The sequence below is a fragment of the Ahrensia sp. R2A130 genome (genome assembly GCF_000179775.1).
GTDB lineage: Bacteria > Pseudomonadota > Alphaproteobacteria > Rhizobiales > Rhizobiaceae > Pseudahrensia.
Map to the genome: position 1 here is coordinate 230687 of NZ_AEEB01000005.1, position 50150 is coordinate 280836.

Annotated in this window: 53 protein-coding genes (1 of these 53 cut by a window edge); 28 read left to right on the forward strand and 25 right to left on the reverse strand. The window is 58.9% G+C overall.

Translation table 11 applies throughout. The annotated features are described in order from the left end of the window. Both coaE and dnaQ read left to right on the forward strand, forming a co-directional pair. Positions 1 to 421: the 3' portion of a dephospho-CoA kinase gene (gene coaE / locus R2A130_RS07390; protein WP_009464406.1), read on the forward strand. 203 nt of this gene lie to the left of the window's left edge; the window shows 421 of its 624 coding nt (coding positions 204–624); the start codon falls outside the window, past its left edge; it ends in the stop codon at positions 419 to 421. 1 nt (position 422) lies between these two features. Beyond that, a complete protein-coding gene (gene dnaQ / locus R2A130_RS07395) occupies positions 423 to 1172 on the forward strand; it encodes a DNA polymerase III subunit epsilon (RefSeq protein WP_009464407.1) in 750 nt (249 codons plus the stop codon). Positions 1173 to 1463: 291 nt separating this feature from the next. On the opposite strand, the gene R2A130_RS07400 is transcribed toward dnaQ, so the two are convergent. Continuing rightward, positions 1464 to 3278: an IlvD/Edd family dehydratase gene (locus R2A130_RS07400; protein ID WP_009464408.1), complete on the reverse strand. Its 1815-nt coding sequence runs from the start codon at positions 3276 to 3278 to the stop codon at positions 1464 to 1466. Between the two features lie 29 nt (positions 3279 to 3307). Here R2A130_RS07400 and arfB point away from each other — a divergent pair, with 29 nt between their 5' ends. Next, a complete protein-coding gene (gene arfB / locus R2A130_RS07405; protein ID WP_009464409.1) occupies positions 3308 to 3787 on the forward strand; it encodes an alternative ribosome rescue aminoacyl-tRNA hydrolase ArfB in 480 nt (159 codons plus the stop codon). Here the strand turns inward: arfB and coaA are convergent. The 8 genes from coaA to hisB all read right to left on the reverse strand — a co-directional run bounded on the left by coaA (position 3784) and on the right by hisB (position 8966). Further along, the gene (coaA, locus tag R2A130_RS07410) at positions 3784 to 4743 is read right to left on the reverse strand and encodes a type I pantothenate kinase (protein ID WP_009464410.1); all 960 of its coding nucleotides are present in this window, start codon (positions 4741 to 4743) and stop codon (positions 3784 to 3786) included. The genes arfB and coaA overlap by 4 nt on opposite strands. A gap of 3 nt (positions 4744 to 4746) precedes the next feature. Then, positions 4747 to 5085: a phosphoribosyl-ATP diphosphatase gene (locus tag R2A130_RS18425; RefSeq protein WP_009464411.1), complete on the reverse strand. Its 339-nt coding sequence runs from the start codon at positions 5083 to 5085 to the stop codon at positions 4747 to 4749. A 153-nt stretch (positions 5086 to 5238) separates the two neighbouring features. Next, entirely contained in the window at positions 5239 to 6012 is a 774-nt protein-coding gene (gene hisF / locus R2A130_RS07420; protein WP_009464412.1) for an imidazole glycerol phosphate synthase subunit HisF, read from the reverse strand. Positions 6013 to 6120: 108 nt separating this feature from the next. After that, positions 6121 to 6579 (reverse strand): DUF6194 family protein, encoded by a 459-nt coding sequence (locus R2A130_RS07425; RefSeq protein WP_009464413.1) that lies wholly within the window; start codon positions 6577 to 6579, stop codon positions 6121 to 6123. Continuing rightward, positions 6576 to 7307 (reverse strand): 1-(5-phosphoribosyl)-5-[(5-phosphoribosylamino)methylideneamino]imidazole-4-carboxamide isomerase, encoded by a 732-nt coding sequence (hisA, locus tag R2A130_RS07430; RefSeq protein WP_040305422.1) that lies wholly within the window; start codon positions 7305 to 7307, stop codon positions 6576 to 6578. The genes R2A130_RS07425 and hisA overlap by 4 nt, the downstream gene beginning before the upstream one ends. Before the next feature lie 7 nt (positions 7308 to 7314). Next, on the reverse strand, positions 7315 to 7956 hold the full coding sequence (hisH, locus tag R2A130_RS07435; RefSeq protein WP_009464415.1) for an imidazole glycerol phosphate synthase subunit HisH: 642 nt from the start codon (positions 7954 to 7956) through the stop codon (positions 7315 to 7317). Next, the gene (locus R2A130_RS07440) at positions 7953 to 8363 is read right to left on the reverse strand and encodes a DUF2628 domain-containing protein (RefSeq protein ID WP_009464416.1); all 411 of its coding nucleotides are present in this window, start codon (positions 8361 to 8363) and stop codon (positions 7953 to 7955) included. The genes hisH and R2A130_RS07440 overlap by 4 nt, the downstream gene beginning before the upstream one ends. Before the next feature lie 6 nt (positions 8364 to 8369). After that, entirely contained in the window at positions 8370 to 8966 is a 597-nt protein-coding gene (hisB, locus tag R2A130_RS07445) for an imidazoleglycerol-phosphate dehydratase HisB (RefSeq protein ID WP_009464417.1), read from the reverse strand. 125 nt (positions 8967 to 9091) lie between these two features. On the opposite strand from hisB, the gene hslV reads away from it, so the two are divergent. The 3 genes from hslV to hslU all read left to right on the forward strand — a co-directional run bounded on the left by hslV (position 9092) and on the right by hslU (position 12262). Continuing rightward, positions 9092 to 9658 (forward strand): ATP-dependent protease subunit HslV, encoded by a 567-nt coding sequence (gene hslV / locus R2A130_RS07450; RefSeq protein WP_009464418.1) that lies wholly within the window; start codon positions 9092 to 9094, stop codon positions 9656 to 9658. Between the two features lie 4 nt (positions 9659 to 9662). Then, a complete protein-coding gene (locus tag R2A130_RS07455) occupies positions 9663 to 10877 on the forward strand; it encodes a hypothetical protein (protein WP_009464419.1) in 1215 nt (404 codons plus the stop codon). A gap of 80 nt (positions 10878 to 10957) precedes the next feature. After that, complete coding sequence (gene hslU, locus R2A130_RS07460; RefSeq protein ID WP_009464420.1) at positions 10958 to 12262, forward strand: ATP-dependent protease ATPase subunit HslU; 1305 nt, start codon at positions 10958 to 10960, stop codon at positions 12260 to 12262. A 3-nt stretch (positions 12263 to 12265) separates the two neighbouring features. Here the strand turns inward: hslU and R2A130_RS07465 are convergent, their stop codons facing one another. Continuing rightward, on the reverse strand, positions 12266 to 13273 hold the full coding sequence (locus R2A130_RS07465) for an aldo/keto reductase (protein ID WP_009464421.1): 1008 nt from the start codon (positions 13271 to 13273) through the stop codon (positions 12266 to 12268). Between the two features lie 102 nt (positions 13274 to 13375). Here R2A130_RS07465 and R2A130_RS07470 point away from each other — a divergent pair, with 102 nt between their 5' ends. The 4 genes from R2A130_RS07470 to R2A130_RS07490 all read left to right on the forward strand — a co-directional run bounded on the left by R2A130_RS07470 (position 13376) and on the right by R2A130_RS07490 (position 17035). Further along, positions 13376 to 14230: a LysR family transcriptional regulator gene (locus R2A130_RS07470; RefSeq protein WP_156798434.1), complete on the forward strand. Its 855-nt coding sequence runs from the start codon at positions 13376 to 13378 to the stop codon at positions 14228 to 14230. 63 nt (positions 14231 to 14293) lie between these two features. Next, entirely contained in the window at positions 14294 to 15061 is a 768-nt protein-coding gene (locus R2A130_RS07475; RefSeq protein ID WP_009464423.1) for a cyclic nucleotide-binding domain-containing protein, read from the forward strand. A 7-nt stretch (positions 15062 to 15068) separates the two neighbouring features. Then, positions 15069 to 16031, forward strand: a complete 963-nt coding sequence (locus tag R2A130_RS07480; RefSeq protein WP_009464424.1) for a DUF1402 family protein — start codon at positions 15069 to 15071, stop codon at positions 16029 to 16031. A gap of 608 nt (positions 16032 to 16639) precedes the next feature. Further along, on the forward strand, positions 16640 to 17035 hold the full coding sequence (locus tag R2A130_RS07490; protein WP_009464425.1) for an ACT domain-containing protein: 396 nt from the start codon (positions 16640 to 16642) through the stop codon (positions 17033 to 17035). Positions 17036 to 17078: 43 nt separating this feature from the next. Here the strand turns inward: R2A130_RS07490 and R2A130_RS07495 are convergent, their stop codons facing one another. The 4 genes from R2A130_RS07495 to R2A130_RS07510 form a co-directional block, all read right to left on the reverse strand. Further along, on the reverse strand, positions 17079 to 17429 hold the full coding sequence (locus R2A130_RS07495; RefSeq protein WP_009464426.1) for a helix-turn-helix domain-containing protein: 351 nt from the start codon (positions 17427 to 17429) through the stop codon (positions 17079 to 17081). Next, positions 17426 to 18025, reverse strand: coding sequence for a Smr/MutS family protein (locus R2A130_RS07500; protein WP_009464427.1), 600 nt, complete (start codon positions 18023 to 18025; stop codon positions 17426 to 17428). Before R2A130_RS07500 ends, R2A130_RS07495 begins: the two co-directional genes overlap by 4 nt. Beyond that, on the reverse strand, positions 18022 to 19104 hold the full coding sequence (locus tag R2A130_RS07505) for a murein transglycosylase A (protein WP_009464428.1): 1083 nt from the start codon (positions 19102 to 19104) through the stop codon (positions 18022 to 18024). Before R2A130_RS07505 ends, R2A130_RS07500 begins: the two co-directional genes overlap by 4 nt. Positions 19105 to 19220: 116 nt before the next feature. Next, positions 19221 to 19913 carry a Tim44/TimA family putative adaptor protein gene (locus R2A130_RS07510; RefSeq protein WP_009464429.1) on the reverse strand — a complete coding sequence of 231 codons (693 nt, stop codon included), beginning with the start codon at positions 19911 to 19913 and terminating at the stop codon, positions 19221 to 19223. A gap of 211 nt (positions 19914 to 20124) precedes the next feature. On the opposite strand from R2A130_RS07510, the gene R2A130_RS07515 reads away from it, so the two are divergent. Together R2A130_RS07515 and secB are read left to right on the forward strand one after the other, a co-directional pair. Continuing rightward, positions 20125 to 20673: an FxsA family protein gene (locus R2A130_RS07515; RefSeq protein WP_009464430.1), complete on the forward strand. Its 549-nt coding sequence runs from the start codon at positions 20125 to 20127 to the stop codon at positions 20671 to 20673. A 131-nt stretch (positions 20674 to 20804) separates the two neighbouring features. After that, a complete protein-coding gene (secB, locus tag R2A130_RS07520; protein ID WP_009464432.1) occupies positions 20805 to 21311 on the forward strand; it encodes a protein-export chaperone SecB in 507 nt (168 codons plus the stop codon). A gap of 345 nt (positions 21312 to 21656) precedes the next feature. Here the strand turns inward: secB and R2A130_RS07525 are convergent, their stop codons facing one another. From R2A130_RS07525 to hrcA, 3 genes are all read right to left on the reverse strand, one after another. Continuing rightward, positions 21657 to 22196 carry a GNAT family N-acetyltransferase gene (locus R2A130_RS07525; RefSeq protein ID WP_009464433.1) on the reverse strand — a complete coding sequence of 180 codons (540 nt, stop codon included), beginning with the start codon at positions 22194 to 22196 and terminating at the stop codon, positions 21657 to 21659. 6 nt (positions 22197 to 22202) lie between these two features. Then, positions 22203 to 22895: a nucleotide exchange factor GrpE gene (gene grpE, locus R2A130_RS07530; protein WP_156798435.1), complete on the reverse strand. Its 693-nt coding sequence runs from the start codon at positions 22893 to 22895 to the stop codon at positions 22203 to 22205. 221 nt (positions 22896 to 23116) lie between these two features. Further along, complete coding sequence (hrcA, locus tag R2A130_RS07535) at positions 23117 to 24199, reverse strand: heat-inducible transcriptional repressor HrcA (protein ID WP_083804224.1); 1083 nt, start codon at positions 24197 to 24199, stop codon at positions 23117 to 23119. 91 nt (positions 24200 to 24290) lie between these two features. Here hrcA and rph point away from each other — a divergent pair, with 91 nt between their 5' ends. The 3 genes from rph to hemW are packed head-to-tail and all read left to right on the forward strand — an operon-like array spanning position 24291 to position 26850. Continuing rightward, positions 24291 to 25010 (forward strand): ribonuclease PH, encoded by a 720-nt coding sequence (gene rph, locus R2A130_RS07540; RefSeq protein WP_009464439.1) that lies wholly within the window; start codon positions 24291 to 24293, stop codon positions 25008 to 25010. 2 nt (positions 25011 to 25012) lie between these two features. Beyond that, positions 25013 to 25669, forward strand: a complete 657-nt coding sequence (locus tag R2A130_RS07545) for a non-canonical purine NTP pyrophosphatase (protein ID WP_009464440.1) — start codon at positions 25013 to 25015, stop codon at positions 25667 to 25669. Next, on the forward strand, positions 25666 to 26850 hold the full coding sequence (gene hemW / locus R2A130_RS07550) for a radical SAM family heme chaperone HemW (RefSeq protein ID WP_009464441.1): 1185 nt from the start codon (positions 25666 to 25668) through the stop codon (positions 26848 to 26850). The genes R2A130_RS07545 and hemW overlap by 4 nt, the downstream gene beginning before the upstream one ends. A 56-nt stretch (positions 26851 to 26906) precedes the next feature. Here the strand turns inward: hemW and R2A130_RS07555 are convergent, their stop codons facing one another. From R2A130_RS07555 to R2A130_RS07575, 5 genes are all read right to left on the reverse strand, one after another. Beyond that, positions 26907 to 27218, reverse strand: a complete 312-nt coding sequence (locus tag R2A130_RS07555; protein ID WP_009464442.1) for an HPr family phosphocarrier protein — start codon at positions 27216 to 27218, stop codon at positions 26907 to 26909. Then, entirely contained in the window at positions 27215 to 27619 is a 405-nt protein-coding gene (locus tag R2A130_RS07560) for a PTS sugar transporter subunit IIA (protein WP_009464443.1), read from the reverse strand. Before R2A130_RS07560 ends, R2A130_RS07555 begins: the two co-directional genes overlap by 4 nt. A 101-nt stretch (positions 27620 to 27720) precedes the next feature. After that, positions 27721 to 28176, reverse strand: coding sequence for an HPr kinase/phosphorylase (locus tag R2A130_RS07565; protein WP_009464444.1), 456 nt, complete (start codon positions 28174 to 28176; stop codon positions 27721 to 27723). After that, positions 28169 to 30085 (reverse strand): sensor histidine kinase, encoded by a 1917-nt coding sequence (locus tag R2A130_RS07570; protein ID WP_009464445.1) that lies wholly within the window; start codon positions 30083 to 30085, stop codon positions 28169 to 28171. Before R2A130_RS07570 ends, R2A130_RS07565 begins: the two co-directional genes overlap by 8 nt. A gap of 9 nt (positions 30086 to 30094) precedes the next feature. Further along, entirely contained in the window at positions 30095 to 30799 is a 705-nt protein-coding gene (locus R2A130_RS07575; RefSeq protein WP_009464446.1) for a response regulator transcription factor, read from the reverse strand. Between the two features lie 403 nt (positions 30800 to 31202). On the opposite strand from R2A130_RS07575, the gene R2A130_RS07580 reads away from it, so the two are divergent. Next, on the forward strand, positions 31203 to 32804 hold the full coding sequence (locus R2A130_RS07580; RefSeq protein ID WP_040305436.1) for a phosphoenolpyruvate carboxykinase: 1602 nt from the start codon (positions 31203 to 31205) through the stop codon (positions 32802 to 32804). Positions 32805 to 32917: 113 nt separating this feature from the next. Here R2A130_RS07580 and R2A130_RS07585 read toward each other — a convergent pair whose 3' ends face one another. Next, positions 32918 to 33457, reverse strand: coding sequence for a fasciclin domain-containing protein (locus tag R2A130_RS07585; RefSeq protein ID WP_009464449.1), 540 nt, complete (start codon positions 33455 to 33457; stop codon positions 32918 to 32920). Positions 33458 to 33649: 192 nt separating this feature from the next. Beyond that, positions 33650 to 35749, reverse strand: a complete 2100-nt coding sequence (locus tag R2A130_RS07590; protein WP_009464450.1) for a transglycosylase domain-containing protein — start codon at positions 35747 to 35749, stop codon at positions 33650 to 33652. Between the two features lie 172 nt (positions 35750 to 35921). On the opposite strand from R2A130_RS07590, the gene R2A130_RS07595 reads away from it, so the two are divergent. Next, on the forward strand, positions 35922 to 37082 hold the full coding sequence (locus R2A130_RS07595) for an acyltransferase family protein (protein ID WP_156798436.1): 1161 nt from the start codon (positions 35922 to 35924) through the stop codon (positions 37080 to 37082). Here the strand turns inward: R2A130_RS07595 and R2A130_RS07600 are convergent. Next, positions 37079 to 38398: a putative DNA modification/repair radical SAM protein gene (locus R2A130_RS07600; RefSeq protein WP_009464452.1), complete on the reverse strand. Its 1320-nt coding sequence runs from the start codon at positions 38396 to 38398 to the stop codon at positions 37079 to 37081. The two genes, R2A130_RS07595 and R2A130_RS07600, sit on opposite strands and share 4 nt — an antisense overlap. Positions 38399 to 38518: 120 nt before the next feature. Between R2A130_RS07600 and R2A130_RS07605 the strand changes: the two genes are divergently transcribed. From R2A130_RS07605 to truB, 11 genes are all read left to right on the forward strand, one after another. Then, positions 38519 to 39232, forward strand: coding sequence for a fumarylacetoacetate hydrolase family protein (locus R2A130_RS07605; RefSeq protein ID WP_009464453.1), 714 nt, complete (start codon positions 38519 to 38521; stop codon positions 39230 to 39232). After that, a complete protein-coding gene (locus tag R2A130_RS07610; RefSeq protein ID WP_009464454.1) occupies positions 39232 to 40650 on the forward strand; it encodes a pyridoxal-dependent decarboxylase in 1419 nt (472 codons plus the stop codon). The genes R2A130_RS07605 and R2A130_RS07610 overlap by 1 nt, the downstream gene beginning before the upstream one ends. Further along, on the forward strand, positions 40647 to 41807 hold the full coding sequence (locus R2A130_RS07615; RefSeq protein WP_009464455.1) for a pyridoxal phosphate-dependent aminotransferase: 1161 nt from the start codon (positions 40647 to 40649) through the stop codon (positions 41805 to 41807). The genes R2A130_RS07610 and R2A130_RS07615 overlap by 4 nt, the downstream gene beginning before the upstream one ends. 173 nt (positions 41808 to 41980) lie before the next feature. Beyond that, complete coding sequence (gene rimP / locus R2A130_RS07620; protein ID WP_009464456.1) at positions 41981 to 42622, forward strand: ribosome maturation factor RimP; 642 nt, start codon at positions 41981 to 41983, stop codon at positions 42620 to 42622. Between the two features lie 45 nt (positions 42623 to 42667). Continuing rightward, a complete protein-coding gene (gene nusA / locus R2A130_RS07625; protein WP_009464457.1) occupies positions 42668 to 44329 on the forward strand; it encodes a transcription termination factor NusA in 1662 nt (553 codons plus the stop codon). Further along, on the forward strand, positions 44329 to 44970 hold the full coding sequence (locus R2A130_RS07630) for an RNA-binding protein (protein WP_256364872.1): 642 nt from the start codon (positions 44329 to 44331) through the stop codon (positions 44968 to 44970). Before nusA ends, R2A130_RS07630 begins: the two co-directional genes overlap by 1 nt. Before the next feature lie 169 nt (positions 44971 to 45139). Continuing rightward, complete coding sequence (gene infB / locus R2A130_RS07635; RefSeq protein WP_009464460.1) at positions 45140 to 47692, forward strand: translation initiation factor IF-2; 2553 nt, start codon at positions 45140 to 45142, stop codon at positions 47690 to 47692. Between the two features lie 4 nt (positions 47693 to 47696). Continuing rightward, positions 47697 to 48098, forward strand: a complete 402-nt coding sequence (locus R2A130_RS07640; RefSeq protein WP_009464461.1) for a hypothetical protein — start codon at positions 47697 to 47699, stop codon at positions 48096 to 48098. A gap of 62 nt (positions 48099 to 48160) precedes the next feature. Next, positions 48161 to 48637 (forward strand): YcxB family protein, encoded by a 477-nt coding sequence (locus R2A130_RS07645; RefSeq protein WP_198008664.1) that lies wholly within the window; start codon positions 48161 to 48163, stop codon positions 48635 to 48637. Then, entirely contained in the window at positions 48634 to 49086 is a 453-nt protein-coding gene (rbfA, locus tag R2A130_RS07650; RefSeq protein ID WP_009464463.1) for a 30S ribosome-binding factor RbfA, read from the forward strand. Before R2A130_RS07645 ends, rbfA begins: the two co-directional genes overlap by 4 nt. Positions 49087 to 49089: 3 nt before the next feature. After that, positions 49090 to 50004, forward strand: coding sequence for a tRNA pseudouridine(55) synthase TruB (truB, locus tag R2A130_RS07655; protein ID WP_009464464.1), 915 nt, complete (start codon positions 49090 to 49092; stop codon positions 50002 to 50004). The last annotated feature ends 146 nt before the right edge of the window (positions 50005 to 50150 follow it).

The window sequence follows — 50150 nt, forward strand, 5'->3', positions numbered from 1 at the left end:
AATCGACCGCAACATTTTACGCGAGCGCGTGGTGGGCAACGAGGCGGAGATGAAGCGGCTGGAAGCTGTGATCCATCCGCTCGTTAGAGAGCGGGAACTCGCGTTTCGTGCCCGAATCGAAGCGGAGAGATTGCCCCTCGCCATCCTCGACAGTCCGTTGCTGTTCGAGATGGGCGGCGCTGCCAGCGCCGATCATATCATCGTCGTGACTTGCGATCCCGACATTCAGCGCGACCGGGTCATGGCCCGGCCGGGCATGACGCCGGAAGTCTTTGGTTCACTGCTCGCCCGCCAGATGCCCGATGCGAAAAAGCGTGAACGTGCCGACACCATTATCGACACCGGCCTCGGTATGGACCATGCCCGACAGGCGGTTGCCGACCTTATCGCTAAGCTGACCGCCCAACAGAAAGACGCCTGATATGCACGCCATCATTTTCGATACGGAAACCACGGGTCTGTCCGCCAAAGACGGCGACCGTGTTATCGAGATCGGCGCTGTGGAGATGAAGGATCTCATACCGACAGGCCGCACGTTCCACCAATACATTCATCCCGGCGATCGCGAAATTCACCCTGATGCCTTGCGCGTTCACGGCATCACTATGGAGCGATTGGCAGACGAACCGCGCTTTGAAGCCGTTGGACAAAGTTTCATCGATTTTTGTGGTGATGCCATGTTGGTTGCCCACAACGCGCCCTTCGATATCGGTTTTCTCAATGCCGAATATGCCCGCATGAATCTGCCACCATGCGACCCGGAACTCGTGCTTGATACCGTGCAGGCTGCCCGCAAAAAATTTCCCGGTGCCCGCGTCAGCCTCGATATGTTGTGCGACCGTTTCAACATCTCCCGCGCCAACCGCGTGTTGCATGGCGCACTGCTGGATGCCCGCTTGCTGGCCGAAGTTTTCATCGAGTTGATGGGCGGCGCGCAGGTAAAAATGGGCTTTGACGATGAAGCCGAAACCGACGCCCAACGCGCCGACCCCCGCAACCGACGCCAGACCCAACATCCACCACAGCCCCAACGCCCGTCAGCAATGGTGTACGAGCTCACTCCCGAAGAACGCGAGCGTCACAACGCCATGCGCGCGAAGATCGGCAAGGGCGCTCTGTGGAACCAATATCTGAAGCCATTGGCGGAGGTGGAGACGGAAGGCGAGGCTTAACCTCAAGTTCTAAGGGCGGTCGCATTTCAGCTTCGCCACAATAGCCCCCACACCATTGTCATCCCCGCGCAGGCGGGGACCCACTTCCCTGCCAGATGACGTGTCGATAGTGAAGTATGGTTGCGAGGCATCGCTGTTTTGTCGAAACCGTGGAACTCGTTGATGAGTGGGTCCCCGCCTGCGCGGGGATGACAACGAATTTGGGTTACAAGCTTCAAACCTGTGCCTCCAGTCAGTGCGATTGGCATAACCAATCTGCGTGAGCGCAGACATAATCACTGAAGCGGAGCTTCAGTGATTATCCCGTGGCACGATGCGAGCGACATCGCGATATTTCACGGCTGGTTTCAACACCATGCCTTCCTGGAACTGGTCCACCATGCCGCGCTGGATTTCCTGCCACGGGGTCTGGTGGTCCGGCACGTAGTCGAGGCGCCCACCGCCGATCAGCGCGTCGGCAACCGCTTTGGCGCGGGCGGCCAGCGTATCGTCGTCCACCAGCACATTCGCCTCGCGCTTGTTCAGGTCGATGCGAACCATGTCACCGGTTTCCACCAGCGCCAAGCCACCGCCGACCGCAGCTTCCGGCGAAGCGTTGAGGATCGATGGCGATCCTGATGTGCCTGACTGGCGACCATCGCCGATACAGGGCAGGGCGGTGATGCCTTTTTTCAGCAGCGCGGCGGGCGGCTGCATGTTCACCACTTCCGCTCCACCGGGATAACCGATGGGGCCTGCGCCGCGCATGAACAGCAGCGTGTTCTCGTCGATGCCGAGAGACTCATCATCGATACGCGCGTGGTAATCTTCGCGCCCGTCGAACACCACGGCACGGCCCTCGAAGGCCATCGGGTCATCGGGGTTGGACAGGTAGCGGTCGCGGAATTCATCGGAAATCACCGATGTCTTCATGATGGCTGTATCGAACAGATTGCCCTTCAAATTCAGGAAACCGGCCTGTGCCAACAGCGGATTGTCGAACGTGCGAATGACCTTCTCGTCGGCGATTTCCACGTCGCGGCAATTATCGCCGATGGTCTCGCCATTCACCGTGCCTGCGTTGGGGTTGGGCAGTTTGCCGTGCTTCATCAACTCTGCCACCACTGCTGGCACACCGCCCGCGTGGTGATAGTCCTCACCCAGATATTCGCCTGCCGGTTGCAGGTTCAGCATCAGCGGAATGTCGTAGCCGAGGTCTTCCCAGTCCTGATTGTCCAACCGCACGCCCAGATGATTGGCAATGGCTTTCATATGGATGGGCGCGTTGGTGGACCCGCCGATGGCGGAGTTCACGACGATGGCATTTTCGAACGCCTCCCTCGTCATGATATCGGACGGGCGTGTGTCTTCCCACACCAGATCGACGATGCGCTTACCGGTGAGGTAAGCCTGCGCCGCCCGTTCCTTGTGAACGGCGGGAATGGCTGCGGAACCGGGCAGTGACATGCCAAGCGCTTCCGCCAGCGAATTCATGGTCGTGGCCGTGCCCATCGTGTTGCAATAGCCCGGCGATGGGGCGGAAGATGCAACAATGTCGGTGTATTCTTCATAGGACAGCTTGCCCGCCGACAGCTCTTTCTTTGCGTGCCATTTGATTGTGCCGGAACCGGTGCGCTGGCCCTTGTACCAGCCGTTCAACATCGGCCCGACGGAAAGCGTCATCGCGGGAATGTTTGCGGTGGCCGCCGCCATCAACATGGCGGGCATGGTTTTGTCGCAACCGATGGTCAACACAACGCCATCGATCGGGTAGCCGAACAGCGTTTCCACGAGGCCGAGATAGGCAAGGTTGCGGTCGAGGTTGGCGGTGGGTCGCTTGCCGGTTTCCTGAATGGGATGGACCGGAAATTCGAACGCGATGCCGCCCGCTTCCCGAATGCCTTCGCGCACCCGTTCAGCCAGAATGATGTGATGGCGGTTGCAGGGCGAAAGATCCGAACCTGTCTGCGCGATACCGATGATCGGCTTGCCGGACTGTAGCTCCTCGCGGGTGATGCCCCAGTTCATGTAGCGCTCGATATAAAGCGCCGTCATGTCCATATCGTCGGGGTTGGCGAACCAGAGTTTAGAGCGCAACTGCTCTTTGGTAAGACGGGGCTTGCTCATGGGTCGAACGGCTTTCGGCAACAGTGAATATGTTGCTGCACCTTGAAACCAAGCCCGTAAAAACGCAATCGGAGAGCATGGCCGAAACATTCCTCAAGATTACGAACACGATTTCGATCAGCGAAAGCGATATCGAAGAACGTTTTGTGCAAGCCGGTGGCCCCGGCGGGCAGGCGGTCAACAAGCTGTCCACCGCCGTGCAACTGCGCTTCAACCCACGCGATGCGGGCATGCCAGAGCGGGTGATCGTCAATGCAGAACGCATTGCCGGTTCACGTTGGACGCAAGATGGCAATATCCTGCTTCAGGTCACCAACCATCGCAGTCGGGAACGGAACCGAATCGAAGCGCGGGAACGTTTGGTGGAGATTTTGAAAAAGGCGTCTGCACCGCCGCCTAAAAAGAGACGCCCGACGCGCCCGAGCCTGACAGCGCGTAAGAAGCGAATGGATTCAAAGACGAAGCGTGGGAGCGTGAAGAAATTGCGCGGGCGGGTGTCGTCGGATTAAAGTCTTCTCAGAGAAACTCTATCCACCAAATGGCTCGCGCCTTTGTGCAACACCAAATCTGCGCGTTGGCGCGTTGGTAAAATGTTGTCGTGCAAATTCACCAGATTGATGCGCGTCCAAAGATCGAGAGCCACCGCCTGCGCGGCATTATCGGACAACTCGCTGTAGCGGTGAAAAAATGCTTCGGGATCGCGAAAGGCCGTCTGTCGTAGCTTCATGAAACGCGACACGTACCAATCCTCGATCACCTTCTCCTCGGCATCGATATAGATGGAGAAATCGAAATAGTCCGAAACGAACGGTACCTCGTCGCCACCACGGGGCAGGTCGGAAGATTGCAACACGTTGATGCCTTCGAAAATCAAAATGTCCGGCTGGTCCACGACCTTCATTTCGCCTGCCACCACGTCATAGACACTGTGGCTGTAAACTGGGGCTTCGACGTTGCGTTCGCCGGCTTTGATGCGGGCAAGAAAATCCAGAATACGACGCCTGTCGAAGCTCTCAGGAAAACCCTTACGGTCCATTATGTCCGCTGCACGAAGCTTTTCGTTGGGTAGCAGAAAACCATCGGTGGTGATGAGATCGACCTTCGGGCTTTCCGGCCAGCGCGTCATCAACTCGCGCAAAATACGCGCAGTGGTGGACTTACCTACGGCCACCGAGCCGGCGATACCGATGACAAACGGTGTTTTTTGCCCATGCAAATCGAGAAAGCGCGAACGCTGGCGGAACAGTCTGATGGCTGATTCAACATGGCTCGCCAGCAGTCGCGAGATCGACAGATAAATCCGTTCCACCTCTTGCTGGTCGATCCGGTCGCCCAGCGAGCGCAGCCGCGTCACCTCTTCGCCGGTCAGCGTCAGCGGCGTGTCGGCGCGGAATTCTGACCATTCCTGCGCGTCGAATTCAAGGAAGGGTGACGGCTTTGCGTTGGCTGGTTCGAGCGGCGTCACGGGTCAGTCGGCTTTCTTCTTCGACTTCGCGCGGGCTTCCTTTTCAGCAACGCCGCTTTGGGCTGTGCGCTTGGAAAGCTCCTCCATCACGTCGTCCAGCTTCACGCCGCGTGAATGAAGCAGCACGAGGAGGTGGTATAGCGTGTCGGCGGCTTCATCGCGCAGATCGCTTTTGTCTTTGGCGACGGCAGCGACGATGGTTTCCACCGCCTCTTCGCCGAACTTTTCAGCCACCTTCTTGGTGCCGCGCGCTAGCAGGCGCACGGTCCACGAGTCGCCGTCTTTTGCGGCGGCGCGCTCGGCGATAATTTTTTCCAGGTCGGTGAGTTGAAAGTCACTCATACCCGCGTCCTCCCTCAGCCCCGGCAGGCTGTTTATTCAGAGCAACTCATGCCCCTGCTTGAATTGCGAGGCGATCGACTGATCGCCCGGCGCTTTTGTGCCGCGCCCGCGCAGCGAAGGTCTAAAGACCGACAGCGTGAGCGCCGTAGTGTGTCAGATCGCGCGGCGCACGGGAATGCCTGCTGCCGCCATATGATCTTTGGCTTCTGGAATGGTGAATGTGCCGAAATGGAAGATCGATGCAGCCAGTACCGCGCTCGCATGGCCTTCGGTCACGGCGTCCACCAGATGGTCCAACTCGCCCGCTCCGCCAGATGCGATCACCGGCACCGGCACGGCGTCTGCGATGGCCCGTGTGAGCGGCAGATTATAGCCGTCCTTCGTGCCGTCGCGATCCATAGAGGTGAGCAGAATTTCGCCCGCGCCTTTTTCGACCATCAGCGCGGCGAACTCCACAGCATCGATTCCGGTGGCCGTGCGTCCGCCATGGGTGAAGATCTCAAACCTTTGTTCGTCTTGGCTACCAACCTGTTTCGCGTCGATGGACGCCACGATGCATTGGTTGCCGAATTTATCTGCTGCCCGTGCAATCACATCAGGATCGGCGACCGCTGCGGTGTTGAACGAGACTTTATCGGCACCCGCTAACAACAGCTTTCGAACATCATCCGGCGTGCGAACTCCGCCGCCAACAGTAACAGGCATGAAGCACTGCTCCGCCGTGCGCGCGACCACATCGTAGATAGTCTCGCGGTTGTCGGACGATGCCGTAATGTCGAGAAAGCAAAGCTCGTCCGCCCCCGCAGCATCATACGCACGAGCAGCCTCTACCGGATCACCCGCGTCGATCAGATCGACGAAGTTCACGCCTTTGACGACGCGCCCGTCCTTTACGTCGAGGCAGGGGATGATGCGGGTCTTCAGCATAAGGACGTTCGCTTTTTTATTTGCCCGTCATCGCCGCTGCGCGACTGCGGGCGTTACGGGCGGACCTTCACATCAACACAGGGTATGATGCGGGTTTTCAGTGTCACTTTAAGCTGCGCCGTCCAACCGTTTCATCACCGTGTCCATCGCTCTTGCGTGGGCGCTTTCCAGCAGCGGCTTGCATTTGTGGAATGTCGTGCGCGACGGGTTGAGAACGCACATCCAGCCCATCCAGCCATAAACAGGGTGGGGCATGATCGTGTCGAGCGTGGCAAAATTCCATGGGCCTTCGATGATTTCGCCTTTGGCTGGGCGCGCTGGTACGTCGCCGAACATGGCTTCGAAAGCATCTGCGCCCGGACCGAAATCGATGCGGAACACACCTTCACGGTCGAGGCCGGAGGCGCGGTCTTCGTCGCTGTTCTTTTCCATGACGGAGGCAAAATACGTATCCGACGGCATCTCGCTATCGGGATTGACGAAATAGCTCGTCTCGCTTTTTTCGGATTTCGGTATGACATGGGCGAAATGTTCGCTCAGCCATTCGGCAATTTGTTCGGGTGTCATGCGGTCGTCTCCAAAATGGCCAGCGCCTCGGCGGGGTCGATACGCCCGTCGTAAAGTGCGCGGCCTGTAATTGCGCCGTTCAGCTTTGCAGCGTCAGGCTTGGTCATGCGGCGAATGTCGTCCAGCGAGGCAAGGCCACCGGATGCGATAACGGGAATGCTTGTCGCTTCCGCCAGCGCAATCGTGCTGTCCCAGTTGATACCGGCCAACACTCCGTCGCGGTCGATGTCTGTATATATGATTGCAGCCGCTCCTGCATCCTCGAATCGTGCAGCCATATCGAACACGGTGAGGTCGGATGTTTCCGCCCAACCTTCCACCGCCACGCGCCCGCCCTTGGCGTCGATACCGACTGCTACCTTGCCCGGAAATTTCCGGCAAGCTTCGCGCACCAGATCAGGATCGCGCACGGCGATGGTGCCGAGAATGACGCGGGAGATACCGCGGTCGAGCCAGCTTTCGATATGCGCCAGCGTGCGGATACCACCGCCCAGTTGCACCGGATTTTTCGTAGCCGCGATGATGGCATCCACCGCTGCGCCATTCACTGCTTCTCCGGCGAACGCGCCATCAAGGTCAACAACGTGCAGCCACTTGAACCCTTGGTCCTCAAAAGCCTTCGCCTGCGCACCGGGGTCGGTGTTGTAAACGGTGGCCTGCGCCATGTCGCCGAGCTTCAGCCGAACGCATTCGCCGCCTTTAAGATCGATAGCGGGATAGAGGATCATCGACATATTAGGGTGCCCACGCGAGAAAATTGGCGATAAGAGCAAGACCAAGCGTCTGGCTTTTTTCAGGGTGGAACTGCGTACCGGCCATGTTGTCCTTGGCGATTAAGGCTGGCCATTCGCCGCCGTGGTTCGTTGTGGCGATGATCGTGTCATCGTCGCCATCCACGAGTGCGTAGGAATGCACGAAATAGGCGTGAAGGTCCGGCGCGATACCGTTTAGCAGCGCGTGGTCGCGGTGGCGGTTCAGCTCGTTCCAGCCGATCTGCGGAATTTTAAGTGACGGGTCGGAAGGCTCCATCAGCGCGATGTCACCCTTGATCCAACCGAGACCGGGGGTGATGCTTTTCTCCAGCCCACGTTCTGCCATCAACTGCATGCCGACGCAGATACCGAGAAACGGAACGCCACCATCGCGCACCCGTTCTTGCAAAACGTCCACCATGCCCGGCACAGCATCAAGGCCCGCGCGACAATCGGCATAGGCACCCACTCCAGGCAGCACGATGCGGTCCGCACGGCGCACGGTGTCGGCGTCTGCGGTGAGCACGATAGCCTCGTCGGTTCCGCCTTCGCGGGCAGCGCGTTCAAAGGCCTTCGTGGCAGAGCGCAAATTGCCCGAACCGTAATCAATGATTGCGGTGGTCATGCTGTCACCGCCCGCCCGTAGATCGATTGCGTGGCTATGTTGGTCATGCGTCCGAAATGGCGGGCGAGAGCTTCTTCAGGATCATGGCCTTCTGCCACACCGGCAAAAGCCCAACCATCACGCTCCAGTGCATTGCGGCGCAGTTGATGGCCTTCGAGCAGAAGGTACAGCCCTGGCAATCCGCCTAGCAAAAATGCGGCGGGCGCAGCAGGTGTTGTCATGAGTGCAAAGCCGGTTACCGCCACGAGCAGATAGACAACCAACGGCCACCACAGCTTGTGAAACGCCAGCCAGAATGGCGGCGCGATCAATGCCCACGGCGCTTTGGTCTCGGGAATGGCAACAGCCTCCCAAACTTCGCCACCCCCGGAATCAGAAGAAGGCGGAATGTGGATCGTGTGGATCATGGTGCCTTACGCGGTCAGCGTGCCTTTGGTGGAAGGCAGCGCGCCATCCAGCCGTGGGTCGGTTTCCAACGCCACGCGCAGCACACGAGCGACGGCCTTGAAGCAGGTCTCCGCGATGTGGTGCGAATTCGCGCCGCGCAGATTATCGACATGCAGCGTCAGCCGCGCGTTTTGCGCCAGTGCCTGAAAGAATTCGCGCACCAGCTCGGTATCGAATGTGCCGATTTGTTGCGCCGTAAAATCTACATCGAACACCAGGAACGGACGACCGGACACATCGACAGCTGCGCGCGTGAGCGCTTCGTCCATCGCCAGATCGAGCGAGGCGTAACGGCGAATGCCTGCGCGGTCGCCCAGCGCTTTGTCGATGGCTTGACCAAGCGCGATGCCGCAATCTTCCACCGTGTGGTGATCGTCGATGTGCAAATCGCCCTGCGCCTCCAGCGAAATATCAATCAACGAATGGCGCGCCAGTTGGTCCACCATGTGATCGAAAAAGCCCACGCCAGTGGCCGAACGGCAAGCACCGGTACCGTCCAGATCGACGGATGCCATGATCTTGGTCTCGTTCGTTTTGCGCTCGATAGAAGCTGTGCGGGCCATGGTTTATGCCGAAGTTTCTTGCGGGATTGCGCCGTTACTACCAAGGCCACCATTTTCGCGCAATTGCATTCGCCTTTTGCGCGCTTACATGGTGAAGCAATGAAGAGACGAACGGAGAATTTCCCGTGGCACACGAAAACGAAAGCTGGCTGCCGAAGGTGCACGCCACCACCATCATCATGGTGCGAAAGGGCGGGCAGGTCGTGCTCGCCGGTGACGGTCAGGCCTCCATGGGGCAGACCGTGATGAAATCAAACTCCAAAAAAGTCCGCCGTATCGGCAAAGACGGTAAAGTCATCGCTGGTTTTGCCGGATCGACAGCAGACGCCTTCACCCTGTTGGAGCGACTGGAAGGTAAGCTGGAACAATATCCCGGCCAGCTCATGCGCGCTTCCGTTGAATTGGCGAAAGACTGGCGCACCGACCGCTACCTGCGAAAACTCGAAGCCATGATGTTGGTGGCCGATAAAGAAGTCTCGCTCTGCCTTACCGGTGTGGGTGATGTATTCGAACCGGAACATGGCGTCATGGCTATCGGCTCCGGCGGCAATTACGCGCTGGCCGCCGCCCGCGCACTTTACGACACGGATGCCGACGCCGAGACCATCGCCCGCAAGGCCATGACCATCGCTGCCGACATCTGCGTTTACACGAACCACAATCTCGTCGTCGAAACGATGGACGAGAAATAAGACCGTGAGCGGTGAAGATATCAAGAACGAGATTACCCTCACCGCCACGCAATTGGGCGAGGCGGCACGGCGCGGGTTGATCGAACCAGCTCAATGCGATGCGCTGGTTCAATTCGCCGTTGAACCCGTTCCTATCGCTGAACCGCTTGCTCTTGAAACCACCGATAGCGAAGAACCCTTCCGCCTCGTTGGCGGTGGGAACGATGTCTTCGTCGCGCTCGGTATCTTGCTTCTTATGGCAGGTGTCTGGCCCGCCATTTCAAGCTGGATGCCGGACCTCGTAACCTCCTGCGCGGTGATGGCAGTCTTTCTCTGGGGGCTGGCAGAAATTGTCACACGTCAACGCCGCATGAAACTCTCCAGCCTCGTTATCGCCATTGCGTTCACCACTGCTGTCATCACCGGATTGGTGTCGTGGATCGCCACAAACGTAGATTTCATCGAAGCGCAAAATCCGCTTCAGGCGCTTGATCTGCGGGACCAGATCCGTGGCGTTGCCCTCATGGGTATTGGCGCAACCGCATTTGCCGCGCTCGCGTGGTTTGCCCGCTTCCGCGTCCCCATCATGACCGCCGTTCTGGTCGTTACCGCGCTGGCATTCGTCGCCACCGGCATCGCCAATGGCGTCGTTGATGGCATCCTGTCGTGGCGCACGCCTGTGGCGAATGAGGCCGACGCCGTTGCACTGGGCAAAAGCCTGCTCTGGGTTCCTCTCGTCATGGGGCTCGTGGTCTTTGCCATCGGCGTGTTTCTCGATCTGAAGGACCGCCACCGCGACACGCTGTTGTCCGACTGCGCGTTTTGGATGCACGTTATTTCCGCGCCGCTCATCGTTCATCCGTTATTTGTGCTGGCAACCGGCACCATGCCGTTTTTCGCCAACATCATGCCGGTAGAATCCAGCGGCGGGGATACATCAGCGACCATTACATTGCTGATCCTTGTGGCCGTCTTTTTCTACACCGCGCTGGCTATTGACCGCCGCTCATTGCTGGTCCCGGCGCTGGGTTATTTCGCCACCGTAGGCGTCGTCTCGCTGGTGCAGGCGACTGCCAGCACGACCGGCGTTCCCACCTTCGCAGTGGTGCTGGCGCTAGTCGGCATCCTAGTCATCACCTTCGGTGCGGGCTGGCAAAAAATTCGCGCTGCCACCATAGCAACCACCTTGCCGAAAGCCATCCTCAACCGCCTCCCGCCCATCGGAACAAAGGTCGCATAACGCCGGCTGTCGCAATCGCAATTCATCGCCCTATGTAAAGCCAAAGCTGGCTGTAGTGCCGCAAGACTGACAGGACTTTCATGACCACATTTTCTCCCCGCGAAATCGTTTCCGAACTCGACCGTTTCATCATCGGCCAGAACGATGCCAAGCGTGCCGTGGCCGTTGCCATGCGCAACCGCTGGCGCCGTCAGCAGTTGGAATCGCCCATGCGCGAAGAGGTGATGCCGAAGAACATTTTGATGATCGGTCCCACCGGCGTCGGCAAAACGGAAATCTCCCGCCGCCTGGCAAAACTCGCTGGCGCGCCCTTCATCAAGATCGAAGCGACCAAGTTCACCGAGGTCGGCTATGTCGGCCGCGATGTGGAATCGATCATCCGTGACCTCGTGGAAATTGGCATCGGTTTGGTCCGCGAAAAGAAGCGTGAGCAAGTGAAGGCCAAGGCTCACATAGCCGCAGAAGACCGCGTGCTCGACGCGCTGGTTGGTTCCACCGCCAGCCCATCCACCCGCGCTTCCTTCATGAAGAAGCTGCGAGAGGGCGAGTTGGATGAGAAGGAAATCGAAGTCGAAGTGGCCGACACCGGCGCACCCGGCGGCTTCGAAATTCCCGGCATGCCCCCCGGCCAAGGCGGCATGATCGACCTCGGCGAGATCATGTCCAAGATGGGCGGTAAGAAAACCAAGAAGCGCAAGACCACGGTGAAGGAAAGCTACGAACTTCTCATCGCCGAAGAAAGCGACAAGCTTCTGGATGACGAACAAGTCGTCGCCGAAGCGCTGGAATCCGTGCAGAACGACGCCATCGTTTTCCTCGACGAGATCGACAAGATCGCCGTGTCGGAAAACGTGCGCGGCGGTTCCGTTTCCCGCGAAGGCGTGCAGCGCGATTTGCTGCCGCTGGTGGAAGGCACCACAGTCGCCACGAAATATGGGCCCGTAAAAACCGACCACATTCTCTTTGTGGCGTCCGGCGCATTCCATGTTGCCAAACCCTCCGATCTGCTGCCCGAATTGCAGGGCCGTTTGCCCATCCGCGTGGAACTGCGCGCGCTGACGAAAGACGATTTCGTGCGCATTCTTACCGAGACGGAAGCTAGCCTGATCAAGCAGTATATCGCGCTTCTCGGCACCGAGGATATGACGGTGGAATTCACCGAAGATGCCATCGACGCGCTGGCCGATATTGCGGTGGAACTGAACTCCTCCGTCGAAAACATCGGCGCCCGTCGTTTGCAAACGGTGATGGAGAAGGTCCTCGATGAGGTCTCCTTCGAAGCACCCGACAGATCCGGCGACACGGTGACCGTGGACGCTGAATTTGTGCGCAAAAATGTCGGCGAACTCGCCGCCGACACCGATCTGTCGCGCTACATTTTATAGGCGCTATTTTGGGCCGGGTTCGCCTTCAGGCGGCCGGTCCAGAATGGTTTCGATCTCAGTCATGACGCTGTTCGGCAGCGGGCCGAACTCAAGCGCTCCGGCATTTTCACTCGCTTGTTCTGGCGTGCGGGCACCGGGCACGGGCACAATGTTCGGCCCCTTTGCGAGCAACCAGCACAGCGCACCCTGGGTGATGGTCCGACCATCGCTCATCAGCAATTCGCGCACAGCTTCTAGCTGCGCCATGAACTTTTCCGACGGCACGCCTTTGTCGAAATAGCCCTGCCAATTGGCGTCCTGTGTCCGAACATCTTTCCCGCCGATACGCTGGCCTGCACTGAACTTTCCTGTCAGCAAACCCATCGCCAGCGGCGAGCGGATCATCTGAATGAGGTCTCCAGTCGCCGCGCTTTCGTTGATGCTTGGCACATCGAGAAACACGTTCATCGCGTGTTGAATGGCGACAAAATTCTGCCGTCCCGCCATAGCGTCGACACTGTCGGGAAAATCCGTGCTCCAGCCATATTTGGCGATCAATCCGCGTTCGACCAACCCCTCAAGGGTGTCGAACACGCGGTTTGCTTTGGCATTATCCAGCACGTTGATATGCAGCAGCATGAGATCAATCGTATCGCGCTGCAGGCGCTTGCGGCTTGCTTCGATTGAAGACGTGATGTGATCGGCATCCAGTTTTGCAGTTAGAAGAATCCGGTTTTGGCTATCCAGCTCATGCCCGAACTTGGACACGATGAAAGCCTCCTTGCGGTTACCCAACACGTCGCCCAGCAGCGTTTCGGAATGACCGGTGCCATAGGCTTGCGCGGTGTCGAACACACGGACACCTGCATCCCATGATGCTTCGATGGTGGCTTTGGACTCCGCGTCATCCGTTTCGCCCCAACCTGCTGGTGAGCCATTCATAGAAAACGGCCCACCGATGGCCCAACAGCCCATTCCAATTCGGGGTACTTCATGTCCGGCGATGTGGGTGGTTTCTGGTGAATTGGTCATGTCGGGCCTCTCTATCTGTAAGGCGCAGTAGGTTCCGCGCTTGCCAAAATCCTAACCGCAGGCGACCTTGCACGGAACGACACGAAACGAATGGATCGTTTCATGAATGAAAAGATAGGTGAATTTACCATCCCACCAAACTGGGATGACTTCGCAGCTTTCCTCTCGATCTGCGAAGCTGGCGGTTTGTCCGCTGCCGCCCGCGCTACGGGCTCCAGTCCCGCTACATTGGGGCGTCGTATGCGGGCGTTGGAGCGATCATTGGGGCGCGAGCTCTTCATTCGCCGCACCCATGGTTATGATCTTACCGATGACGGCCAAAAACTGCGTCGCGATCTTCAGCCGGTGGCCGACAGGCTCACCCAGCTTACCACCAGCCCGGCACAGCGGGGATTGCCCTTGGTCAAAATCGGCGCAGGCACCTGGACCATGTGGGCGTTGTCGGTTTCGATCCGTCACCTCACTGGCGATCCGCCGGACGTTCTGTTGCGCCTTGAAGCGGGCGAAGCCGTTCGCTCCATCGCGCGTCGCGAGATCACTATCGGCATTCGCAATGCCCGGCCCACGGAGGTCGGTGTTGCGGGTCGTAAACTGCGGCAGGTGGAGTTTGCCGCTTACGCCAAAAACAACGCCCCTGAACGCTGGATCAAAGTTGCAGCCGAGACACCATCGGCCCTTTATGTTGGTAAACGGTCCGGTTCCGAAATCGCCTGCGAAGTCTCCAACCCGCGCCTTGCGCTGGACCTTGCTTTGGCAGGTGTCGGCCAAGCGGTTCTGCCGACATTTGTAGGCGATGCACATAAGTCGCTGCAGCGGCGTGATGAACCAATTGCGGAGCTGACCCATGCCAGCTGGCTCGTCACCCATGATGATGACCGCAGATTGCCGGAGGTTCGCCGCGTGCTGGACCGGATTGCGTCACTCGACGCTTCACGCGACCGCACCACGCTGGCATAGTCATCTCAGGGGCCGCGTTCACTCCCGAAGTTGGGCTGTTAGTGAAGAAGGGGAGACTTGCAAATGCTGGAAGCTTTTGGCTCCGCCGCGTGGAATTTTCTGTCGGGTAACGCCACCCCCACCGCCTATCTCGTCCATGCCGGTATGCTTTGCTATGCGGGCGGTTTGCTGCTCACAAACCAAGTGTGGTTGCGGTTGTTGCTGCTCGCAGGCGCGGCTTTCGATCTCGCCTATTTCACCTTCCATCCGGAAACTCCGTTATGGGATGCGATCTTCGCCTCCAGCGTTATCGGCACCGCCAACATCATAGGCCTTGTGTCCATCGCCATGGATAGATTGCCGTTCTTTCTGCGCGAAAACCGCGATGTGCTCGATGCGCTAGATGAAATCTCACCCGGCATGATCCAGCCCGGCGAGGTGCGCCGCCTTATGAAAGGGTTGGAAATCGAAGAAGCCGAGCAAGAGGTGATGGTCACTCGCTTTGGTAAAATTCCAGACTCTTTCTTCCTCCTGCTAGATGGTCGCGCCACGGTGGGCGGACCAGACAGTGACATCGTGGCTACCGGCCCCTGCTTTATCGCGGAGATCGCTTTCATCACCGAGGGTGTGGCGTCCGCTGATGTGATGATCCAACCCGGCACGCGCTACGTGCGCTGGCCACGCGTTACGATCACCCGCCGTATGGTCAAGCATGCCTCTCTCGACCGTGCGTTACGCGCGCTCATCTCTTACGATCTGGCCGCGAAGCTTGCTGGCACTGTGCCGAAGCTTGCAGGTCAACAATCTCCTGACACCACCGGCTCTTTCCCCGGCGACAACCCCTTGGCATAGTCTTCTCATGTTTCGTGCTCTTCTCCTTTCACTCGCCCTTTCCCTGTCGGTTCCAGCCGCTTCATCAATCGCGGTGGCGCAGACGGTTGTTCCTCCTGGCAACAATTCCAGCACACAGCCGAAGATTCCGGCCGGGTCCGTCAAGCGCAGCCGTGCGCTGGGTTACGAGGCTAAATACACCAAGATCCGCAATCTCATCGCGCGTGACTCCAAACTGCGCGGCAAGATCAAGAAGGCGGCTGCCACTTTCGGCATCGACCCGATCCACATCGTCGGCGCGCTGGTGGGCGAGCACACTTATAATGTCGACGCCAAAGACCGGCTGCAGAGCTACTATGTGAAGGCGCTGGCCTATCTCGGCCAAGACCTTTCCTTCGGTCACAAGGGCACGTCGATCACCAAACTGGTCGGCCAACCGGCCTTCGCCAAATGCAAATCCCAACGCTCATCCTATCCGTATTGGACCTGCATCGAGAATGTCTGGGACAGCCAATATCGCGGCAAATCCATCGCCGGTAAACGCTGGCCGAATGATCGTCTCGGTCGTGTTTTCTTCCAGCCCTTTTATGCCGGTCAGACATTCGGTCTTGGCCAGTTGAACCCGCTCACCGCGTTGAAGGCCAACGATCTGGTGCGCAGCCGTATTCCGCGTGAACCAAAACTCTCCGTGCGCCGTGCACCGGAAATCTACAACACGATCATGGAACCGGATTCCACGCTCAACTACATGGCCGCCGTGATCCGCCATGCTATCGATTCCTACCGCAGCGTGGCGGGCTTCGACATTTCGCGTAACCCGGGCATCACCGCGACGCTTTACAATCTGGGCAACGTCCCAAGACGCGCGAACACTTTGCGGGTCAACAACGCCAAGCGAAAGGCCGCCGGTAAGAAACCACTTCTGCCGCGCGAAAATTACTACGGCTGGTTGGTGAATGAAAAAGAGGCTGACCTGAGGTCTATTTTGTAAGTGGGCACGACTTTACCTCGACCCGCCTTTCAGCGTCCGAACGAGGAGTAAGGTGTCGCCGTTTGCCTTTGGCAAACGAAAGCGACCCCGTAAAAAATGAGCCAGCGGGACGAAGAAGTCTGCCGTTAGCCTGTAGTTCTCAGGCGAAAAAGGCATGACACCTTCGCCCCGCTCGATCCTGCTGCGGATGTGTCTCAACACCATTCCCGTCACCTCCCCGAACATGAAACTTGCGCTTCATCGGCCTTGCCTTCGGCCCGCCATTGCTGACGCTCGACGTCCGGTCCCGAAGCTGTTGTGGCAGCCCTGCCGGTGCGACATAGAGCTCCGCCCGCTTGCGTCCGTTAAGCGCGCGCGACGGAAGGATCGCCTCCACGCAACGATCAGGACGGTCCGGACCGTCGGCTCATGCGCGAAAGAGTGGATAGGATAAGGGAGGTGGGGAGTGCGGGGAGAGAATATAGCACGATATCCAGACCATTCGCCTTACGAATGTCTGCTTGGAGCCCGAAGCGCCGGGCGTATGCATATCAGACTTCTAGCTCGACACAGTTCGTTACCGTCAACATACTGTGAGGCAAGGTACAATTGGTCGGTTGGAATAAATCATGGCTGGTGAGACAAACTTGGGTGAGTTGATAAGATCACTATCGGCCATTCTGGTCGACGGAGTGTTTGTTTTCGTAACAGTCCAACCAGGCCAAGCACCTAAAGACATAGCACCTCGTATGGTCTTCGAAGAAGCAGAGGGCACAACCCTTATCTTGCTGAAATCAGACGCAGAAGCATACTCATTGCCGTATGAGTTTCCTTGCAGAATGATTACGCTGAATATTCATTCTTCGTTGGAGGCGGTGGGATTCATGGCTCTGATCGCGTCGGAACTGGCGAAACATGACATGGGTGTAAATCCCGTGTCCGGCTTCTTCCACGACCACCTTTTTGTGCCGGAAGGTCGTGAGGATGATGCAATGATCGTTCTACAGAACATGGCCTCAGGCTAATCGTTAGACAATCAATCGCTAAGCCCGCATTGCTGACCCACGTTCATTCATCCAGCACTGCCAACACCGCGTCCAACTGCTTGTCCGACAGCTCCCCTAGCTCCCTCGCCATCCGGTTCGCAACCAGCGTGGCTTTGGGTGATGCCTCACTGGTGTCCACGGTCACCTTTGGATGCGAAAGCGCAGCTGCTTGTTGCAATGCCTCCGCTTCATCCCAAATAATGTTGAAATAACCGGTGATGGATTGCAGCAGCGGCCATGATGGCTGCCCGCGTTTGCCATGTTCCAAAGCGGACAGGTAGGCCTGACTGACACCAATGGCCTCGGCCATATCCTGTTGCGTCACGCCGCGTTCGCGACGGAGCCTGCGCAAATATTCGCCAAACGGTGTCATCGGGTACGAGAGTGGGGAACGCGGGCGCGGGGTTTGCGAACGCGGACATACATCGCGCCCTCGCCGCCGTGGGAGGCGTGGGCGGGGCGGGTGCCGTTCACGAGACTGCGAAATTGCGGCAAGTCCAGCCATTGCGGCACGTTACGACGCAGCACGCCCGTGCCTTCATTGCCCTTGCCGGTGATGACGAGCACGATCCGGTCATCGGCCTGCTGCGCCATTTGCAGGAAATCCAGCAGCGCAAAACGGGCGCGATCCTGCGTCATACCGTGCAGGTCGATGCGGGAATCGACGGATAGACGACCCTTGCCGAGCTTCTTGTAAACCGGCTCTTCGATGGGGTGGGAAACGAAACCGCTAGCCTGTTTTGCCACGGTTTGCTTGTGCGGTGCAGCCGGTGTGTTGCCGACAGGTGGCCTATAGCGGCGGGGTGTTTGAAAGCTGTTTCCGGTGGTTCCCGCCTGGCCCATCAGCGCCTCCATATCCGCGCGCAACTGGTCGCCACGCTTGGCGTCCATCGGCTCGGTGGTTTGCGCGACAAGGTGCCAAAGCTGGCGGTCTTCCAGCGTGAACGGTGGTTTGGGAGGGCGGCTCATGATGGCACCACTTTGGGCATCAACACCGTCATGGCAAGGGGATGGCGCACCCGCCCTGCGATCAATCCCGCCGCATCGCCGGACCCGGTGAAAATGTCGCCGCGCACAGCACCGGTGATGGCGGAGCCGGTATCCTGCGCCACCATCAACCGCGCCAACGGGCTGGTGTCGCCGGGCAACGGCTCGGTGGAGTTGATGAAAACGGGCGTGTGAAATGTGTGAAGCAACCGGTCCACAGCCATGGATCGCCTCGGCGTCAACTGCACTTTCGCAGCAGCAATCTGCCCCAGTGACGGATCGGTCGTGTTGTCATCGCTGAACGCAAAGAAGATGAACGAGCGGTTTTGCCGCAGCAGGGTTTTCGCATCTTCCGGGTTCGTCCGCATCCAATCCGCCAGTTTGTCAGCGGTCATGGTGGCAGGGTCGATACCGTCACGGGCGCAAAGCAGTTTGGCAATAGATGTGTAAGCGTGGCCGGACTTCGCCGCATAGGTGATGCGTCGTGTGGTGCCGTCGCTCATCGCCAGCCGCGCCGCACCCTGCACGTTAATAAAGAACGCATCGACGGGATCACGCAGCCAGACCATCTCCAGCCCTTGCCCGTCCAGCGCCCCATCCATCACTGCCGCGCGGTCGGGTGCTTCGACAAGACCATCGGCAGTGAGGCGACCGTAGCGAATATCTGGCGACCAGCTTTCCGGCCGGTTCGCATCGTCGACATCCACCAACCAATCGGGGCGGGTATAAAGCGGATGGGCAAATTCAGCGCTTGGCGTCAGGGAAGCCTCGACAACCGGCTCGAAAAATCCGGTGAGCAACCCCTCGCCTTCAATATGGTGAGGCGTGAAATAATGCTCGAAAAATTGTCGCGCCTGTTCAGAAGACTCAACTTCCGCCGCCAAGGCCAACGCACCAACAGCAGCCAGCGCCGCACCATCCGCCCCCAATTTTCGCGTAGTAGGCGGCTTCTCCACCATCCGCCGCGCACTTCGGCAAAAGGTCTCGAAGGCGGCCAGGTGATCGTCCGCAGCCCAGCCGTCGAGAGCATCGAATTCAAGACATCTAAGTTGACCAGTCATACGTCACCAGCCTCGCCTCAAGGCACCAACAGGAGCGAATAGCGACCGCCGCCTATGCGGCGCCCCCGCGGAGCGATTGGCGCAGCCAATCTGCGTGAGCGCAAACCAAACAGACGCTACGCGTCCGTTGCGACCAACTTCCAATTGGGATCACGAGATTTGACCGGACGGGCAAACGTCCAGACGTCCGTGACTTCGGCCACTTCCTGCAGATCGCCTTCGATCACTTCATCGGAACTGTCGAGCGTGGCTGAGATCATTTCGCTGACGAAGCGCACCGTGATTTGTGCTTCATCGCGCAGCACTTCAGCGCCTTCGATCACAGCCTTGTCGATACCAACGAAGCTCGCGTTGACCTTCTCGCCACGCTCGGAACGCTCGTCGATGACGGTGGCAAAGCTCTCATAGACTTCGCGGGACAACAGATTTTCCAACGTGCGTTTGTCGCCATCGGCAAAGCCGGTCACGATCATTTCGTAAGCCATGCGTCCGCCCTGTAGAAACTCTTCAGGGTCGAAGCCAGGATCGCGGGAGTGGATGGCCAGCAGGCCGCGTTCCAGCGATTTGTCTTTACCGGCCAACTTTCCGATGCGTTTGCGCGCAGCTTCACCGGCATCTTCTTCAGCGTCCGGCGCATTGGCACGTTTTGCGCCGGGCAACGTCACCACGTTATCGGCAGCCTCATTGGGGTCGTTTGTGTAGGGATCATATGGCGGCTTCTCGATGCCGTTGCGGGTGCCAAGAACGCTGCGCAGCTTCCAGAACAGAAAAACTGCAGCGAGCAAGGGCAAAAGGGTAAACAGATCCATGGTGACCGACATTTCCGTAAAGGTGAGTGACAGCCCGGCGTGATGCGAAAAATTGCCGGGTGCGCTTGCGAACGTACAAGCATCGTTGCTTCAGCATATAGGACGAACGCGCAACAGGTTCAAACGTCGCAAGGCCGAAGAGCGAAATCAGCCGCCCCTGTTTTAACGCCGCGCGCACCCCTATGTATAAAAGGTTCAAACGGAGACTGCCATGCCGCTCGCCATTCTACCGCTGATGTTGCTTATCATACCGATTGTCGAGATCGGAGCGTTCATCGCCATTGGTGGACAGATCGGTATTCTTCCCACGCTGGCCGGTATTTTGATCACCGCGATCATCGGCACGTATTTTCTGCGAAAACAGGGCTTGGGTCTGTTGGCCGAGGCGCAGGCAGAAACGCAGGCCGGGCGTATTCCTGCAAAAGCGCTGGGCGATGGTGTACTGTTGCTCGTGGCCGGTATTTTGTTGCTGACGCCGGGTTTCGTCACCGATGTCATCGGCTTTTTGTTGTTTGTGCCGCCGGTGCGCGCTGCAATCCGCAAATTTGTGGCCGCCCGCGTTACCGTGGTGGCCGCGCAGCAGGCGGGCTTCGACCCATCGGCCTTTGGGCAAGGTGGTTTTGGAGAGTCACGACCACGTCCGCCGCATGGGCAGAATATGGGCGATGGGCCGGTGATCGATCTTGATGCTGACGACTACGATGTGGCTGACGACAAGCCTTCCAAGCCTAACCCCAATTCACCGTGGAGAGACGGCTGAACCCTCTAACCGCTTGCTTCCTTGAAGCGCCTCGCGCCGCGTGTTAACCGGCCCCTTCCAAATATTGACCACGATGCCGGTCTTCTCCGGCAATCTCATTTTCCAGACAATAATCCAACGGAGACGACCCTATGGCCAAGAAGCCGACCGAGAACGAAGCAGCCGAAGGCGCAGCAGCAACCGAAGCCAATGGCGCAGCTCCATCCCTCAACGTGCTGGCCCAGTACATCAAGGATCTGTCCTTTGAAAACCCGAAGGCTCCGCACAGCCTGCGCCCGCGTGAAAACGCACCGCAGATCGACATCAACATCAACGTGAACGCCAACCCGCTGTCGGAAACCGATTTTGAGGTCGAGTTGAAACTGGATGCAACTGCCGGTGAAGGCGAAGACTCTATGTTCGCCGTTGAGCTGACCTATGGCGGCGTCTTCCGTCTGCAGAACATGCCCGAAGAAGCGGTGGCTCCTGCCATCCTTATCGAGTGCCCGCGCCTGCTGTTTCCCTTCGCACGCCAGATCATCGCAGACGCCACCCGCAACGGCGGCTTCCCGCCATTGATGATCGACCCCGTCGACTTCGCAGCCCTGTTCCAGCAGCGCATGGCCGAAGAGCAGATCAAACAAAAAATGGATAGCTGAAGCTATCCGTTTTTTGCTTTTGGTTGGCGCTCACGCAGATTGGCTTCGCCAATCGCTCCGCGGGGGCGCCGCAGCTAGCGTCGGGCGGGCATGCCCGCCTTTGCCAGATCAGGGTTTGGTGGTCATGCTATGAATTGAGAGGGGTGGCTTTGGCTGCCCCTTTTTCTTGGGGCATCACTCTCACCTCACCCCGCTGTCATCCCCGCGCAGGCGGGGACCCACTTCTCTATAAAATGATGAAGCAACGGCTGAATGGGATAGAGCTACATCGGCATACCATCCCAAACTCTGGAGCTCGCTGACGAGTGGATCCCCGCCTGCGCGGGGATGACAATGGGGGTGGGGTTACCGAGCCTTCCTAGCCCGTTCCATCACGAGCACCGTCTCATCATGGAATGTTGCATCACCACGCACCGTAAAACCCACTTTCTCCGCTACTCTGCGTGAGGCGTGGTGTTCGGGGTCGAACATGCAAACCGTCGTGTCGCTTTCGATATTCTCATCGGCCCACGTCACGATGCGCATCATAACCTCAGTGGCTAGTCCTCGCCCGTGGGCTGATGGTGCGAACACCCAACCCGCTTCCGGTAATCCTTCGAAGGATGGTATGACGGCCCGGCGGTGTTCGGCAAAGCCCGCGATGCCTAAAAACTCGTCGCTTGCTTTGTCGCGAACGACCCAGAATCCAAAACCCATGACTTGCCAGTGGCCGATCTTCCGCAGCAAGCGTGCCCAGCATTCGTCACGGGTGAAGGGGCGTTTGGCGATGAAGCGGGTGACTGTTTCGTCGCCCCACAGGGCTGTGCAATCGTCGAAATCTGATGCGATGGGTGCACGTAAAATCGTGCGCCCGGTGGTCAGGACGGGAATGTCCTCCGATCGCATCGGGCGTTATTCGCCTTCTTGGGTCTCGACGGGTTCAGGCTGCACCACATCCTCGAACTTCGGGCCGCCTTTGGCGACGCCCACCATGGCGGCGCGCAACACGCGTTCGCCGATGCGGTAGCCTTCCTGCACCACTTGGGCGACGGAGTTGTTGGGCAGTTCGGGATTTGGAATTTCAAACATCGCCTGATGGAAATTCGGGTCGAACTTCTCGCCGGTGGGGTCGAATTTCTCGATTTTTGCGTTGTTCATCGCCTTGAGAAGCTCGCGCTCGGTGAGCTCCACACCTTCGATCAGCGCCTTGAACTCGTCGGACCCGCTGTCGCGCTTATCGTCCGGCACGGCCTGAATGGCGCGTTGAAGATTGTCGCCGACACCCAGCAAATCGCGGGCGAAGTTTGCCACAGCATAGGAGCGTGCTTCGGTGATTTCGCGCGCGGTGCGTTTGCGCAGGTTGTCCATCTCGGCGACGGTCCGCAGAGTGCGATCCTTCAACTCTTCGTTTTCCGCTTTCAGCTTGTCGAGGATCGACAAAATCTGTTCGGGATCGTTGGGATCAGCGGCGCGTTCGCGTCGGGGCGTCGGGTTCGCTTCTTCCTCGGCATTGGCCGCATCCAGTTCAGCCTGCTCCTCAGCTTCCAACCGTGCTTCGTCGGCTTCGACATCGTCGAAAAATTCGTCCTCGGGGCGGCCACTCATGGTCATGGGAAGTCCTTACGATAGGAAAGGCAGATAGCGTCGAATGCAGCAGTGCATATCGGGAATGCGTAAAGGAAAATCAAGTCACACCGTCAACGCAGCAATGGATTATTGATTGCTAACCGGAGCGAAGAGCGACCGGCCGGTCAGGCCGCGCCCCTTTTGATCAATAATGGCAGCGAAGGGCGTAGCCCGACAGCGTGAGTGCAAATGAAAAGCTTTTACTTCATAAGCCGCGAAACGAGTTGTGCTGTGTAATCGACCACCGGCACGATGCGCTGGTAGTTCAACCGCGTGGGGCCGATCACGCCCACCGCACCGACAATCCGCTGGCCACTGTCGCGATAAGGCGCGACCACGACAGAAGACCCCGATAGCGAAAACAGCTTGTTTTCCGAGCCGATGAAAATGCGAACGCCCTCGCCATCTTCCGCCAGATCGAGCAGCTGCATCAGCCCCTCGCGGGATTCCAGCTCGTCGAACAAATGACGCAGGCGGTCGATGTCTTCGCGCGCTTCGACGTTTTCCAGCAGGTTCGCACGGCCATGGATGATGAGCTGCGGTGTTTGGTCCGTGGCGGCACCTGCCCATGTGGCGAGGCCTTGGTCCACGAGCGCTTTCGTGAGCGAATCGATTTCATTTTGCGCGTGGGACAGCCGTTCGGAAATAGCTGTGCGGGATTCCGCCAAGGTGCGACCGGCAATGTGGGCGTTGAGATAATTGGAAGCCTGCGTCAGCGTGGTCGCCGTCAGGCCGGGCGGTAGATCGAGAATGCGGTTCTCCACCGACCCGCTTTCCCCCACCATAACGACCAGCGCCTTGGTGGCTTCCAGCCGCACGAATTCGATATGGCGTAGTCGCACGTCGGATTTATCCGCGATCACCAGCCCTGCGCCTTGCGTCAGGCCGGACAGCAGCGAGCTGGCCTCCGACAACACGGCATCGACCGTCTTGTGGGCTGCGGCATCGGACACTTTCGCATCCATCGCCGCGCGTTCCTGCGCTGACAAATCGCCCGCTTCCATGAAACCATCGACGAAATAACGCAGCCCCTGCTCGGTGGGCAGCCGGCCTGCGGAAACATGGGGCGCGTAGATAAGACCCAGATGTTCCAGATCACTCATCACGTTGCGAACGGAAGCCGGCGACAGGGCAACGGAAAGCTGCCGCGCCAAAGTGCGCGAGCCAAGCGGTTCGCCGGTCGCTAAATAGGTGTCGACGATGTGCCGGAAAATTTCCTGCGACCTGTCGTCTAAAGCTGATGGAGATGTGAGGCTCATGGATGACATATAGGAAGTCTGCATCGCCGCCTGCAACGGCTCAAATGGTGGCGGTTTCAAATCTTGCCGTTTGCCCCTAGAAACGCGCCAACCGATTTGTACCGCAGGCTACCTTATGTCCTTCAAACGTCCCTCCGGCAGAGCGCCGGACGAAATGCGCGCCGTCACGATCGAACGTGGCTTTTCCAAACATGCCGAAGGTTCTTGCCTCATCAAGTTCGGCGATACCCATGTGCTTTGCACGGCGTCGCTCGAAGAGCGTGTGCCACCGTGGCTGCGCGGCGCGGGCAAAGGCTGGGTGACGGCAGAATATGGCATGCTGCCACGCTCCACCGGTGGCCGTATGCGGCGTGAGGCGTCAGCCGGTAAACAGTCTGGCCGCACGCAGGAAATCCAGCGCCTCATCGGCAGGTCGCTCCGTGCGGTGGTGGATATGAAGGCGCTGGGTGAGCGCCAGATTTCCCTCGACTGCGATGTCATTCAGGCAGATGGCGGCACCCGTACCGCGTCCATCACCGGCGCATATGTTGCGCTCAAAGAATGCCTCGACTGGATGCAGGCGCGCTCGATGATCGGCGGCGATGTGCTGATCGACAACGTGGCCGCCATTTCCTGCGGTATCTACGAAGGCACCCCCGTGCTGGACCTCGACTACGACGAGGACAGCGAAGCGGATACCGACGCCAATTTCGTGATGACCGGTAAGGGCGGTATCGTGGAAATTCAGGGCACGGCAGAAGCAGCGCCTTTCTCCCGCGAAGAATTTTCGGCGCTCATGGATCTTGCTTCTAAGGGCATCGGTGAGCTGGTCGATCTGCAGAACCTGTCGGCATAAATATGCGCGCCCTCGACACAGCCAACATCATTCTTGCCACGCATAATGTGGGCAAGCTGGATGAATTCCGTGAGCTGGTTCAGCCCTATGGGCTGACCATAACGTCGGCTGCCGACCACGACCTGCCGGAACCTGTGGAAGACGGCACGACGTTCGAGGAAAACGCCTACATCAAGGCATGGGCTGCAGCTTCCGCCACCGGCAAAGTTGCGCTTTCAGACGATAGCGGGCTGTGCGTTGCAGCGCTCGACGGCGACCCCGGCATCTACACGGCGGATTGGGCGGAGAAGCCGGATGGTTCTGGCCGCGACTTTCAGTATGCTATGGAAAAGGTCGAAAAAGCACTGAACGATGTGGGCCTGAAGTCCGAAGATGAGGCTTCACGCGAGGGCTATTTCTGCGCAGTCCTGTGCCTGTGCTGGCCGGATGGCCATGCTGAGTATTTTCGCGGTGAGGCCCACGGCCATCTCGTCTGGCCGCCGCGTGGCGATAGCGGCTTCGGCTACGATCCGGTGTTTCGCCCGCAAGGCCACACCCGCACATTCGGTGAGATGACGGCGACCGAAAAGCATTCGTGGAAACCGGGCGAAGAAGGCCTCTCCCACCGCGCCCGCGCTTTCGGCAAGCTGGCCACTGCGCTGCTCGAGGGGCGCAAGTGAGCGAGATTTCCAACCAAGACGATGGCACGCCAGGCTTTGGCATCTACGTCCATTGGCCCTTCTGTGCGGCCAAGTGCCCCTATTGCGATTTCAATTCCCACGTCCGCCATCGCACCGTGGACCAAGAGGCTTTTGCTGCTGGTTTCGAGCGCGAAATCGCCCATATGGCCGCGCTCCAGCCCAACCGGCCCGTGACATCCGTCTTCTTCGGCGGCGGCACGCCGTCGCTGATGGAACCGGCCACCGTGGGCACGATCCTCGAAGCGATCCACAGCCATTGGCGGGTAGAAGACGGTATTGAAATCACGCTGGAGGCCAACCCCACCAGCGTCGAGGCCGACCGTTTTTCAGGCTACCGCGCGGCGGGCGTGAACCGCGTGTCGCTTGGTGTGCAATCGCTGCGCGATGAGCAGCTCAAATTTCTTGGCCGTATGCACAGCGCCGACGAGGCCATTGCCGCCATCGGCATTGCGCGCGATCTTTTCCCGCGCCTGTCCTTCGACATGATTTACGCCCGCCCCGATCAGAAGTTGGACGACTGGAAGGTCGAACTGGAGCAAGCCATCAGCCTCGCTGCCGATCATTTGTCGCTCTACCAACTGACTATCGAACCAGACACGCCGTTCTACGACCTGCACAAGAAGGGCCGTTTTGCGATTCCCGATCATGAGCAGGCCGCACAGCTTTATGAACTGACGCAGGACATAACCGAAGCCGCTGGTCTTCCCGCTTACGAGATTTCCAACCACGCGATTCCCGGTCACGAGAGCCGCCATAACCTGACCTATTGGCGCTCCGGTACATGGGCCGGTATCGGTCCCGGCGCCCACGGGCGGTTGGACATGAACGATGGCCGCCACGCGCTCGCCACCAAACGCCATCCTGAAAGCTGGCTGGATGATGTGCAGGATAACGGCCACGCGCTGGTGGAAGACGAGACGTTGTCCGACGCCGATCTTGCCGATGAAATGCTGCTCATGGGCATGCGTTTGCGCGAAGGCGTCGACCTGAACCGCTACACCCAGACCACCGGCATCGCCATCGACCCCATCCGCCTGCAGGATTTGAAGGGCCACGGCATGGTGGAAAGCTGGACCGACGAGCAAGGTCGGCCAAGGCTTCGCGCAACGCCTGCGGGATGGCTGGTGCTCGATGCTGTGATTGCAGATTTGGCTGCTTGATCCAAAACGAATTATCATCCCCGCATAGGTGGACATGATAGTCGAGGACGTGGTGGCTATTCGCCCTCGCCGAACTTATCCGCCACCAGTGCATCAAGCGCATCCAAGGCCGCTTCCGCTTGCGGGCCGCGGGCGGTGACATCGATGCAGCAGCCGGGTGAGGCAGCGAGCATCATGAGACCCATGATGGACGTGGCTTCCACCGTCTGACCGTCTTTCGACACATGAACGAGGGCGTCGAATTGTTCTGCAGTCTTCACGAATTTAGCAGAGGCACGGGCGTGCAGGCCACGAACATTACAGATGTCGAAACGGCGGGGGCCGATTTCGGGGGCGTCGAAAAACTGCTGGCGTTCGCCTGCGGTCATGTGGTGCCCGCCAACACCTGGCTTGCCACTTTGATGTAACGGCGACCCGATTCGGTAGATGCTTCCAGCGCGTCTGCGATCACCATCTCATCACGTATGGAGGCCAGCTTAATGAGCATCGGCAGATTCAACCCTGCCACCACTTCAACGAGGCCGGGCTCCATGACGGAGATGGCTAGATTAGACGGTGTCCCGCCGAACATGTCGGTGAGAATAACCGTGCCGTCGCCGGTATTTGTGGCTGCGATGGCCTCCAGAATATCCTGCCGCCGTTGTTCCATATCGTCATCAGGGCCGATGGATACGGTTTCCAGCTGGCTTTGTGGACCAACGACATGTTCCAGCGCCAAACGAAATTCGCTGGCCAATGCACCGTGGGTGACGAGGACGATACCAATCATATGGCGCTGCAGGTCCGACTGTTTTGCAACTTGGGGACGGCGATCTTTGCACGGTGGTCACCGGTTGCAAGAAAAAAGCGGCCCGTTTCGTCGAAATGAGCCTAAAGCCGCAGAGTCCTCGCCTTCGAATGAAATGCTTCTGCCACTAAAACAGCGCAGACGCCGAGATCTCGGGGCGGCACCCGCAGCAAGGGCAAATCGGGGCCTCCAGCAACCAAAGACAGAGATGTTGTTTCGGGCACACGTTCTTCCACGCCGGTGAGATCGATGATCAGGTCGATAACCGCGCTATCGACATAATCGACCGGTTGGACGCCCAACCCTCTAAATTCTGCCAATCCTTCCAGTTCCGGAACCGGTTTTGCGATAATGCGCCCGTGGTGCAGGCCAAGATGAACGCGGTCATCGGCAATCCAGACGGCGTGTCTGTTTAATGCACGATGAGTGGCGATCAGGTGGTGACACAACATCGATTTGCCACTGCCAGACGGGCCACGCAGCAGCAGGCCCGTTGTGCCCAGAACCAATGCGCTGGCGTGGATCGGCGTATCAACCACGACCGGTCGGCTTGTCGGCGGTTTCAAACAGCGGCAGCACCACGGTGAAACGAGCACCTTTAACACCCTTAGGGCCAGTCACGTTGGAGGCTGAAATCTCGCCCCCATGTGCTTCGATGATTTGTTGTGAAATTGAAAGGCCAAGGCCGGAATTCTGACCAAAGCCTTCGCTTTCGGGACGGTCGGTATAAAAGCGCTCGAAAATGCGTCCGGTGTTGTCTGGTGGAATACCGGGGCCGTTATCGGTGACTGTCACCACGGCATCATCACCGGTGCGCGACAGTGTCATCGTCACACGACCACCTTCGGCAGGCACGAATGAGCGGGCGTTCTCCACCAGATTGGCCAAAACTTGGCCGAGACGCCCGGCGTGACCTGCCACGTGCCAGTCCGGCTTGTTGCGCTGGCGTTTTGGTGCGGCAATCGTCTCGATGTCCAACGTCACGTCCGGCATCGGACCCACACGGTCGCCCGTCATGTGTGCGTAGGTGGCGTGAAAATCGGTGAGCAATTTGGCAAGATCGACGGGTTCTGCATTTTCGCGCGCCAGTTCAGCGTCCAGACGCGAGGCATCGGAGATGTCGGAAATCAAACGATCGAGACGGCGCACATCGTGTTCGATGACTTCGAGCAAGCGCTCGCGCTGTTCAGGCTTTTTGGCCAGCGGCAGCGTTTCCACCGCACTTCGAAGCGACGTAAGCGGGTTCTTCAACTCGTGAGACACGTCGGCAGCAAAACTTTCGATAGCGTCCATGCGGTCATAAAGACTGCGGGTCATATCGTTGAGCGAGCGGCCCAGATGGCCGATTTCGTCGGTACGGTCGGGAAATTCCGGTATGGCCTCACGCCCCTGTTCGCCCTTGCGCACCCGCTCGGCAGCCGCTGAAAGACGGCGCAGCGGGTTGGCAATCGTAGAGGCCAGAAGGATCGATAGCAGCGCTGTGACCGCAACGGCCACGGCGAATGTGCGGAAGATCGCCAACCGTTCCTTGTCGATAATCGCGTCGATATCGCCCGCTTCGGTGGACAGCAGCAACACGCCGAGCACGGCGCGGAAGCGTTGCACCGGCACCGCGACGGACACGATAGTATCGCCCTTTTCATTGCGCCGCGTTTCGCTGGCGCTGCGCCCGGAAAGCGCAGTCACGACCTCGCCATAAGACGTGCCGTTGGCGTTCAGCGTTTCGGAATACAGTGGCAGATCGCGCTGCCAGAACCAGTTGCGGAAGGCCAGCCAGTTGCGCTCCAGAAAGCCGCGCTGGTTCGCGCCACCGGGGGATGGCAGATCGGATCGCAGGACTTGGCCTTGAGAATAGAGCCGGTCGGAATCCAGAATGATGATCCCGTCACGATCATAAATACGGGCGCGGGTGCGGGTAGGCGAAATAAGCCGCCGCAGCACCGGTGCCACCTGTTCAGGGTTGATGGGGAAGTCGAGATTTTCCGTCTCGCTTTCCATCGGGAAGGCGCTTTCGCCGGTCTGTAACTCCAGCAGCACGTCCGGATCGATGGTGATGGCATCAATGTCCACGGTCGCTTGTGCCGCGATAGCGCCGGAGATGATTTCACCCTGGGTAAGCAGGCTTTCGACCTTCGCCTCGATCAGGCTGTCGCGGAACTGGTTGAGAAACAGGATGCCCGACAGAAGCACCACGAGGCCAGCCAGATTGAGGAAGATGATGCGCCGCGTGAGCGAAGTGAACAGCACCCGCCCGCCGAACCGCCATGCAGCCTTGCGGAATTGTTTCTTCTTGGAAGGCTGGGCGGGCGGGGAGCCTGCTGCTTCTTTCTGCACATCACCTTTTTGCGTATCCCCGGCCACGCTATCGGCAGGCGCACCACCGGCGATACGCGCGCTCAGGCGGCGTTTTATATCACCAGCAGAATTGCGCCGCAGGGTGCGGATCACGGTATATTCTTACGCCTCGCGGAACCGGTAACCGACGCCGTACAGCGTTTCGATCATGTCGAAGCTGTCATCGGTCTGTTTGAACTTCTTGCGAAGCCGCTTGATGTGGCTGTCGATGGTGCGGTCATCGACGTAAACTTGGTCGTCGTATGCGGCATCCATCAATGAATCGCGGCTTTTCACAACGCCGGGGCGTTGGGCCAGCGCATATAGGATTAGGAACTCCGTCACGGTCAGCGTGACCGCTTTGCCCTTCCACGCAGACGTGTGGCGCTCCTGATCCATGGCCAGATGGCCGCGTTCCAGAATATCGCCGCCACCATCTTCGATACGGGGTCCACCTTCGGCGCGCGCTGCGGTGCGGCGCAGCACGGCTTTTACGCGTTCCACCAGCAGGCGCTGGGAAAACGGCTTGGTGATGAAATCGTCCGCGCCCATTTTCAGGCCGAACAATTCGTCGATCTCGTCATCCTTGGAGGTGAGGAAGATCACCGGCAGATCGCTTTTCTGGCGCAACCGCCGCAGCAGCTCCATGCCGTCCATGCGGGGCATCTTGATGTCGAACACCGCAAGGTCCGGCCGCTTGGCGGTCAATCCGTCCAGCGCAGAAGCGCCATCGGTATAGGTCTCGACGCGATAACCCTCCGATTCCAGCGCGATGGATACGGAAGTGAGGATGTTGCGGTCGTCATCGACGAGAGCGATGGTTGCCATGAGTGTCTCCGAGTGTTCGACACAGTCTGCTGGAATTTCTTCCCGCAACTGATCGTATAAGCGCCTGTACCGGCGTCACAGTTGTAATCTAGGTCGTAACATACGGCCTGTGAAGAAGCGCCGGTTCGACCGGTCTGCACCCTTGCTGAAATCGGGTCTAAAACAGGCAAAAGACGCGCTCGTTTACGGGAGCGGTAACCAAGCCTGTGAATGTGGCAGCAATTAAACCGATTAATCGCAAATCGAAACGGTTCGCACTCCATTCGGACGGTTGTCTTGTGATTGTCACGTTCCTAGTGTCGCGCGACTTTCGCAAACAAGCTCCCACCGTCGGCATCAAACCTCCTGCCACCAGCAGGAGTGAGAATTTTCTTTTCCGATGATGACGTTTCAAAGGTTCCCCATGACCAATACCCCACGCGCTGCCTCCTCCCGTGCAAACGGCCCTGAAGGCTCCCGACTGTTAGAGACAGCAAACATCCGCTGGAACGACGGCGAGCAGGCTTTGTTCGACCTTGCTTTGGAGCGCGGCGAAGGCCGGGCCACGGCAGATGGAGCACTCGCCGTCACCACCGGCAAGCACACGGGTCGTTCCGCCACCGATAAATATTTGGTGCGCGATGAAGGCACGGAAGATCAGGTCTGGTGGGACAACAACCAGTCCATGAGCCGCGAACATTTCGAGGCGCTGAAAGAAGACTTCTTCGCCCATGCCGAAGGCAAGGAACTGGTTGGTCAGGAATTGTTCGGTGGGGCAGACGAGGACTACCGCATCGGCGCACGCATCTATCTAGAATTTGCATGGCACGGCCTGTTCATTCGCCACCTGCTGCGCCGTCCCGATGCGGCCGAATTGCCCGGCTTTGCGCCGGATATGACCATCGTGAACCTGCCCTCCTTCAAGGCGGACCCTGCCCGCCACGGCTGCAAGACAGAGACTGTCGTGGCCGTCGATCTCACCAACCGGCTCGTTCTTATCGGCGGTACAGAATATGCCGGCGAAACGAAGAAGAGCGTGTTCGGCGCGCTGAACTATTGGTTGCCTGAAAAGGGCGTCATGCCGATGCATTGTTCCGCCAACGAAGGCGGGCGCGGTTCAGCACTGTTCTTCGGCCTTTCCGGCACGGGAAAGACCACCCTGTCCTCAGACGCATCGCGCACGCTGGTGGGTGATGACGAGCACGGCTGGTCCGACAATGGCATCTTCAACTTCGAAGGCGGCTGCTACGCCAAGACCATTCGTCTGTCTGAGGAAGCCGAACCGGAAATCTACGGCACCACGAAGATGCCGATGTCGGTTCTTGAAAACGTCGTCGTCGATGATGCCGGTGTTCCGGACTTCGACGATGGGTCGCTGACGGAAAATGGCCGCGTGGCCTATCCGCTGCACTACATCCCCAACGCTTCGGAAACCGGCCAGGCTGGCCACCCGAAAACTCTCATCATGCTTACCGCAGATGCCATGGGTGTGCTGCCGCCGATTGCGAAGATGACGCCGGCGCAGGCCATGTATCACTTCCTGTCCGGCTACACGGCAAAGGTCGCGGGCACGGAAAAGGGCGTCAAAGGCGTGCAGGCCACGTTCTCCACCTGCTTCGGTGCGCCCTTCATGCCGCGCCATCCCACCGTCTATGGCAACCTGTTGCGCGACAAGATCGCCGCCAACGAGGTGACATGCTGGCTGGTGAACACCGGCTGGACCGGCGGCCCCTATGGCGAAGGCTCGCGCATGCCGATCAAAGCCACACGCGCGCTGCTGGCCGGTGCACTTGACGGTTCGCTCGATGATGTCGAAATGCGCCGCGACGAAAACTTTGGCCTCATGGTGCCCGTTGCCGTCGATGGCGTGGACGCAGCCCTGCTCGACCCCCGCAGCACATGGACCGACAAAGACGCCTACGACCGCGCGGCACAGGAATTGGTGGCCAAGTTCATCGCCAACTTCGAAAAATTCGCAACCCATGTGGATGCAGACGTGAACGAGGCCGCGCCAAAAGCGGCCTGAGTCTACGCATTACAGAAATAGAAAAGCCGCCGACCCATCAGGACCGGCGGCTTTTTATTGCGCCCCGCCAGCAGCCCATTGGCCGCCAGCAGGGCACATAATAAGCGAAACGCTTACATTGGCATCAGGACCGTGTCGATCACGTGCACGACGCCGTTGGACTGCTCCAGATCGGCTGTTGCCACGGTGGCGGTGCCGCCTTTGGCATCGGTGATGATGACGTTGTCACCGTCGAGCGACAATGCGAGCTCTGCGCCGTTCACGGTTTTCACCATGGCTTTGCCGTCGTTGTCGTTGATGAGCTTGACCACGTCTGCGGCCATCACTTTACCGGATACGACGTGATAGGTGAGAATACCTGTCAGCGTGTCTTTGTTTTCCGGCTTCACCAGCGTGTCCACGGTGCCTTCCGGCAGTTTGCCGAATGCATCGTTGGTTGGTGCGAACACTGTGAACGGACCGTCGCCGTTCAGCGTTTCGACGAGACCCGCTGCCGTCACGGCTGCGGTAAGCGTGGAGAGTGCATCTGTTTCGGATGCTGTCTGCACGATCGTCTTGGAGTGGCCGTCGGCCCATGCGCTTGCGGCCGGGATTGCAAATGTTGCCGTGGAGGCGACGAGGGCTGCGGCGAGTGTCTTTTTCAGAAAGGTCATTTTCGAGTCCTTACTTCAATCGGGCGGTTGGAAAAATAACGACAATGCCCGTGGCTGCCGTTCTGACCCAACTACGAATGAACAGGGCATTTTGTTGCGAAAACTTTTTCATTAAATCTGCGTGCGAAAATGAAACTGTGACAGCGCTTCATCCGTTTGCGCGGTGTTTCCCGCCACAATTGACGGAAACGCTCAGCGTTGCAGCAAAATATCCAGAATACTGCGACGTTTTGGCTGCTCTTTTTCAACCCGCGCCACCAGCTCTTCGCGGCTTCTATTGCTGCCCGGACGGAAGGTCGGCTGGGTGATGGCAAGTGGAACCAGCATTTCGTCGGCGTCGAACCCGGGCAGCGGCAGTGCGGGCAGGCCCTGATGCAGCGCGCCCATATAGTTGGCGAAGGTGATGGCAGGCAAGCTGCCGCCGGTCAGTTTGCGGGTGGGCGAATTGTCGTCATTGCCGAACCACACGGCGGTGACGGCGTGGGCCGACCAGCCAACGAACACCGCATCGCGAAACTGTTGGCTGGTGCCGGTCTTACCCGCAATCATGTGGCCGGGAACCTGCGCCTTGCGTGCCGTCCCCTGCTCCACCACGCCGCGCAGCATGCGGTTCATCTCGCCCACATTGGCGGACCAGACGACCATTTGCGCGCCGGTGCTGCGCCGCTCATGCATCGATCTGCCCTCGGTGTCGGTAATGCGGGTTATGATGTGCGGAGTGGCTGGCTTGCCGCCATTGGCGAAGGGCGCGTGGGCGCCTGCCAGTTCCATCAACGTGACTTCCGATGAACCGAGCGCCAGCGAATAATTGGGAGCCAGCTTGCTTTTGATACCAAGCCGCCGCGCCACCGTCGCCACCCGTTGGGGTCCAGCTTCGTGGATCAATCGCGCAGCCACCGTGTTGGACGACAGCGCCAGTGCGCGGGAAAGCGAAAGCTGACCGTAATGTTTGTTGCCGTAATTCTTCGGTGCCCATTTGCCGTAGCGCACCGGCGCATCGCTGATGATGTCCGACGGCACGCGGCCGTTTTCCAGCGCGGCGAGCCACACGAAACTCTTGAACGCGGAACCAGGCTGGCGCTTGGCGTCGGCTGCGCGGTTGAACTGCGATTGCGCGTAATTGCGGCCACCGATCAGCGCCTTCACCGCACCATCCGGTGCCATGGAGACCAGCGCTGCCTGCGAAACTTTGCCCTTCGCTGCGGTCTTCGTTGCGAATGCTGCGTCCACCGCTGCCTGTGCGGACAACATGGCGAAGGGGTCGATGGTCGTCTGCACCACCACGTCGCGCTTCACTTCGCCCAACAACTTGCGAACCCGTTTGGCCACCATATCGGTGACAAAGTGTTCGGGACCGGATTTGAAGTGCTTGGCGTTCTCTCCGGGCTTCACGTTGGCGATGTCGATGGAGCCGGGCTTGATATAACCTTCACGCTGCATAGCCCGCATGACGGTGCGCGCTCGTTTGTGGGCCCGCTCTTCGCTTTTCGACGGCGTATAATAAGACGGAGCCTTCAGCAGACCGGCCAGCAAGGCGGCTTCAGGAATGGTGACGTAGCGGGCCGACTTACCGAAATACCGTCGCGCTGCTGCATCGACGCCCGTTGCACCTGCGCCGAAATAAACGCGGTTGAGATACAGCTCCAACAATTCGGCCTTGGAGTATTTGGCCTCCAGCCAGAAGGCGAGAATAAGCTCCTGAATCTTACGCCCGAAAGATCGTTCCGGCGTGAGAAAGAGGTTCTTCGCCAACTGCTGCGTGATGGTCGAGCCACCCTCGCGCAACCGGCCCTGCATGATGTTGCGAGACATCGCGCGGGTGAAACCGATGGGGTCGAACCCGAAATGCGCGTGGAAGCGCCGGTCTTCGATGGCGATCACGGCTTGCGAGATATACGGCGACATCTCTTCCAGCCGCAGCGCCTTGCCGCCGGTCGCGCCGCGATTGCCGATCAGCGATCCGTCAGACGCCAGAATCGCGATGTTCGGTGGTCGTTCCGGCACGACCCAACTGTCGGCGCTGGGCAGCTTTGCAGCGTAAAAGCCCACCACGCAGGCCACCGCGATGCCGCCCCAAAGACCGAAGATCACGCCCCAATAGGTGAAGAACCGCGCGATGCGAAACGCGATACCACGTTTGGTTCTTGCCTTACGACCGGATTTTGCGCGCGCCTTGCCGCGTACCTTGCCTTTGGGCGCAGCACGACTGGCCGTCAGGCCGCCTGTCGCAGGCGCGTCGTCAAAGGACGGCTCGATGCGCGTCCGTTTTGCCTGTTTTCGCGCGCGCGCCATCGCTCGGTCCAATACATCGAATTTGAAGCAATGTGGCACTCGTCCTTTAAGGTGGCGTAAAGGCGGCGGTTAACCTTTCCGATTTACCGCGAATTTAGAACACCTGACGTTTCACGCGCTTGTGAGCGGTGAATTTACCCATTGAGAAATGATTTTAATTAAATCCAATCGCATGACACATCTTGCACAGACCGCTGCGCTAAACGCGCCTTCATCCACCCTGCCATCTTCTTCCGCCCCTACAGCGAAAGTTGGTAACAGAGTTGCGTGGATCGATGGTGCCAAAGGTATCTGCATCATCCTCGTGGTGATGATGAACACCGTGTTGGGGTTGGAGGCGGCCACCGGCGACACCGGTTGGATGCACGCGGTGGTGGAATTCTCCAAACCCTTCCGGATGCCGGATTTCTTCATGGTGGCGGGCCTGTTTCTGGTGCCGACCCTGACCCGTAATTGGGGTCTCTATCTCGACCGCAAAGTGGTGCATTTCGTCTATTTCTACGTGCTGTGGCTGACCATCCAATTCGCCTTCAAGGCACCCTTCATGGTGATGGACGGACTGACACCAGCATTGGCAGCAAAGACCTATCTACTGGCCTTCGTGCAACCATGGGGGTCGTTGTGGTTCATCTGGATGCTGCCTTTTTTCTTCATCGCCGCCCGCCTGTTCTGGCCTTATAAATACGCGATGTTGGGCGTGGCAGCGCTGTTGCAGATCGCGCCGATCCACACAGGTGGTTTGATGGCATCGGTTTCGACCACGCTCGGCCTCGAGCCATCCGGTGCCGGTTTCGTGTTCATCGATGAGGGCGCGTCCTTCTTCGTGTTCTTCCTTATGGGGGCGATCTTCGCGCCGCAGATTTTTGCGCTGGCCGATTGGGCGGGTCGCAACAAACGCACCGGCGTGTTGGCGCTGTTGGTGTGGTTTGCAACGAATCTGCTTCTGACCTCCACCGGTGCGGCTGGCTTGCCCGTCATTGCTCTGCTGCTGGGCATGGCGGGTGCGGTGGCCATCGTCATTTTCGCCCGGCTGATGGCGGATCTGCCTTGGATGGATTGGCTGCGCATCATCGGTTCGCTGTCCATCGTGGTCTATCTCGCGTTCTTCTTCCCCATGGTCATCATGCGCCTGCTGTTGCTTAAATTCGCGCCGGGCATGGATGCGGGAACCATGGGGGCGCTTTCAACGGCGGTGGCAGTGGTGTCGCCCGTAGTACTGCACTGGGTGATCGGTAAGATCGGCGTCGGATATTTCCTGTTCGTGCGGCCCAAATGGGCGACGTTCGGAGAGAAGTCAGAACCGAAGCGTGAGGCTCGTTTAGAAGTTGCTTAAAACAACACCAGTTGTTCTGGCGGAGGCGCGAAGCGGTCTCTTAGATTTTCGCTGTCTGTCAGTCCGCCTGGCTGCCAGTCGTGGGCGCAGATGAAAGGCATGGCCTTCTTCACGCCGTTCGACATGCGGGCGAGATCTTCCAGCCGCAATGAACGATGCCGACGGCCTGTCAAAATGCGTTTCACCGCCGTCGTACCGAGGCCTGGCACGCGCAATAGTAAAGAGCGCTGCGCCTTGTTCACGTCCACCGGGAACATGTGACGATTGGCCAAGGCCCATGCGAGTTTGGGGTCGATGGCGAGATCGAGATTGCCGGATGGGGCAGCGCTGGTGATTTCGTCCACCCCGAAACCGTAGAACCGCAGCAGCCAGTCGGCCTGATACAACCGGTGCTCACGCATGAGGGGCGGGCGGATGAGGGGCAGACGAGAACTGGCGTCTGGAATGGGCGAAAAGGCGGAATAATAGACCCGCTTCAAACCGTAGCTGCCGTAGAGGTTCGATGATGTGCCCAACACATCGCGGTCACGGGCGTCATCAGCCCCGACGATCATCTGGGTGGACTGTCCAGCAGGTGCGAATTTTGGCGCGTGGCGAAAGCGTTTCTTTTCGTCCTTGGCTTCATCCAGCCGCGTCTTCACCCGCGCCATTGTCTGTTTGATGCCGTCGCGGTTCTTTTCCGGTGCAAGATCGGTGAGGCCGGATTGGGTGGGCAGTTCAATATTGATGGACAGCCGGTCGGCATAAAGGCCTGCGCGTGCCAGCAGATCGGGGGAGGCTTCGGGGATTGTTTTCAGGTGAATGTAGCCGCGAAAATCGTGGACCTCGCGCAGCACGCGGGCGACCTCCACCACCTGCTCCATCGTGTAGTCCGGATCGCGCATGATGCCCGACGACAGGAACAAGCCTTCGATATAGTTGCGTTTGTAGAAATCGAGCGTGAGTTGCACCACCTCGTCCACCGTGAAGCGGGCGCGCTGCACATTCGACGACACGCGGTTCACGCAATAGAGGCAATCATATTTGCAGTAATTGGTGAGCAGAATTTTCAGCAGCGAAATGCACCGCCCGTCCGGCGCATAGGCGTGGCAGATGCCGGAGCCTTCGGACGAGCCGATGCCCTTGCCGCCCATGGAATTGCGCGACGATGTGCCGGAAGATGAGCAGGACGCATCGTATTTCGCAGCATCCGCCAGCACCGCCAATTTTCCGCGCACGCCCAGCGGCCCGCCGGAAATGGTGGGCAGTGCCTCGGGTATCTGACCCTTCAACTGCGGTGCCGCGTGTCTGCCGATATTTCCAGAAATGGCTTGCATGGATACCTCGTTATTTGTTCCCCCTCCGTTCTATTCCATCTCCACTAATTTTCAAGGTGTGGTTGCGCGGTTTGAAACGCGGTAAGGAGACGCATACCCGCCAACCGAAAGGTTATCATCATGTCGCTCACCGTTCCTGCCTTCGACCTGTTGCCCGCAACAGAATTGCCCATCACGGGCACCGAGGATATTTTTCCCGTCGGGCGGATCTTTTGCGTCGGGCGTAATTATGCCGACCACGTTGTGGAAATGGGCGGCGACCCGGACCGCGAAGAGCCGTTCTTCTTCACCAAACCCGCCAACGCCCTGACGCAGGATGATGTGGTCCCATACCCGAGTCATACTGAAGACCTGCATCACGAGATGGAACTCGTGGTCGCCATCGGTCCATCGGTGGCCCAGCACGGGATGAATATTTCCGTGCGCGATGCACTGTCACATGTGTTCGGTTATGCCGCTGGCGTCGACCTCACCCGTCGCGATTTGCAAGCGGAAGCGAAAAAGCGTGGCCGTCCATGGGACATGGCAAAGGGTTTCGATTTCTCATGCCCGTGTTCCGATCTGCGGCTTGCATCCGACATCGGGCATCCGGAAAGTGGCGCGGTGAAACTCTCTGTCGATGGCGAGTTGAAGCAGGATGGTGATTTGGCCCAACAGGTATGGAAGGTACCGGAAATCGTCGCGAACCTTTCCACTTATGTGACGCTGCGCCCGGGCGATCTGATTATGACAGGGACACCCGCCGGTGTTGGTCCGCTTCTTTCGGGCCAACGTGTCGAGGGTGAAATCGAGGGCATTGGTCAGGTCGCCTTCACCGTAGCGGCAGACCGCTGATGCGTGACATCGATTACCGTGCGTGGTCGCACCGCGCCGCCGACTGGTCTGCAGACTACCGTGATGGCGTGGCCGACCGACCTGTTCGGGCGCAGGTGAAACCGGGAGATGTTGCCGCGCAGATTGCAGATGCCGCACCGGAACTCGGTGAGGAGATGGAGGCGATATTCGCCGACTTCGAAAGCATCATTCCCGATGGCATGACCCATTGGCAGCACCCGCGCTTCTTCGCCTATTTCACATCGAACGCCGCACAGGCCGCACTTGTGGGCGACCAGCTTGCCAACGCTTTCGCAAGTCAGTGCATGTTGTGGCAGACGTCACCCGCCGCCACCGAGCTGGAGTTGAAAATGGTGGATTGGCTGCGCGCAGCCCTTGGCCTGCCGGACAGTTTCACCGGCACATTTCAGGACACCGCATCCTCCGCCACCTTGTGCGCCGTGTTGACCATGCGGGAACGGGCGTTGAATTTTACGGGCAATAAAGAAGGCCTGTCCGGCAAGCCAAATTTGCGAATTTATGCCTCCGGCGGCACGCACTCGTCCATCGATAAGGCACTGTGGGTCGCGGGATTGGGGCAGGACAATCTGGTGAAAATTACCACCGGCGAAGGACCGCTGTTTCCGATGGATGTGGCCGCGCTGGAACGTGCGATCGCAGAAGATCGCGCGGCGGGCCATGTGCCTGCGGGCATCGTGGCTTGCGTGGGTGGCACGTCTGTCGGGCATACCGATAATTGCGCGGAAATCTGCGCGCTGGCGAAACGCGAGAACCTTTTCGTCCATGTGGATGCAGCATGGGCTGCCAGCGCTATGATCTGTCCGGAATTCCGCCACCTGTGGGCGGATGTGGAGCAGGCGGATTCCATAGTGTTGAACCCGCACAAATGGTTGGGGGTGCCGATGGAATGTTCGCTCCATCTCGTGCGCGATCCGGCCATGCTGCGCGATACGCTGTCCATCGAGCCGGAATATCTGAAGACGAGAACCAAGGCGGAGCCGGCGAAGGGAGAGGTTGGTGAGATCACCGATCTGTCGTCCATGTCGATCCAGCTTGGTCGCCGTTTTCGGGCGTTGAAAGTTTGGTTTTTGCTGCGCGCTCACGGCTTGGAAGATTTGCGCCAGCGCATTCGCAATCATGTGGAATGGGCCGAAAACCTGTGCGAACGGCTGCGCGAAACGGATGGGTTCGAGATCGTCACCGAGCCGGTGCTGTCACTGTTCTCGTTCCGAGTGGAAGGCGACGATGAACGAAACCTCGCGCTGGTGGACGCCATCAATGATGACGGTCGCATCTATCTTACCCAAACGAAGTTCGAAGGTCGCATTGCCATTCGCTTCGTCACGGGCCAGTTCGACATGACACGCGATGATATCGACATCGCCTATGACACGATCACGGAAATCGCCGCCAGATGACACTCAAGACAGCCTCCATCACCGACCGCTTGGCCAATCTGGGTGCGGCCCGTTGGGACGTTCATTTCGAAGGTCGCAAGCGTCTCGCAGCGGGCGAGAACTTGATCGAACTGACCATCGGTGAGCCGGATATTCCCACCCCGCCTGCGCTGATCGAGGTCGCCGCACAATCTATGCGCGATGGCCGCACCGGCTATGCGGCAGGGCGTGGGGAGCCGGGTATGGTGGCTGCGATTGCTGCGAAATACTCCGCACGCACGGGTCGCACAATCGACCCGCGACAGGTGCTGTCCTTTCCCGGCACGCAGGCGGCACTTTCATTGTGCATGTTATCGCTCACCGAAGCTGGCGACGATGTGCTGCTGCCGGACCCTTATTACGCCACCTATGAATCCGTGGTTCGGGCCAGCGGCGCGCAATTCGTGCCGGTGCCGATGGAGGCCGCGAACGGCTTTCACCTTACGCCGGATCAGTTGGAAGCCGCGATCACATCATCCTCCAAAGTGCTTTTGCTGAACTCCCCCCACAACCCCACCGGTGCCACGCTTTCCGCTCCCGAGATCGGAGCCATCGGCGAGGTCTGCGAAGCGCACGATCTGTGGATTTTGTCCGACGAGGTTTACGAACCTTTGGTCTATTCCGGCACCTTCGCCTCGCCCTTCGATGATGCGCGGCTGGCCGAACGCACGGTGGTCGTCTCATCGCTTTCAAAATCCCACGCCGCCCCCGGCTTCCGCGCGGGCTGGTCTGTCTCGCCGCTGTGGTTTGCTGACAAGGCGCAATCTGTCAGCGAAGCGGTGCTGTTCGGCAACCAGCCTTTCATCGCCGATATGGTGGAAGCGGCACTGAAATCCGATGATGATCCTGCCGCAGAAATGGGCGCGAACTATCGGTCGCGCATTGAAGCGGTGAAGGCCTGTTTCGATGGAACACCGCTGAAACCCATGGTACCGGAAGCGGGCATGTTCATGCTGGTTGATGTTTCGGCCAGCGGCATGGACGGCGAAGCGTTCGCGCGCAAAGCGCTGGACCATGGTGTATCGGTGATGCCGGGTGGGTCGTTCGGTTCGCAGGCCAAGGCGTTCATCCGGTTGAGCCTAACGGTTCCGGAAGATGATTTGCGTGAGGCGGCCGAGCGGTTGGTGGGTGTTCTCTAACAACACACAGCTGTCATCCCCGCGTAGGCGAAGATGACCAGTGTGGTCGGGCCCGGTTTAGGGGTGCAAGCAACGAAGAACGCGCTCTTGCCAAGACTGCTACAGAGGCTTATATCCAACTCAACATCTCAGACATTCGTCAGAGTGGGCTCCTCGGAGACCCGCTCTTTTTTATGCCTGAAAGCCAATTGGAGAATATCGTGTCCGAAGCCATGCCCCCCCTTACAGAAAACGACCGTGCAGATGCCCGCCTCGTTAAAGAGGAAGGCCTCGACGCCAAGGTTGCGTCCGTCATCGCGCCGGTGATCGAAGACCTCGGCTACCGCCTCGTGCGCGTACGCATGGTGGACCATAACGGCCTGACCATGCAGATTTTTGCCGAACGCCCGGACGGCACCATGTCGGTGGGCGAGTGCGAGATCATATCGAAAGCGCTGTCGCCCGTGCTGGATGTCGAAGATCCTGTCACTCAGGCCTACAACCTCGAAGTCGGCTCGCCGGGCATTGATCGCCCGCTCGTGCGCCGTTCCGATTTTGAAACATGGACCGGCCACACCGCGAAGATCGAGACGGCATATCTGGTGGATGGCCGCAAACGCTTTCGCGGCAAACTGGTGGCTGTCGACGGCGAGATAGTGAAGTTGCGCCGCGACAATGCCGCATCCGGCGAGGATAAAGATGCCGACGTTCCGCTGCACGCCATCGCATCCGCTTCGCTGGTGCTGACAGATGATCTCATCCGCGAAGCGCTGAAGCGTGACAAATCGCTTCGTGAGGCCAACAAGAATATCGACGCCGATACTGACAATTCTTAAACGAAATTACGCCGGTTCCGCCGGCACCTCTAGGGAGATACCCTCATGGCCGTAGCTGCCAACCGACTGGAACTGATGCAGATCGCCGATGCGGTCGCCCGCGAGAAATCGATCGACCGCAAGATCGTGCTCGACGCCATGGCAGACGCCATCGAGAAAGCGGCAAAAGCCCGCTACGGTCTGGAAACCAACATCCGCGCCGACATCAACGAGAAGACCGGCGAAATCAAACTCCAGCGTCTTCTTCTTGTGGTCGAAAAGGTCGAAGACCCTGACACGGAAATCCTGCTGGCAGACGCCAAGCACAAGAACGAAGCTGCCGAGCTTGGTGTTCATATTGGTGAACTTCTGCCGCCGATGGACTTTGGCCGCGTCGCCGCCCAGTCCGCCAAACAGGTTATCGTGCAAAAAGTGCGTGACGCTGAACGTGACCGCCAGTTTGCCGAATTTGAAAACCGCACCGGCGAAATCATCAACGGCACCGTCAAGCGGGTCGAATACGGCAACGTCATCGTGGACCTTGGCCGCGCCGAAGCGATCATCCGCCGCGACGAGCTGATCCCGCGCGAAATGTACCGCTATGGCGACCGCGTTCGCGCTTACATCTACGACGTGCGTCGCGAACAGCGCGGCCCGCAGATCTTCCTGTCGCGCACCCATCCGCAGTTCATGGCGAAACTCTTCCAGATGGAAGTGCCGGAAATTTACGACGGCGTCATTGAAATACGCGCCGTTGCCCGCGATCCGGGTTCCCGCGCGAAGATCGCCGTTATCTCCAACGATTCCGGTATCGACCCTGTGGGTGCCTGTGTCGGTATGCGCGGTTCGCGCGTGCAGGCTGTCGTCGGCGAATTGCAGGGCGAAAAAATCGACATCATTCCGTGGTCGGAAGAAGCTGCCGGTTTCATCGTCAACGCACTTCAGCCCGCTGAAGTCGCCAAAGTTGTTCTCGATGAAGACAAGGCCCGCATCGAAGTCGTCGTACCCGACGAGCAGCTTTCGCTCGCCATCGGTCGTCGTGGCCAGAACGTGCGTCTCGCGTCGCAGCTCACCGGCTGGGACATCGACATTTTGACCGAAGAAGAAGAGTCCGGTCGTCGTCAGGCAGAATTCAGCGCCAACACCTCCACCTTCACCGAAGCGCTCAACGTCGACGAGATGGTCGGCCAGCTTCTGGCATCGGAAGGCTTTTCCGATCTGGAAGAGGTCGCCTATGTCGAGCAGGACGAGCTGGCCATGATCGAAGGTTTCGATGATGACACCGCTGCCGAACTGCAGGCCCGTGCCAAGGAATTCCTTGAGAAAAAAGAGCAGGGCCTCGACGCCAAGCGCAAGGAACTCGGCGTTGCCGACGATCTGCGTCAGGTGCCAGGCATCACAACGGCCATGATGGTCGCGCTCGGCGAGTCCGACGAAGAGATCAAATCGCTGGAAGATTTCGCAGGCTCCGTGGCCGACGATCTCATCGGTTACAACGAGCGCAAGGACGGCGAACTCATCCGTCACACCGGTCCGCTGTCGACCTTCGGGTTGTCGCGTGTGCAGGCTGACGAAATGATTATGGCTGCCCGCATCGAAGCAGGCTGGGTGACCGAAGAAGATCTTCGCGAGCCGGAGCCGGTCGAAGAAGAAGCGGTCGAAGAAGAAGCAGTGCGTCCAGACGTGGTCAACGTCATCGAGGACACAACCATCAAGGCACCTTACTGATCGATACGGACACGGCAGACCCCGACCCCACAGAAGAAGAGCTGGAAACCCGGATGGCGGAACGCCGCTGCATCGTCACGGGTGACCATGGCGATCCGGCCTCCGGCGAAATGATTCGTTTCGTTTGCGGGCCGGATGGCTCGGCCGTGCCGGATTTGAAGGGCAATCTGCCGGGGCGCGGGGCATGGGTGAAAACCCACCGCGCCACGTTGGAGCAGGCCATCGCCAAACGCGCATTTTCTCGCGGCTTCAAAAAGCAGATTGCGGTGGCAGATAACCTTCCCCACATGGTGGACGCGCTGCTGGAAACTCGCGCGCTCGATGCGCTGGGCTTTGCCCGCAAAGCCGGTGAATGTATCGCAGGCTCCGGCAAGGTGGACAGCCTTATCCGCAACGACAAAGCGTTGGCTTTGCTGCATGCGACCGATGGTGCTGATGATGGATTGCGCAAGTTGCGGCAGGCAATCTTCTCCACGACGGGGGAAGAGGATGGTATTCCTCTCATCCGCGCGTTTACCGCAGATCAAATGAGTTTGGCTTTAGGGGCGACTCATGTGATACACGCAGCCATGACGACTGGAGGGGCAGCGAAAAACGCGCTATCCCGCATCCGACAGCTGGAGCGCTATCGCGCTGAATGACGAATTACCGGCTGACGGAATAATAGAGAACCGAAACACCGTGAACGGAGCCATTTCGATGGTCAAACGCACGACAAAACGGTTGCCACGATAATGTCGGCAACACGATGAGACATTCATGAGACCGGCCCCGCATAACCAAGGGGGTCAAAAAGGGTAAGCACACAGCATGAGCGACAGCACGACGGGCGATGACAAAAAACGGGGCACCTTGTCCCTGAAGCCCCGCGCACCGGGTACGGTACGCCAGAACTTCTCCCATGGCCGAACCAATTCGGTCGTGGTCGAGACGAAGAAACGCCGTATCGTCAAACCGGGCGGCGGCGAAGAAAAAGCGGTGTTCGCGCCGAAGACCGAGTCGGTCGCCCCGCCACCACCGCAGCCCGCGCCGGAAACCCGTGCAGCATCTGCAGCGGCTGCCCCCAAGCCAAAAATCGATGTCGACCGTGGCAACCTTTCCCGTGGCGAAATGGATGCCCGCGCACGCGCGCTTGAAGAAGCGAAAATCCGTGAGGCCGAGGACGCCAAGAAAGAAGCTGAAGAGGCCGAGCGTCGTAAAAACGAAGACGCTGCCGCCCGTGAGGCCCGCGAAAAACGCGAAGCCGATGAAGCTGCCGCTGCTGCGCGCAAAGTCATCGACGACGAAGCCAAGGCCAAGAAGGAAGCGGAAGACGCCCGTATGGCGGCAGCTGATGCATCTGCTGCTGCAGCTTCTGCCGATCCAGACGCGATCACCAAGTCAGGTGCAGCGCCCAACGCGTTGCGCGCCGTCGAACGGCCCAAAGAAGCACCGAAACCTTCACGCCCCAAGGCCGAAGATGACCGTCGCCGCACGAAACTTACCCTGTCGAATGCGCTGACCGCCGATTCTGCACGTTCCCGCTCGCTCGCTTCCATGCGCCGCCAGCGTGACAAACAAAAACGCGGCCAGAAAAGCTCCGGCCCACGCGAAAAGGTGATGCGCGAAGTGACGATCCCGGACACGATCACAATTCAGGAACTCGCCAACCGCATGTCGGAACGCGCCGTGGATGTGGTGAAACTTCTCATGGCCCAGGGCCAGATGATGAAGCCGGGCGATCTGATCGACGCCGATATGGCGCAGCTCATCACCGAAGAAATGGGTCATACCGTTCTGCGCGTGTCGGAAGCTGACGTCGATGTCGCCACCAGTGAAGAGCCGGACAACGACGCCGATATGGTTGTCCGTCCGCCGGTCGTCACCATTATGGGTCACGTCGACCACGGTAAGACATCGTTGCTCGACAAAATTCGTGAAGCCCGCGTTGCAGCCGGTGAGGCCGGTGGCATCACTCAGCACATCGCCGCCTATCAGATCGAACGCGACGGCAAGAAAATCTCGTTCCTCGATACTCCAGGCCACGCGGCCTTCACCGCCATGCGTTCGCGCGGTGCGGAATCGACCGATATCGCGATCCTCGTGGTGGCCGCAGACGACAGCGTCATGCCGCAAACCATCGAGAGCATTTCGCACGCGAAAGCTGCAGGTGTGCCGATGATCGTGGCCATCAACAAAATGGACACGCCAGGTGCCGACGCGCAAAAAGTTCGCACAGAGCTTCTGCAGCACGAGGTCTTCGTGGAAGGCATGGGCGGCGAAATTCTCGACGTCGAAGTTTCCGCCAAAACCGGTGACGGCATCGACAACCTGCTCGACGCCATCAATCTGCAAGCTGAATTGATGGAGCTGAAAGCCAACCCTGACCGCGAAGGCGAAGCCGTCGTGATCGAGGCACGGTTGGACAAAAGCCGCGGTGCGGTGGCAACAGCCATCGTTCAGCGCGGTACGCTCAATATCGGCGACATCATCGTGGCGGGCGCAGAGTGGGGCCGCGTTCGTGCCATGCTCAACGACAACGGCACCCAGCTGAAAGAAGCCGGTCCATCGACACCGATCGAAATTCTGGGTCTTTCCGGTGCGCCTTCTGCCGGTGACACAATCGTCACCGTGGAAAGCGAAGCCCGCGCCCGTGAAATCTCCGACTATCGCGCCCGCAAGGCCCGCGAGATGCTGGTTGCCGCTCAGGCCGGTCAGCGCGGTTCGCTGGAACAGATGATGTCGGTCCTGCAGGAAAAAGGCGCCTCACTGGCACCTTTGGTCATCAAGGCCGATACGCAGGGTTCGGTCGAAGCCATCGTATCCTCGCTCAACGGTCTTGGCACCGACGAAGTGCAGGCACAGGTCGTGCATTCCGGCGCCGGTGGTATCACCGAAGCCGACGTGACGCTGGCCATGGCATCTGAAACACCGATCATCGCCTTCAACGTGCGTGCCAACAAACAGGCTCTCGACCTCGCCAAGCGCGAAGGCATCGAGATCCGTTACTACTCGGTGATCTACAACCTCATCGATGATGTTCGCGACACGCTGTCGGGCATGCTGGCACCGGAGCGCCGCGAAACCTTCATCGGTTACGCCGACATTCTGGAACTCTTCACCCACTCCAAAGTGGGCAAGGTCGCCGGTTGCCTCGTCACCGAAGGCCACGTGGAACGCGGCATGGGCGTTCGCCTGCTGCGCGACGATGTAGTCATCCACGAAGGCGAACTCGCCACGCTTAAACGCTTCAAAGACGAAGTCGCGCGTGTGGACAGCGGCACCGAGTGCGGCATGGCCTTCAAAAAATACGAAGACATGCGCAAAGGCGATCGCATCGAGTGCTTCACGGTCGAAATGATCGACCGTTCGCTGGAGGCTTAAACTATTGCAATTCGGCCTGGCCGGATTGATCCATCGTTTCGTTTGCGTCGTCGCGGCGAGTTATCTTTGGATCAGTCCGGCCTATGCTGAAGTCTGTGACAAGATGGGAAACACGGTCCTTGGTGCGCCGATTTTCTATGTTGTCTGCACGGTGCTTCTCTTTGGTGTCGCTGGCTTCATGCTCTGGAGAGCATGGGTTTGGTTGGTTGCCAGTATTGTGCCCGCGCTCTTCGCTATGTCTGCCTATCTCGATATGACAACCAAAAACGAAGGAATACGTCACCTCATTCAGTCTGGTGTCAAAGAAGGGTGCCTCATGGAACCGCGCTGGGCATTCGGGGTGTGGCTTTTCGTATTCGTCGCGACATTGGCCGTTTGGGCGAAGAAGCAAGTTTCGAGTGAATGAAATTTATGACAGAGGCTAGTTTCACCATTACCTATGATCTGCAGCCCGACGATCTAGCTGCGATGATGGCAGATCGCGAGCGGCATGTTTTGCCACGTGTCAAAACGACGGCATATTATATTTTGCTCTCACTCTTCGCATTTTCATTCTGCGTCGGGTTGTGGGTTTGGTCGAGGAAAGGTTTTGAGGAAGCTACGCTCTTATTGGGGCTAAGCGGTTTCTTCCTCATCGCTATCCCGCTGGCACGAATGGTTTTGCCGAAGTATTTTGCACGTTTCTATCATCGCAAACTGGCACTCCACGGCACCGCCATCGAAACGAAATTTGCGCCCTCTGGCATCCATTCCGCAGGTGGCGGCATTTCATCTGATATGGAATGGCGAACGGTCATCAAATTGACGCGCACGCCGCGCCATTTCTTTTTTTGGGTCAATAAGGTGCAAGCTATCATCATTCCGCTGCGCACCATGCCGGACGAGGCGGACCAGCAAGCACTGTGGGCGCTTGCCGAACAAAATTTCGCAGGAGCGAATAAATGAAAAAGAACAAAGGCCCATCGCAGCGCCAGCTTCGCGTCGGAGAACTCGTGCGCCACGCGCTCATGGATGTGCTCGCGCGTGAACAGCTGGACGATCCGGTGCTGGCTTCCGCGATGATCACCATTTCCGAAGTCCGTATGACCGCCGATCTGAAGATCGCGAACTGCTACGTCTCGCTCCTCGGCGGCGGTGATATGGAAGCCGTGTTGAAGGCGCTCGGCCGTGCTGAAGGGTTCCTGCGCGGTCGCTCCGGCCCCCATCTTTCCCAAATGCGCTCTATGCCAACATTCCGTTTCCGCGAAGACACGAGCTTTGAAAATTTCGCCAGGATCGACGCCTTGTTGAAATCGGACGCCGTGAAGCGTGATCTGGTGGAGCCGGAAGAAAACCGCCCCGACATTCGTCTGGAAGGTCGCTCTTCCAAGCGGCTCGACCGGAAGGACGGTTGAGCAATGGGTCGCCGTAAGAAGGGCCGTGCCGTAAGCGGCTGGTTGGTGCTCGACAAGCCTTTGGAAATGGGCTCGACCCAAGCCGTCGGCAAACTGCGCTGGCTGTTCGACGCGCAAAAGGCAGGCCATGCGGGCACGCTGGACCCGCTCGCCACTGGCGTGTTGCCCATCGCTTTCGGCGAGGCCACCAAAACCATGCCCTATGTGACGGACGGCCAAAAAGCATACCGCTTCACAGTGCGTTGGGGCTCTTCCACCAACACTGATGACGCAGAAGGCGAGATTACCGCCAGCAGCGACGAACGCCCTACCCGCAACGATATCGAAGCCCTGCTGCCGTCCTTCACCGGCACCATCGAACAGGTGCCGCCAGCATTTTCCGCAATCAAGATCGACGGCAAACGCGCCTATGCCGAAGCCCGCGCCGGGCGCGAAGTCGAGCTTGCAGCCCGTCCCGTGGAAATCGACACATTCGAGTTAGTGGACATTCCCGACGACACCCATGCGGTGTTCGAGGTCACCTGCGGCAAAGGCACGTATGTTCGCGCACTGGCCCGCGATATGGGCGCACGCCTGGGTTGCCACGGCCACATTCGCGACCTGCGCCGCACCTTTGTCGAACCTTTCGAAGAGGAAGACGCGATACCGCTGTCCGAACTGCTCGAACTCGAAGGTGATCTCGCCGCATTAGACGAACATCTCATCAGCCCGCTCGAAGCGATGGACGGTTTTCCTGAAATCAAATTATCATCGGACGAAGCCCGCCGCGTTGGCCTCGGAAACTCCATCATCCTGCGCGGCCGCGACGCGCCGGTAGAAGAACAAGACGTCTGCGCCATCCACCGTGGCGACCTGATCGCCATCGGCAATATAGAAAAAGGCAGCTTCCAGCCCCGCCGCGTGCTGGTGCAAAATTAGCTAGCTGCTTGTGATAGCAAGTCTCAGCCAAACATTTGCCATTGAAGCAAGCCTCAAGCGCGTCTATTCCTACCCCGGCGCACCCATAGCTCAGCTGGATAGAGTGTCGCCCTCCGAAGGCGAAGGTCGCAGGTTCGAATCCTGCT

What these genes read in the sequence shown, in the direction of transcription:
- dnaQ (WP_009464407.1), top strand. Translation starts at nt 423, where the DNA reads ATGCACGCCATCATTTTCGATACGGAAACCACGGGTCTGTCCGCCAAA.
- R2A130_RS07400 (WP_009464408.1), bottom strand. Translation starts at nt 3,278, where the DNA reads ATGAGCAAGCCCCGTCTTACCAAAGAGCAGTTGCGCTCTAAACTCTGG.
- arfB (WP_009464409.1), top strand. Translation starts at nt 3,308, where the DNA reads ATGTTGCTGCACCTTGAAACCAAGCCCGTAAAAACGCAATCGGAGAGC.
- R2A130_RS18425 (WP_009464411.1), bottom strand. Translation starts at nt 5,085, where the DNA reads ATGAGTGACTTTCAACTCACCGACCTGGAAAAAATTATCGCCGAGCGC.
- hisF (WP_009464412.1), bottom strand. Translation starts at nt 6,012, where the DNA reads ATGCTGAAGACCCGCATCATCCCCTGCCTCGACGTAAAGGACGGGCGC.
- R2A130_RS07425 (WP_009464413.1), bottom strand. Translation starts at nt 6,579, where the DNA reads ATGACACCCGAACAAATTGCCGAATGGCTGAGCGAACATTTCGCCCAT.
- hisA (WP_040305422.1), bottom strand. Translation starts at nt 7,307, where the DNA reads ATGATCCTCTATCCCGCTATCGATCTTAAAGGCGGCGAATGCGTTCGG.
- hisH (WP_009464415.1), bottom strand. Translation starts at nt 7,956, where the DNA reads ATGACCACCGCAATCATTGATTACGGTTCGGGCAATTTGCGCTCTGCC.
- R2A130_RS07440 (WP_009464416.1), bottom strand. Translation starts at nt 8,363, where the DNA reads ATGATCCACACGATCCACATTCCGCCTTCTTCTGATTCCGGGGGTGGC.
- hisB (WP_009464417.1), bottom strand. Translation starts at nt 8,966, where the DNA reads ATGGCCCGCACAGCTTCTATCGAGCGCAAAACGAACGAGACCAAGATC.
- hslU (WP_009464420.1), top strand. Translation starts at nt 10,958, where the DNA reads ATGACCACATTTTCTCCCCGCGAAATCGTTTCCGAACTCGACCGTTTC.
- R2A130_RS07465 (WP_009464421.1), bottom strand. Translation starts at nt 13,273, where the DNA reads ATGACCAATTCACCAGAAACCACCCACATCGCCGGACATGAAGTACCC.
- R2A130_RS07470 (WP_156798434.1), top strand. Translation starts at nt 13,376, where the DNA reads ATGAATGAAAAGATAGGTGAATTTACCATCCCACCAAACTGGGATGAC.
- R2A130_RS07475 (WP_009464423.1), top strand. Translation starts at nt 14,294, where the DNA reads ATGCTGGAAGCTTTTGGCTCCGCCGCGTGGAATTTTCTGTCGGGTAAC.
- R2A130_RS07480 (WP_009464424.1), top strand. Translation starts at nt 15,069, where the DNA reads ATGTTTCGTGCTCTTCTCCTTTCACTCGCCCTTTCCCTGTCGGTTCCA.
- R2A130_RS07490 (WP_009464425.1), top strand. Translation starts at nt 16,640, where the DNA reads ATGGCTGGTGAGACAAACTTGGGTGAGTTGATAAGATCACTATCGGCC.
- R2A130_RS07495 (WP_009464426.1), bottom strand. Translation starts at nt 17,429, where the DNA reads ATGACACCGTTTGGCGAATATTTGCGCAGGCTCCGTCGCGAACGCGGC.
- R2A130_RS07500 (WP_009464427.1), bottom strand. Translation starts at nt 18,025, where the DNA reads ATGAGCCGCCCTCCCAAACCACCGTTCACGCTGGAAGACCGCCAGCTT.
- R2A130_RS07505 (WP_009464428.1), bottom strand. Translation starts at nt 19,104, where the DNA reads ATGACTGGTCAACTTAGATGTCTTGAATTCGATGCTCTCGACGGCTGG.
- R2A130_RS07510 (WP_009464429.1), bottom strand. Translation starts at nt 19,913, where the DNA reads ATGGATCTGTTTACCCTTTTGCCCTTGCTCGCTGCAGTTTTTCTGTTC.
- R2A130_RS07515 (WP_009464430.1), top strand. Translation starts at nt 20,125, where the DNA reads ATGCCGCTCGCCATTCTACCGCTGATGTTGCTTATCATACCGATTGTC.
- secB (WP_009464432.1), top strand. Translation starts at nt 20,805, where the DNA reads ATGGCCAAGAAGCCGACCGAGAACGAAGCAGCCGAAGGCGCAGCAGCA.
- R2A130_RS07525 (WP_009464433.1), bottom strand. Translation starts at nt 22,196, where the DNA reads ATGCGATCGGAGGACATTCCCGTCCTGACCACCGGGCGCACGATTTTA.
- grpE (WP_156798435.1), bottom strand. Translation starts at nt 22,895, where the DNA reads ATGAGTGGCCGCCCCGAGGACGAATTTTTCGACGATGTCGAAGCCGAC.
- hrcA (WP_083804224.1), bottom strand. Translation starts at nt 24,199, where the DNA reads ATGCAGACTTCCTATATGTCATCCATGAGCCTCACATCTCCATCAGCT.
- rph (WP_009464439.1), top strand. Translation starts at nt 24,291, where the DNA reads ATGTCCTTCAAACGTCCCTCCGGCAGAGCGCCGGACGAAATGCGCGCC.
- R2A130_RS07545 (WP_009464440.1), top strand. Translation starts at nt 25,013, where the DNA reads ATGCGCGCCCTCGACACAGCCAACATCATTCTTGCCACGCATAATGTG.
- R2A130_RS07555 (WP_009464442.1), bottom strand. Translation starts at nt 27,218, where the DNA reads ATGACCGCAGGCGAACGCCAGCAGTTTTTCGACGCCCCCGAAATCGGC.
- R2A130_RS07560 (WP_009464443.1), bottom strand. Translation starts at nt 27,619, where the DNA reads ATGATTGGTATCGTCCTCGTCACCCACGGTGCATTGGCCAGCGAATTT.
- R2A130_RS07575 (WP_009464446.1), bottom strand. Translation starts at nt 30,799, where the DNA reads ATGGCAACCATCGCTCTCGTCGATGACGACCGCAACATCCTCACTTCC.
- R2A130_RS07580 (WP_040305436.1), top strand. Translation starts at nt 31,203, where the DNA reads ATGACCAATACCCCACGCGCTGCCTCCTCCCGTGCAAACGGCCCTGAA.
- R2A130_RS07585 (WP_009464449.1), bottom strand. Translation starts at nt 33,457, where the DNA reads ATGACCTTTCTGAAAAAGACACTCGCCGCAGCCCTCGTCGCCTCCACG.
- R2A130_RS07590 (WP_009464450.1), bottom strand. Translation starts at nt 35,749, where the DNA reads ATGGCGCGCGCGCGAAAACAGGCAAAACGGACGCGCATCGAGCCGTCC.
- R2A130_RS07595 (WP_156798436.1), top strand. Translation starts at nt 35,922, where the DNA reads ATGACACATCTTGCACAGACCGCTGCGCTAAACGCGCCTTCATCCACC.
- R2A130_RS07600 (WP_009464452.1), bottom strand. Translation starts at nt 38,398, where the DNA reads ATGCAAGCCATTTCTGGAAATATCGGCAGACACGCGGCACCGCAGTTG.
- R2A130_RS07605 (WP_009464453.1), top strand. Translation starts at nt 38,519, where the DNA reads ATGTCGCTCACCGTTCCTGCCTTCGACCTGTTGCCCGCAACAGAATTG.
- R2A130_RS07610 (WP_009464454.1), top strand. Translation starts at nt 39,232, where the DNA reads ATGCGTGACATCGATTACCGTGCGTGGTCGCACCGCGCCGCCGACTGG.
- R2A130_RS07615 (WP_009464455.1), top strand. Translation starts at nt 40,647, where the DNA reads ATGACACTCAAGACAGCCTCCATCACCGACCGCTTGGCCAATCTGGGT.
- rimP (WP_009464456.1), top strand. Translation starts at nt 41,981, where the DNA reads ATGCCTGAAAGCCAATTGGAGAATATCGTGTCCGAAGCCATGCCCCCC.
- nusA (WP_009464457.1), top strand. Translation starts at nt 42,668, where the DNA reads ATGGCCGTAGCTGCCAACCGACTGGAACTGATGCAGATCGCCGATGCG.
- infB (WP_009464460.1), top strand. Translation starts at nt 45,140, where the DNA reads ATGAGCGACAGCACGACGGGCGATGACAAAAAACGGGGCACCTTGTCC.
- R2A130_RS07645 (WP_198008664.1), top strand. Translation starts at nt 48,161, where the DNA reads ATGATGGCAGATCGCGAGCGGCATGTTTTGCCACGTGTCAAAACGACG.
- rbfA (WP_009464463.1), top strand. Translation starts at nt 48,634, where the DNA reads ATGAAAAAGAACAAAGGCCCATCGCAGCGCCAGCTTCGCGTCGGAGAA.
- truB (WP_009464464.1), top strand. Translation starts at nt 49,090, where the DNA reads ATGGGTCGCCGTAAGAAGGGCCGTGCCGTAAGCGGCTGGTTGGTGCTC.